Here is a 56,979-nt window from a genome sequence, read left to right as displayed (position 1 = left end):
CAAGTCTGAAATCAGTAATATATGCCGCCGTTGCCACGGGATATCAAACAAACCGAAAGCAACGAAAAAGTGGGTCGTTAGCTCAGTTGGTAGAGCAGTTGACTTTTAATCAATTGGTCGCAGGTTCGAATCCTGCACGACCCACCACTAACATAGTTAGTTGTAGTATCCAGCGTAGTATCGGGTGATTAGCTCAGCTGGGAGAGCACCTCCCTTACAAGGAGGGGGTCGGCGGTTCGATCCCGTCATCACCCACCACCGGGTCGTTAGCTCAGTTGGTAGAGCAGTTGACTTTTAATCAATTGGTCGCAGGTTCGAATCCTGCACGACCCACCACTAATTGCGGTGTGTTTGGTGGAAGCAGTTTGTAGTATCCAGCGCAGTATCGGGTGATTAGCTCAGCTGGGAGAGCACCTCCCTTACAAGGAGGGGGTCGGCGGTTCGATCCCGTCATCACCCACCACTCGGGTCGTTAGCTCAGTTGGTAGAGCAGTTGACTTTTAATCAATTGGTCGCAGGTTCGAATCCTGCACGACCCACCAATCTTAACATCAAACTCAGATGTTAAGCGTGAAGGATAACGTTGCGCCAGCAACGGCCCGTAGGGCGAGCGAAGCGAGTCATCCTGCACGACCCACCAATCTTAAAGATTGGATTCGAGTAAAAATCATTCAGGTAACACCCATATGGGTCGTTAGCTCAGTTGGTAGAGCAGTTGACTTTTAATCAATTGGTCGCAGGTTCGAATCCTGCACGACCCACCATCCTGAATGATTAAAGCAGCATAATCCCGCAAGGGGTCGTTAGCTCAGTTGGTAGAGCAGTTGACTTTTAATCAATTGGTCGCAGGTTCGAATCCTGCACGACCCACCAATGTAAAAAAGCGCCCTAAAGGCGCTTTTTTGCTATTCAGGCATCCCTCAATTTCAATTCTTGACCCTGATGACATACTCCGCGCTTGCTGCGTAAACAACTCTACGTCGGAGGAATAAGACGCAAAGTATGGCATTCGGCATCTCATACGTAATTCGAGTGACTTTTCCCCACCATTCGACTATCTTGTTTAGCATATAAAACAAATTACGCCGATAATAGCGAATATCACGCTTATGTCGGTTTTAACGTTAAGCCTGTAAAACGAGATGGACAAATGAGCGTGATGTTTGATCCTGAAACGGCGATATATCCTTTCCCCCCGAAGCCAACGCCGTTAAGCATTGATGAAAAAGCGTATTATCGCGAGAAAATAAAACGTCTGCTGAAAGAACGTAATGCGGTGATGGTCGCCCACTACTATACCGATCCCGAAATTCAACAGCTGGCTGAAGAAACCGGTGGCTGTATCTCTGATTCTCTGGAAATGGCCCGCTTCGGTGCTAAGCATCCCGCTTCTACGCTGTTAGTTGCTGGGGTGAGATTTATGGGGGAAACTGCCAAAATTCTCAGCCCGGAAAAAACAATTCTGATGCCAACACTTCAGGCTGAATGTTCACTGGATCTCGGATGTCCGATTGAAGAATTCAACGCATTTTGCGATGCCCATCCCGATCGTACTGTCGTTGTCTACGCCAACACTTCTGCTGCGGTAAAAGCGCGTGCAGATTGGGTGGTAACTTCAAGCATTGCCGTCGAACTCATTGATCATCTGGATAGCTTGGGTGAAAAAATTATCTGGGCACCAGACAAACATTTGGGGCGTTACGTGCAAAAACAGACAGGCGCAGACATCTTATGCTGGCAAGGCGCCTGTATCGTTCATGACGAGTTTAAGACTCAGGCGTTAACCCAATTACAAAAACAGTACCCCGATGCTGCCATACTGGTGCATCCGGAGTCACCACAAGCTATTGTCGATATGGCCGATGCTGTTGGTTCCACAAGTCAGTTGATTAACGCTGCAAAAACATTGCCGCATCAGCAACTGATTGTGGCGACTGACCGGGGCATTTTCTACAAAATGCAGCAGGCAGTGCCAGATAAAAAATTGCTGGAAGCGCCAACCGCAGGCGAGGGCGCTACCTGTCGAAGTTGCGCTCATTGTCCGTGGATGGCAATGAATGGCCTTCAGGCCATCGCAGAGGCGCTGGAACAGGGAGGAAGCAATCACGAGGTTCATGTTGACGAAAATCTGCGAGAGAGGGCGCTGGTGCCGCTCAACCGCATGCTGGATTTTGCGGCTACACTACGTGGATAACTGACAATAAGGCGTCACGCTACGCATTGGGGGAAAGATGGATTTTTTTAGCACACAGAACATTCTGGTTCATATACCGATCGGTGCTGGCGGTTACGATCTCTCATGGATCGAAGCGGTGGGGACGATCGCCGGGTTACTGTGTATTGGCCTTGCCAGTCTGGAGAAGATCAGTAACTACTTTTTTGGCCTGATCAACGTTACCCTGTTTGGCATTATTTTCTTTCAGATTCAGCTGTATGCCAGCCTGCTGTTACAGGTGTTTTTCTTTGCCGCTAACATTTATGGCTGGTATGCCTGGTCGCGACAAACCAGTCAACATGAAACTGAGTTGAAAATTCGCTGGTTGCCATTGCCGAAGGCGCTAAGCTGGTTGGCGGTTTGCGTTGTTTCGATTGGTCTGATGACGGTATTTATCAATCCGGTGTTTGCATTTTTGACCCGCGTGGCAGTCACGATTATGCAAGCATTGGGTTTGCAGGTAGTGATGCCAGAATTGCAACCGGACGCCTTCCCATTCTGGGACTCCTGCATGATGGTACTCTCCATCGTGGCAATGATTCTGATGACGCGTAAATACGTCGAAAACTGGTTATTGTGGGTCATCATTAACGTGATTAGCGTGGTGATTTTCGCCTTGCAGGGCGTCTATGCCATGTCGCTGGAGTATCTGATCCTGACCTTTATTGCCCTCAACGGCAGCCGGATGTGGATCAACAGCGCACGCGAAAGAGGTTCACGCGCGCTGTCCCATTAATGGTGATGATGTGAATGGCCAGACACCCCTTCATTCAGGTGGCAGTCTGGCCCATGACAAGGTTGATATTCCATCTGGATGGTGGCGTGCTCAATCTGATAGTGATCCATCAGATAGTGTTGGATCTGATCTAACAAGGCATCGTGATCGTGTGGCGGGATCACCTGCACATGCAGCGTCATCACTGGCTTTTCGCCCACCATCCACACATGTACATGGTGCACATTGCGGACTTCCGGGATTTCCCGGCACATGCGGCGTTTCATTTCAGCAATATCCAGCGAAACGGGCGCACCTTCAAGTAATTCATTCACGCTGTCTTTCAATAATCGCCACGCGCTGCGTAGAACCAGAAGCGACACGAGTATCGAGAGAATGGGGTCCGCAGGTGTCCAGCCGGTCCAGATAATTATCAACGCGGCGACGATAGCGCCAACGGAACCCAGCAGGTCCCCAAGCACATGCAGTGCCGCTGCTCGCACGTTGAGGTTTTTCTCTTCACTACCGTGATGAAGTAGCCAGAAAGAAAGTATATTTGCCAGCAATCCCGCCACGGCAATCGCCATCATCATACCGCCTTCAACCGGACGCGGCGTGCGGAAACGTTCTATCGCCTCCCAGACAATCAAAATCGTAATCACCACCAGGGCGATGGCATTCACAAACGCCGCGAGCGTGGTCAATCTTAGCCAACCGAAAGTGTGGCGAATGGTGGGAGGACGACGTGAAAATTGCACGGCGAGTAGGGCGAAAAGCAGGGCGGCAGTATCGGTCAACATATGTCCGGCATCAGCCAGCAATGCCAGAGAACCGGAAAGAAAACCGCCAATGACTTCTACCAGCATAAACCCGGCAGTCACGCCGAAAGCATACAACAAGCGACGAGCATTATTATCTTCTGGCAGGTGTGGGGAAGTGTGTGAGTGCGCCATGACGAGTCATCCCTTAATTTATCTCACTTAACTTTATGACATCATACTTCTTTTAGAAGGGAAAAATTAAAAAGGAGAGCCTCCGCTCTCCCATTATCAGCCATATATCCTGGCTTACTGCGTAGTACCGTCGGTTTTGGTATCGACATCATTATTGATGCCATCACCGGTTTGTACCTTTTTATTGATGTCCGGGCAGCGACCGTCTTTGCACATGGTATTTTTGTGCTCTTCATCTTTGGTCATGCCGTCATTGTTCATGGATGAACCATTCGGATGCAGCATTGTGCCGCCCGAGTTGGTATTTACCCCGTTATTGTCGACGTTATTTGGCGCGACATTTTCACGGGCGTCCGGGGCAACCTGGCCCGCATCTGCCGCGGCGTTTGCCTGGCCGTTGTTGGTTTGCGCTCCACTATCGGCAGCCAGTGCGGCGCCGCTGGCAAGGCTTAGAGTGGCAGTCAAAAATAGTGTGGCCAGTTTTGTCATTTTCATAGGATGCTCCTGTTATGGTCGTTATGTCGGATAACCTCTTCCAACAGTGCATTTGCAGGTGAATATCAGGCAATGGTTTAAGATTTCAGCCAGGCAAAGAAATCCAGCAGAGAATCTTGAAATAATTAATAAACAAAGAAGTTACAGTTAGAAATTGTAGGAGAGATCTCGTTTTTCGCGACAATATGGCGTATTTCTTGCCGATTCCAGGATTATTCCGTCCATAGTGTAAAACCCCGTTTACACATTCTGACGGAAGATATAGATTGGAAGGATTGCATTCACCAAGATAAGTATGGCAACACTGGAACAGACATGAATTATCAGAACGACGATTTACGCATCAAAGAAATCAAAGAGTTACTTCCTCCTGTCGCACTGCTGGAAAAATTCCCTGCTACTGAAAATGCCGCGAATACGGTTGCCCATGCCCGAAAAGCGATCCATAAGATCCTGAAAGGTAATGATGATCGCCTGTTAGTGGTGATTGGTCCGTGCTCAATTCATGATCCTGTCGCGGCTAAAGAGTATGCCACTCGCTTGCTGGCGCTGCGTGAAGAGCTAAAAGACGACCTGGAAATCGTAATGCGCGTCTATTTTGAAAAGCCGCGTACCACGGTGGGCTGGAAAGGGCTGATTAACGATCCGCATATGGATAACAGCTTCCAGATCAACGACGGTCTGCGTATTGCCCGTAAATTGCTGCTTGATATTAACGACAGCGGTCTGCCAGCGGCGGGTGAGTTTCTCGACATGATCACCCCACAATATCTCGCTGACCTGATGAGCTGGGGCGCAATTGGCGCACGTACTACGGAATCGCAGGTGCACCGCGAACTGGCATCTGGTCTTTCTTGCCCGGTAGGTTTCAAAAATGGCACAGACGGTACGATTAAAGTGGCTATCGATGCCATTAATGCCGCCGGTGCGCCGCACTGCTTCCTTTCAGTGACCAAATGGGGTCATTCGGCGATTGTGAATACCAGCGGTAACGGCGATTGCCATATCATTCTGCGCGGCGGTAAAGAGCCTAACTACAGCGCGAAGCACGTTGCTGAAGTGAAAGAAGGGCTGAACAAAGCAGGCCTGCCAGCACAAGTGATGATTGATTTCAGCCATGCCAACTCGTCCAAACAATTCCAAAAGCAGATGGATGTGTGTGCTGACGTTTGCCAGCAGATTGCTGGTGGCGAAAAAGCCATTATTGGTGTGATGGTGGAAAGTCATTTGGTTGAAGGCAATCAGAGTCTGGAGAGTGGCGAGCCGCTGGCTTATGGCAAGAGCATCACCGATGCCTGTATTGGCTGGGATGATACCGATGCTCTGTTACGCCAACTGGCGAACGCAGTAAAAGCGCGTCGCGGGTAAGGTTTAATTATCGGATACGCCGCCAGAGTGGCGTATCCGATGAGTCACCGTAAGCCTGATAAGACGCGCAGCGTCGCATCAGGCAATGTGCTCCATTGTTAGCAACAAAAAAGCCGACTCACTTGCAGTCGGCTTTCTCATTATTAAACGAATGACGTTTACTTCGCTTTACCCTGGTTAGCGACAGCAGCTGCTTTCGCCGCGATCTCGTCAGCATTACCCAGATAATAGCGTTTCAGCGGTTTGAAGTTCTCGTCGAACTCATACACCAGCGGCACACCAGTCGGGATATTCAGCTCAAGAATCTCTTCTTCGCTCATGTTATCGAGATATTTCACCAGCGCACGCAGGGAGTTACCGTGTGCAGCGATGATTACGCGCTCACCGCTCTTCATACGCGGCAGAATGGTTTCATTCCAGTAAGGGATCACGCGGTCAATGGTCAGCGCCAGGCTTTCAGTCAGCGGCAGCTCTTTCTCGCTCAGTTTCGCGTAACGCGGATCGTGGCCCGGATAACGCTCATCATCTTTAGTCAGTTCCGGCGGAGTCACCGCAAAACCACGACGCCACTGTTTCACCTGCTCGTCGCCATACTTTTCAGCAGTTTCCGCTTTGTTCAGACCCTGCAACGCACCGTAGTGACGTTCGTTCAGTTTCCAGGATTTCTCAACGGGCAGCCATGCCTGATCCAGTTCGTCCAGCACGTTCCACAGGGTATGGATAGCGCGTTTCAGCACAGAGGTGTAAGCAAAGTCAAAGCTGTAACCTTCCTCTTTCAGCAGCTTACCTGCTGCTTTTGCTTCGCTTACGCCTTTCTCAGACAGATCCACGTCGTACCAACCGGTGAAACGGTTTTCTTTGTTCCACTGACTTTCGCCATGACGAACCAGAACCAGCTTAGTTACAGCCATATACTTACTCCTCAAATCATCTTTTAATGATAATAATTCTCATTATATTGCCGTGACGAAGCAACAGCAATGCTTACGCATAACCATAGCGAAAATAGTGTCGCAGTGTAAGGTTGTTGTGAATATTGAGTTGCAAATATGTCGGTATTTGCTGGTGATTTGAACAATACGAGGATAAAGCCCTCATGACGAGGGCTTAACATTACTCAGCAATAAACTGATATTCCGTCAGGCTGGAATACTCTTCGCCAGGACGCAGGAAGCAGTCCGGTTGCGGCCATTCAGGGTGGTTCGGGCTGTCCGGCAGAAACTCGCTTTCCAGAGCCAGCCCTTGCCAGTCGGCGTAAGGTTCGGTTCCCCGCGACGCTGTGCCACCGAGGAAGTTGCCGGAGTAGAATTGCAGAGCCGGAGCGGTGGTGTAGACCTTCAGCTGCAATTTTTCATCTGCTGACCAGACATGCGCCGCCACTTTCTTGCCATCGCCTTTGGCCTGTAACAAGAACGCGTGATCGTAACCTTTCACTTTGCGCTGATCGTCGTCGGCAAGAAACTCACTGGCGATGATTTTGGCGCTGCGGAAATCAAAAGACGTTCCGGCGACAGATTTCAGGCCGTCGTGCGGAATGCCGCCTTCATCAACCGGCAGATATTCGTCCGCCAGAATCTGCAACTTGTGATTGCGCACGTCAGACTGCTCGCCGTCGAGGTTGAAATAGACGTGATTAGTCATATTCACCGGGCAAGGTTTATCAACTGTGGCGCGATAAGTAATAGAGATACGGTTATCGTCGGTCAGACGATATTGCACCGTCGCGCCGAGATTACCCGGGAAGCCCTGATCGCCATCATCTGAACTCAGGGCAAACAGTACCTGACGATCATTCTGGTTCACAATCTGCCAGCGGCGTTTGTCGAACCCTTCCGGGCCGCCGTGTAGTTGGTTGACGCCCTGACTTGGCAACAGCGTCACGGTTTCACCGTCAAAGGTATAACGACTATTGGCGATACGGTTGGCATAACGACCAATAGAGGCCCCAAGAAATGCGGCCTGATCCTGGTAGCATTCCGGGCTGGCGCAGCCAAGCAGCGCCTCGCGGACGCTGCCATCGGAAAGCGGGATACGGGCGGAAAGTAAAGTCGCACCCCAGTCCATCAGCGTGACTACCATCCCTGCGTTGTTACGCAAAGTTAACAGTCGGTACGGCTGACCATCGGGTGCCAGTGCGGGAGTTTCGTTCAGCACTGTCCTGCTCCTTGTGATGGTTTACACACGTAAAAAGTCTCTTTAATACCTGTTTTTGCTTCATATTGTTCAGCGACAGCTTGCTGTACGGCAGGCACCAGCTCTTCCGGAATAAGCGCGACGATACAGCCGCCAAATCCGCCGCCGGTCATGCGTACGCCACCTTTGTCGCCAATCACAGCTTTTACGATTTCGACCAGAGTGTCAATTTGCGGAACGGTGATTTCGAAATCATCGCGCATAGAGGCATGAGACTCCGCCATCAACTCGCCCATACGTTTCAGGTCGCCTTGCTCCAGCGCGCTGGCTGCTTCAACGGTGCGGGCGTTTTCAGTCAGAATATGACGCACGCGTTTCGCCACGATTGGGTCCAGTTCATGCGCAACAGCGTTGAACTCTTCAATGGTGACATCGCGCAGGGCTGGCTGCTGGAAGAAACGCGCACCGGTTTCACACTGCTCACGGCGAGTATTGTACTCACTGCCAACCAGGGTACGTTTGAAGTTACTGTTGATGATGACCACAGCTACGCCTTTCGGCATGGAAACTGCTTTGGTCCCCAGTGAGCGGCAGTCAATCAGCAAGGCATGATCTTTCTTGCCGAGTGCGGAAATTAGCTGATCCATGATCCCGCAGTTACAGCCTACAAACTGGTTTTCTGCTTCCTGACCATTAAGCGCGATTTGTGCGCCGTCCAGCGGCAGATGATAAAGCTGCTGCAATACGGTTCCGACCGCGACTTCCAGTGAAGCGGAAGAACTTAACCCGGCACCCTGCGGCACATTGCCGCTGATCACCATGTCCACGCCGCCGAAGTTGTTGTTACGCAGTTGCAGATGTTTCACCACGCCACGAACGTAGTTAGCCCATTGATAGTTTTCATGCGCGACAATGGGCGCATCAAGGGAAAACTCGTCAAGCTGATTTTCATAATCGGCTGCCATTACGCGAACTTTACGGTCGTCGCGTGGTGCACAACTGATCACAGTTTGATAATCAATCGCGCAGGGCAGAACGAAACCGTCGTTGTAGTCGGTATGTTCACCAATCAAATTCACGCGGCCAGGCGCCTGAATGGTGTGAGTGGCAGGGTAGCCAAATGCGTTAGCAAACAGAGATTGTGTTTTTTCTTTCAGACTCATTTCTTACACTCCGGATTCGCGAAAATGGATATCGCTGACTGCGCGCAAACGCTCTGCTGCCTGTTCTGCCGTCAGATCACGCTGGGTTTCTGCCAGCATTTCATAACCGACCATAAATTTACGTACGGTGGCGGAGCGCAGCAGAGGCGGATAAAAGTGCGCGTGCAGCTGCCAGTGTTGATTCTCTTCGCCATTAAATGGCGCACCGTGCCAGCCCATAGAGTAGGGGAAGGAGCACTGGAAGAGGTTGTCATAACGACTGGTCAGCTTTTTCAACGCCAGCGCCAAATCGCTGCGCTGGGCGTCGGTCAAATCGGTGATCCGTAAAAGGTGGGCTTTGGGCAGCAGTAGCGTTTCGAACGGCCAGGCAGCCCAGTAAGGCACTACGGCTAACCAGTGTTCGGTTTCGACAACGGTACGGCTACCGTCTACCAGCTCGCGCTGAACATAATCCACCAGCATTGGCGATTTCTGCTCGGCAAAATATTTTTTTTGCAGGCGGTCTTCGCGCTCAGCTTCGTTAGGCAGGAAGCTATTTGCCCAAATCTGTCCGTGCGGATGCGGGTTAGAGCAGCCCATCGCCGCGCCTTTGTTTTCAAAGACCTGCACCCATGGGTACGTTTCCCCCAGTTCTGCGGTTTGCTCCTGCCAGGTTTTGACGATTTCCGTCAATGCCGCAACGCTCAGTTCTGGCAACGTTTTACTGTGATCCGGTGAAAAGCAGATCACCCGGCTGGTACCGCGCGCGCTCTGGCAACGCATCAAAGGATCGTTGCTTTCTGGCGCATCTGGCGTGTCAGACATCAGGGCCGCAAAGTCATTGGTAAAAACGTAAGTCCCGGTGTAATCGGGGTTTTTATCGCCAGTCACCCGCACATTACCTGCGCAGAGAAAGCAATCTGGATCGTGCGCAGGTAACACCTGTTTGGCTGGCGTTTCCTGCGCCCCCTGCCAGGGGCGCTTAGCGCGGTGCGGTGAAACCAGAATCCATTGCCCGGTGAGCGGGTTGTAGCGGCGATGTGGATGATCAACGGGATTAAATTGCGTCATGGTCGTTCCTTAATCGGGATATCCCTGTGGATGGCGTGACTGCCAGTGCCAGGTGTCCTGCGCCATTTCATCGAGTGTGCGCGTTACGCGCCAGTTCAGTTCGCGATCGGCTTTGCTGGCGTCCGCCCAGTAGGCCGGAAGGTCGCCCTCGCGACGCGGTGCAAAATGATAGTTAACCGGTTTGCCGCAGGCTTTGCTGAAGGCATTAACCACGTCCAGCACGCTGCTGCCGACGCCTGCGCCGAGGTTGTAGATGTGTACACCAGGCTTGTTCGCCAGTTTTTCCATCGCCACGACGTGACCGTCCGCCAGATCCATTACGTGGATGTAATCGCGTACGCCAGTACCATCTTCGGTCGGATAATCGTTACCAAAAATTGCCAGCGAGTCGCGACGGCCTACAGCAACCTGGGCAATGTACGGCATCAGGTTATTCGGAATGCCTTGCGGATCTTCGCCCATATCGCCCGACGGATGCGCGCCAACCGGGTTGAAGTAGCGCAGCAGGGCAATGCTCCAGTCCGGCTGGGCTTTTTGCAGGTCGGTGAGGATCTGTTCCACCATCAGCTTGCTTTTGCCATAAGGGCTTTGCGGTGTGCCGGTCGGGAAGCTTTCAACGTATGGAATTTTGGGCTGATCGCCATAGACGGTGGCGGAGGAGCTAAAAATAAAGTTTTTGACGTTAGCGGCGCGCATGGCGCTAATCAGACGCAGAGTACCGTTGACGTTGTTGTCGTAATATTCCAGCGGTTTTTGTACCGATTCGCCAACGGCTTTTAACCCGGCGAAGTGGATCACGGTGTCGATAGCGTGATCGTGCAGGATCTCGGTCATTAACGCTTCGTTACGGATATCGCCTTCAACAAACGTTGGATGTTTGCCGCCTAAACGCTCGATAACAGGCAGTACGCTGCGCTTACTGTTACAGAGGTTATCAAGAATGATGACATCATGACCGTTTTGCAGTAATTGCACACAGGTATGACTTCCAATGTAACCGCTACCACCGGTAACCAGAACTCTCATAATTCGCTCCATTAGGCTTATGGTATGAAATAACCATAGCATAACAAAGATGCGAAATGTGTGACATGGAATAAATTAGTGGAATCGTTTACACAGGAATTTAGCCGTTTTTTATGCGCGATTAAGTGATTATAAAACAGAGGGTTTATGAATGATTGCGCTTTTTATCTGAAAAAAAAGATGCGGTTTCATGCCTGGATGCGTCGAACCGTGGGCCGGATAACGCGTTTACGCCGCATCCGGCACAGCCAGCATTACAGACTTAGTTAATTTTGGTGAGTGTATAACGATAAAGGTCACCGTCCGGCACGAACTCCAGACGATGGGTAATACAGGCAGGCGCATCTTCAGCGTGGTGCGAAACAAACAACAATTGCGTTTCACCTTCGCTAATCAGCACATCAACAAAACGGCGGATAAGCTGGCGATTGAGCGGATCAAGCCCCTGCAATGGTTCATCGAGAATAAGCAACGTTGGATGTTTCACCAGCGCGCGGACGATCAGCGCCAGACGCTGCTGTCCCCAGGAAAGACTATGGAAAGGGGCGTCAGCCGTGCGTTTATCAATGCCGAGAATATCCAGCCACTGCTGCACCAGCTTTTGCTGGCGATCCGAAACGGCCTGATAAATGCCAATCGAATCAAAATAGCCAGAAAGGATCACATTACGCACGGTAGTGCTGACCCGGTAATCCAGATGCAAACTACTGCTGACGTAACCGATATGCTTTTTAATATCCCAGATGGTTTCGCCGCTGCCGCGACGTCGGCCGAAAAGCGTCAAATCGTTGCTGTAACCTTGCGGATGATCGCCAGTAATCAGGCTTAATAATGTCGATTTTCCCGCGCCATTTGGCCCGATAATTTGCCAGTGTTCGCCAGGATTCACCTGCCAGCTAAGGTTATTAAGAATGGGGCGATCGTTATAAGAAACCACGCCGTTGTTCAGCACAATGCGCGGTTCGTTGGCGGGTAAGGCGTGACGTGCTGAAGGTTCATCCGGCTCCGGCAGTTGCACACCTTCAAGCTGTTCGCTATGCGCCAGTTGCGCGACGAGTGCTTGCTGGAGCAGTTCCTCTTTAGCGCCAGTTTCCGCTAACGTGCAATCCGCCAGCACGCCAGCAAACTGGACAAATTCCGGGATCTCATCGAAGCGATTGAGCACCAGTACCAGAGTAATACCGGACTGATGTAACGAGGCGAGTAATTCTGCCAGCTGCTGACGTGAGGCAACGTCAAGACCATCGAACGGTTCATCAAGAATCAATAAGTCAGGCTTCGACATCAGCGCCTGACAGAGCAGGGTTTTTCGCGTCTCGCCAGTGGAAAGATATTTAAAACGTCGGTCGAGCAGGGCGGTAATGCCGAACTGCTGCGCCAGTTGCGCACAACGCGGTGCATCCTTAACTTCATCCTGAATGATCTCAGCCGTGGTGCGCCCGGTGTCATCTTCGCCAGGGCCGAGCATATCGGTGTTATTCCGCTGCCATTCGTCACTGACGAGCTTTTGCAATTGCTCGAAGGAGAGACGAGTGATGTGGGAAAACTGGCTTTGCCGTTCACCTTTCAAAAGCGGAAGTTCACCGGCCAGCGCGCGGGCCAGCGCCGACTTCCCGCTTCCATTCGAACCGACAAACGCCCAACTATCGCCCGCGTTTAACGTTAGCTGAGGCAATTGCAGCGTTTTTGTGTCGCTAAGACGAAACGTGCCTTGCAAAATTTGCAACGATGACATTTTATATCCCATTTTTTGCAGCGATTACTGACAGGGATACGTGTTTCATAACAAATTGTCAACACGCTTAGCACAGTGTGGCGATAATCACGCTGTCGGCATTAAAGTAGGCCGTGACATTCTGTCCTTGCTCAAGAGAAGCCGCTTCATTTACCGGCACCGTGGCGCACAAGGTTTGCCCGTCGGGTAGCGCCATTAATACTTCGCACTGTTCTGCGCCGCGCTCTATATGGCGAATAATGCCCGGCAATTGGTTGTCGGCACTCTGGGCTACGGTGTCATCCTGGGTAATGTTCACCCACGGCGCTTTCAGCAGAATCAACACTTCTTTGCCTTCATCCAGCCCCAGACGCGCGCCACTTTGCGCGGTAATCGCGACTTTTAAGCGTGTTTTGCCGTCGGCCAGTAAGACATCAACATGCTGTTGAACGTCATCATGATCGCGGGCTGTGATGGTACCGAACCACTGGTTACGGGCGCTGGTTTGCAGTGAAAAACGTGAGATCGCGGCCAGCAGGCTGTTCAGCGGCAGGGCGTCATCGTCACTTAACACATCAAAGGCTTTTTGCTGGATCTGGGCGAGAAGATCGTAAAGCTGAATCAGTCGTTGACCATAGCGGGTCAGCACAGCACCGCCACCGCCTTTTCCGCCCGTAGCGCGTTCAACCAGCGTATGCTCACTTAACTGATTCATTTCGTTAATGGCATCCCAGGCGCTTTTATAGCTGATACCGGCATCTTTCGCCCCCTGGCTGATGGAACCGGAAAGCGCGATGTGTTTTAGTAGCGAAATGCGGCGTGGGTCGGCAAAGAGCTTTTGTTGAAGCTTAAGGGTGAGAAGGATTTCGGCCTGCATAACAATGTCCTGGCAAAAATCTTATTGTGACGGAAAATGCGCGCCACGCAAAGCTGACCGCACAAAAGGGGAGTGCTTTTCTGTGCTTAACGGTTAGAATAGTCACAGGACTACATCTGGAGTTGACCATGTTAGAGTTATTAAAAAGTCTGGTATTCGCCGTAATCATGGTACCTGTCGTGATGGCCATCATCCTGGGTCTGATTTACGGTCTTGGTGAAGTATTCAACATCTTTTCTGGTGTTGGTAAAAAAGACCAGCCCGGACAAAATCATTGATTCCATGAATGCCCGCTGAGTCGGGCATTTTCTTTTTCTCAACTTCCTGCTTTTCCTGCCGATATTTTTTCTATCTACCTCTCAAAGGTTAACAATAACTGCTGGGAAAATTCTGAACTTACCGCTATATTGACGCCTACATAACGTTAAATAAAGGGGTTACAAATGGCTCGTAAATGGTTAAACCTGTTTGCCGGGGCGGCGCTCTCTTTCACTGTTGCTGGCAATGTGTTGGCGGATGAAGGGAAAATCACGGTTTTTGCCGCAGCATCACTGACCAACGCGATGCAGGATATCGCTACGCAGTATAAAAAAGAGAAAGGCGTAGACGTCGTTTCTTCTTTCGCCTCCTCTTCTACTCTGGCTCGTCAGATTGAAGCAGGTGCGCCTGCGGATCTGTTTATTTCTGCCGATCAGAAATGGATGGATTATGCAATTGATAAAAAAGGAATTGATACCGCCACGCGTCAAACATTGCTCGGCAATAGCCTGGTCGTTGTAGCACCGAAAGCCAGCGAGCAGAAAGATTTCACCATCGACAGCAAAACTAACTGGACCTCTCTGCTGAATGGCGGCCGCCTGGCGGTTGGCGATCCGGAACATGTTCCGGCTGGCATTTATGCGAAAGAAGCTCTGCAAAAACTGGGCGCATGGGATACGCTCTCCCCGAAACTGGCTCCGGCAGAAGATGTTCGTGGGGCGCTGGCGCTGGTCGAACGTAATGAAGCGCCGCTGGGTATTGTCTACGGTTCTGACGCAGTTGCCAGCAAAGGGGTAAAAGTGGTCGCCACTTTCCCGGAAGATTCGCATAAAAAAGTGGAATATCCGGTTGCCGTCGTGGAAGGGCATAACAACGCGACAGTGAAAGCATTTTACGATTATCTGAAGGGACCGCAGGCTGCGGAAATCTTTAAACGTTACGGATTTACAACTAAGTAATGATACTGACCGATCCAGAATGGCAGGCGGTTTTATTAAGCCTGAAAGTTTCTTCCCTGGCTGTGCTGTTTAGCCTGCCGTTTGGGATCTTTTTTGCCTGGTTACTGGTGCGTTGCACGTTTCCGGGCAAAGCTCTGCTCGACAGCGTACTGCATCTACCGCTGGTGTTACCGCCCGTGGTTGTCGGTTACTTGCTGTTAGTTTCTATGGGACGGCGCGGATTTATCGGCGAACGCCTGTATGACTGGTTTGGCATTACCTTCGCGTTTAGCTGGCGCGGCGCGGTTCTCGCTGCCGCAGTCATGTCTTTTCCGTTGATGGTGCGGGCGATTCGTCTGGCGCTGGAAGGGGTTGATGTCAAACTGGAACAGGCCGCAAGAACGCTGGGGGCCGGGCGCTGGCGCGTTTTCTTTACTATCACGTTACCGCTGACGTTGCCGGGAATTATCGTCGGTACAGTACTGGCTTTCGCCCGTTCGCTCGGTGAATTTGGCGCAACCATCACCTTTGTTTCTAACATTCCAGGTGAAACGCGAACCATTCCTTCTGCCATGTATACCCTGATCCAGACCCCAGGCGGTGAAAGTGGCGCAGCGAGACTGTGCATTATTTCTATTGCGCTAGCGATGATCTCCCTGTTGATTTCAGAATGGCTGGCCAGAATCAGCCGTGAACGGGCGGGGCGCTAATCATGCTGGAACTGAATTTTTCCCAGACCTTGGGCAACCATTGCCTGACCATTAATGAAACGCTGCCCGCCAATGGCATCACTGCTATCTTTGGCGTCTCCGGTGCCGGAAAAACTTCGCTGATTAACGCCATTAGTGGACTGACGCGCCCGCAAAAAGGGCGGATTGTCCTCAATGGTCGGGTACTAAATGATGCCGAAAAAGGTATCTGCCTGACGCCGGAAAAGCGTCGCGTTGGCTATGTGTTTCAGGATGCACGGCTGTTCCCGCATTACAAAGTGCGTGGCAATCTGCGCTACGGCATGTCGAAAAGTATGGTCGATCAGTTTGATAAGCTGGTGGCGCTTTTAGGCATTGAACCGTTGCTTGACCGTTTACCGGGCAGCCTGTCCGGAGGCGAAAAACAGCGTGTGGCAATTGGTCGGGCATTGCTGACGGCTCCGGAATTATTATTGCTGGATGAACCACTGGCGTCGCTGGATCTTCCGCGCAAACGCGAGCTATTGCCTTATCTGCAACGGCTGACGCGGGAAATCAACATTCCGATGCTGTATGTCAGTCATTCGCTGGATGAAATCCTCCATCTGGCGGACAAAGTGATGGTACTGGAAAACGGCCAGGTGAAAGCTTTCGGGGCGCTGGAAGAAGTGTGGGGCAGTAGCGTGATGAATCCGTGGCTGCCGAAAGAACAACAAAGCAGCATTCTGAAAGTAACGGTACTGGAACATCATCCGCGTTACGCAATGACCGCGCTGGCGCTGGGCGATCAGCATTTATGGGTTAATAAGCTGGATGAACCGCTGCAAGCCGCGCTACGCATCCGCATCCAGGCTTCCGATGTTTCTCTGGTTTTACAACCGCCGCAACAAACCAGCATCCGCAATGTGCTGCGCGCAAAAGTCGTCAATAGCTATGATGATAACGGCCAGGTGGAAGTGGAACTGGAAGTCGGCGGTAAAACGCTGTGGGCGCGAATAAGCCCGTGGGCCAGGGATGAACTGGCGATCAAACCTGGCCTGTGGCTATACGCGCAAATTAAAAGTGTGTCGATAACCGCCTGATTAAATCAGGTGGCTATAAATAAACTGGGCGATGCTGTCGGTGGTATTGTCACCAATCACGATATTGGCGCGTGCTTTTACCGCGTCATCGGCATTGCCCATCGCTACACCCGTTCCGGCAGCCTCCAGCATACTGATATCATTGAAGTTATCGCCGAATGCGACTACGTTTTCCATCGACCAGCCTTGCGCCTCAACCCATTTCGTCAGGCGTTTGCCTTTACTGTTGCCGCCGCGTGCAATATCAACCTGATCGTGCCAGGACCATTCACACTCCAGACCCAACTCATGTTCAACATGCTTACCAAAATGCTGTAACTGCGGCAGGTCATCGTGCGTCAGAGCGAACTTCCACACGGCGTTAACTTGTTGCGCCTTTTCAGCCAGAGAAGCGACTTGTGTGAAAGTCGGGCGCTGTTCCGGCGGCAAAGTCTGCGCCCAGTTAGACGTGCGAATGACATGTCCGGTCGGATGCTCATAGACCATTGCGTCATCCACATACATCAGACCGTGAATGTGGTGTTCATTCAGCATCTCAATGAGTTGCAGGGCTTTGTTAACGGGCATTGGATCGGCTTCAAGCACAGTTTTTGCATGATAATCATACAAATAGGTGCCATTACAGCAAATAGCAGGTGTATCCAGCGCCAGCGCCTGATAAAAAGGATGAATAGCGACGTGATGGCGACCCGTGACGATAATCAATTGGTAACCTGCTTCGCGAGCGCGGGCAAGCGCTTCAATCGATGAGGGAAGCAGAGTCTTTTTCGGGGTCAATAAGGTGCCGTCTAAGTCGAGAGCAATCACGCGTGTGGTCATGGCGTTTTCCAGATTAAGGTTAAGAATTTTCGTCTGCGCGAATGGTACACCGATACCACTATTGGACAAAATTCTGCGTTTTAATTCAGCATTCACCGCCAAAAGCGACTAATTTTAGCTGTTAAAGTCAGTTGCTAAATGCAAAGGAGCATTCATGAAGCAAACAGTTTATATCGCCAGCCCTGAGAGCCAGCAAATTCACGTCTGGAACCTGAATCATGAAGGCGTGCTGACGCTGACACAGGTTGTCGATGTGCCGGGGCAGGTGCAGCCGATGGTGGTCAGCCCGGATAAACGTTATCTCTATGTTGGTGTTCGCCCTGAGTTTCGCGTCCTGGCGTATCGTATCGCCCCGGACGATGGCGCACTGACCTTTGCCGCAGAGTCTGCGCTGCCGGGTAGCCCGACGCATATTTCCACCGATCACCATGGGCAGTTTGTCTTTGTAGGTTCTTACAATGCGGGTAACGTGAGCGTAACGCGTCTGGAAGATGGCCTGCCAGTGGGCGTTGTCGATGTAGTTGAGGGACTGGACGGTTGCCATTCCGCCAATATTTCACCAGATAACCGTACGCTGTGGGTTCCGGCATTAAAGCAGGATCGTATTTGCCTGTTTACGGTCAGCGATGACGGTCATCTGGTGGCGCAGGACCCCGCAGAAGTGACTACCGTTGAAGGGGCCGGTCCGCGTCATATGGTGTTCCATCCAAACGAACAATATGCATATTGCGTCAATGAGTTAAACAGCTCAGTGGATGTCTGGGAACTGAAAGATCCGCACGGCAATATCGAATGTGTCCAGACGCTGGATATGATGCCGGAAAACTTCTCCGACACCCGTTGGGCGGCAGATATTCATATCACCCCGGATGGTCGTCATTTATACGCCTGCGACCGTACCGCCAGTCTGATTACCGTTTTCAGCGTTTCGGAAGATGGCAGCGTGTTGAGTAAAGAAGGCTTCCAGCCAACGGAAACTCAGCCGCGCGGCTTTAATGTTGATCACAGTGGCAAATATCTGATTGCTGCCGGGCAAAAATCGCACCATATCTCGGTATACGAAATTGTCGGCGAGCAGGGGCTGCTGCATGAAAAAGGCCGCTATGCGGTAGGGCAGGGGCCAATGTGGGTTGTGGTGAACGCACACTAACCGCTGATTTACCCGGCGCTGAATCTCCTGCGCCGGGAGTATTAACCTATCTCCTGTAACGCGTGTCTCTGGCGTTCGACGATATTGGTCCACAAATTGTCTTTATCGTCAGTCCATAAATTAATCAGCAAGGCAAAAAAGCGTTCTGCTGCTGGAGAAAGTACGGCATCTTTACGGCGAATTATTCCCAATGTCCGACGTATAACGGGTTCCACCAATGGGATATCAATAATCGAAGAATAGGGCGCATGCGGCATTGCCAGGCCAGGAAGCGCCGAAATCCCCAGTCCCGCTTCCACCAATCCTAATGACGTCGAAAGATGACGCACTTCATAAAACCAGTCCAGTTTCCAGGGCTTATCGGACAATTTTTGCTCAATCAGCAGTCGGTTGCCGCTGGAGGAACGCACGCCAATCATTTTGTAACCTACTAACTCCTGCCATTCCACCAGCTGCTTTTTGGCCAATGGATGGTCACGCCGACAGGCCAGCACGAACGGCTCATTGACCAGTGGGGTAAAGTCAATGGATGAATTTGTGACATTGTTCATGTTTATGCCAAAGTCAGATTCATTGCACAGCACCGATTCCATGCAATTATTCGTGCCTTGTTCCAGAATCCGCACTTTAATATTGGGATACAGCTCATTAAATTTACCGATTGCCAGTGGTAAAAAATAAAATACCGCGGTCGGAATACACGCTAACGTCACCATACCACGATGATAAGCATTCATATCACGAATACTAAAAAGCGTTTCATCGAATTTCTTTATTAATTCCCGAGCTTCCGGGAGCAACCTTTTTCCTGCTTTTGTTAACGTAACCTTGCGAGTTGTACGCTCAAAAAGTTGAATGTGTAAATCTTCTTCCATCTTTTTTATTCTGCGCGTTAATGCAGGTTGCGTAATATTAAGTAATTTAGCAGCATTGTTAAATGAACTGGACTCTGCCAGCGTAACAAATGCCTTCATACTTGATAATTCATGCTTCATTATTACTCCGAAAAATGGAAGCGGTGCGTTTTAGTGATTTACAGTTAAACAGTTTAACTGCAATTTAATCACTTAAATTAATGAAAAAATGTTATTAATCGTGGAGCTAAAGTCATTAGAGATGCTTTGCCCTTAATGTAACCATATCGCAATAAGTTATGTTTTTAAATTGAGGGCATTATTATGAAAAAAATACCCTGCGTGATGATGCGAGGTGGAACCTCGAGGGGCGCGTTCCTGTTAGCGGAACATTTACCCGAAGATCAAACGCAGCGCGATAAAATATTGATGGCAATTATGGGTTCCGGTAACGATCTGGAAATAGATGGTATCGGCGGCGGTAATCCGCTGACCAGTAAAGTCGCCATTATTAGCCGTTCCGACGATCCGCGTGCTGATGTCAATTATCTGTTTGCTCAGGTTATCGTCCATGAGCAGCGTGTCGATACGACACCCAACTGCGGCAATATGCTGTCTGGGGTTGGGGCATTCGCTATTGAAAATGGTTTGATTGCAGCGACATCACCGGTCACCCGTGTGCGTATCCGCAACGTCAATACTGGTACGTTCATCGAAGCTGATGTGCAAACGCCAAATGGTGTTGTCGAGTACGAGGGTAGCGCCAGAATTGATGGTGTGCCAGGGACAGCCGCACCGGTCGCTCTCACTTTCCTGAATGCCGCAGGAACAAAAACCGGAAAAGTCTTCCCGACTGATAAACAGATTGATTATTTTGACGATGTTCCAGTGACCTGTATTGATATGGCGATGCCAGTCGTCATTATTCCGGCTGAATATCTGGGCAAAACAGGCTATGAATTACCGGCGGAACTGGATGCCGACAAAGCATTATTAGCCCGCATTGAATCTATCCGTCTGCAAGCGGGTAAAGCAATGGGCTTAGGCGATGTCAGTAATATGGTTATCCCTAAACCTGTGCTTATTTCTCCAGCGCAGAAAGGCGGGGCAATTAATGTGCGTTATTTTATGCCGCATTCTTGCCATCGCGCGCTGGCGATAACTGGCGCTATTGCCATTTCCAGTAGCTGTGCATTGGAAGGCACCGTCACCCGACAAATCGTCCCTTCTGTGGGGTACGGCAATATCAATATTGAACACCCCAGTGGTGCGCTTGACGTTCATTTAAGTAATGAAGGTCAGGATGCCACAACGTTACGTGCATCTGTTATTCGGACGACCAGAAAAATATTTTCCGGTGAAGTTTATCTTCCCTGAAAAATTTCGTTGTCGTGATAAGGACAATCAATAAAGGACTTCTGTATGAGTCATACAGAAAGAACAGGATTTTAAATGAATAAGAAATCGTTATGGAAGCTAATTCTGATATTAGCGATCCCATGTATTATTGGCGTTATGCCAGCCCCGGCAGGATTAAGCGAACTGGCATGGGTACTTTTTGGTATTTACCTGGCGGCGATTGTGGGGCTGGTTATCAAGCCTTTCCCGGAACCTGTCGTACTGTTAATTGCCGTTGCTGCCTCGATGGTGGTGGTCGGTAACTTATCTGACGGTGCGTTTAAAACCACCGCCGTATTAAGCGGTTACTCTTCAGGCACCACCTGGCTGGTGTTCTCGGCGTTTACCTTAAGCGCCGCATTTGTGACCACCGGCTTAGGTAAACGTATTGCCTATTTGCTGATTGGTAAAATTGGTAGCACTACCCTGGGTCTGGGTTACGTTACGGTATTCCTCGATCTGGTACTGGCTCCGGCAACACCGTCTAACACCGCGCGTGCGGGCGGCATTGTATTACCGATCATCAACAGCGTGGCGGTGGCTTTGGGATCAGAACCTGAAAAAAGCCCGCGTCGTGTCGGACATTACTTGATGATGTCCATTTACATGGTCACCAAAACCACCAGCTATATGTTCTTTACCGCAATGGCGGGGAACATTCTGGCGCTGAAAATGATCAACGACATTCTGCACCTGCAAATTAGCTGGGGGGGATGGGCGTTGGCCGCCGGTTTGCCGGGTATCATTATGCTGCTGGTCACTCCGCTGGTGATTTACACCATGTATCCGCCAGAAATTAAAAAGGTGGATAACAAAACCATCGCCAAAGCGGGCCTTGCTGAACTGGGACCGATGAAAATCCGTGAAAAAATGCTGCTCGGTGTCTTTGTGCTGGCGTTGCTGGGCTGGATTTTCAGTAAAACGCTCGGGGTTGATGAATCCACTGTGGCAATCGTTGTTATGGCGACCATGCTGCTGCTAGGAATCGTTACCTGGGAAGACGTGGTTAAAAATAAAGGCGGCTGGAATACATTAATCTGGTACGGCGGTATTATCGGTTTAAGCTCCTTATTATCGAAAGTTAAATTCTTCGAATGGTTAGCTGAAGTCTTTAAAAATAACCTGGCATTTGATGGTCATGGTAACGTTGCTTTCTTCGTTATTATTTTCCTTAGCATCATCGTACGTTATTTCTTCGCTTCCGGTAGTGCCTATATCGTTGCCATGTTACCGGTATTTGCCATGCTGGCGAACGTCTCCGGCGCACCGTTAATGTTAACTGCGCTGGCACTGTTGTTCTCCAACTCCTACGGCGGCATGGTTACTCACTATGGTGGTGCGGCTGGTCCGGTCATCTTTGGTGTGGGTTACAACGATATTAAATCCTGGTGGTTGGTCGGTGCGGTACTGACGATATTAACCTTCCTGGTGCATATCACCCTCGGCGTATGGTGGTGGAATATGCTGATCGGCTGGAACATGCTGTAAATATCCCTTCATTATCTTTCTGCGCACTTTCCTGTGCGCAGATATCTGGAGCATTTGATGATCAAGTTATCTGAAAAAGGCGTGTTTCTCGCCAGTAATAACGAAATAATTGCCGAAGAACATTTCACCGGCGAAATAAAAAAAGAAGAAGCAAAAAAAGGCACTATTGCCTGGTCAATACTCTCTTCTCATAATACGTCCGGAAATATGGATAAACTTAAAATTAAGTTTGATTCATTAGCCTCTCACGATATTACCTTTGTTGGTATTGTACAGACCGCTAAAGCGTCCGGTATGGAACGTTTCCCGCTGCCGTATGTGCTGACCAACTGCCATAACTCACTCTGTGCTGTGGGCGGCACCATTAACGGTGATGACCATATTTTTGGTTTATCGGCGGCCCAGCGTTATGGCGGTATTTTTGTGCCTCCGCATATTGCGGTCATCCATCAATATATGCGTGAAATGATGGCAGGCGGCGGCAAAATGATCCTCGGGTCAGACAGCCACACCCGTTACGGTGCATTAGGGACAATGGCAGTCGGTGAGGGCGGCGGCGAGTTGGTAAAACAGCTGCTTAATGACACCTGGGATATCGACTATCCGGGCGTGGTTGCGGTGCATCTGACCGGAAAACCTGCGCCGTATGTGGGGCCGCAGGATGTGGCGCTGGCTATCATCGGTGCCGTGTTCAAAAACGGCTACGTCAAAAACAAAGTGATGGAATTCGTAGGTCCCGGTGTCGCTGCGCTCTCTACCGATTTCCGTAACAGCGTTGACGTTATGACCACTGAAACGACCTGTTTAAGTTCTGTCTGGCAAACTGATGAAGAAGTCCATAACTGGCTGGCGCTGCACGGTCGCGGCCAGGATTACTGCCAGCTTAACCCTCAACCGATGGCGTACTATGATGGCTGCATCAGCGTTGATTTAAGTGCCATCAAACCGATGATTGCGCTGCCGTTCCACCCGAGCAACGTGTATGAAATCGACACGCTGAACCAGAATCTGACTGACATTCTGCGTGAGATTGAAATTGAGTCCGAACGCGTGGCGCACGGTAAAGCCAAACTCTCGCTGCTGGATAAAGTGGAAAATGGTCGCCTGAAAGTGCAGCAGGGGATTATCGCGGGCTGTTCTGGCGGTAACTATGAAAACGTTATCGCCGCAGCAAATGCGCTGCGCGGTCAATCCTGTGGTAATGACACCTTCTCGCTGGCGGTTTACCCGTCATCACAGCCGGTGTTTATGGATCTCGCCAAAAAAGGTGTGGTAGCCGATTTGATTGGTGCAGGCGCAATCATCAGAACCGCGTTCTGCGGCCCATGCTTTGGCGCGGGCGATACGCCAATCAACAACGGTTTGAGTATTCGCCACACCACACGTAACTTCCCGAACCGCGAAGGCTCTAAGCCAGCCAATGGGCAGATGTCAGCGGTGGCGTTGATGGACGCTCGCTCTATCGCTGCGACTGCGGCAAACGGTGGCTATTTAACCTCTGCCAGCGAACTCGGTTGCTGGGACAACGTGCCGGAGTACGCCTTTGATGTAACGCCGTATAAAAACCGTGTTTATCAGGGCTTTGTGAAAGGGGCGACTCAGCAACCGCTGATCTACGGACCGAACATTAAAGACTGGCCGGAATTAGGCGCGCTGACTGACAATATCGTCCTCAAAGTGTGCTCGAAGATCCTCGACGAAGTGACCACCACTGACGAATTGATTCCTTCCGGTGAAACCTCTTCGTATCGTTCAAATCCAATTGGTCTGGCGGAGTTTACCCTGTCACGCCGTGATCCGGGTTATGTTGGCAGAAGTAAAGCCACTGCCGAGCTGGAAAATCAGCGTCTGGCGGGGAATGTCAGCGAACTGGCAGAGGTGTTTGCGCGTATTAAGCAGATTGCTGGTCAGGAAAATATTGATCCGCTGCAAACTGAAATTGGCAGCATGGTCTATGCGGTCAAACCAGGCGATGGTTCTGCGCGTGAGCAGGCTGCGAGCTGCCAGCGAGTGATTGGCGGTCTGGCGAATATTGCCGAGGAGTACGCGACTAAACGCTACCGTTCTAACGTCATCAACTGGGGGATGTTACCGCTGCAAATGGCGGAGGCACCGAACTTTGACGTAGGTGATTACATTTACATCCCTGGCATTAAAGCGGCGCTGGATAATCCAGGTACGACATTTAAAGGTTATGTGATCCATAAAGATGCGCCGGTAACGGAGATTACGCTCTACATGGAAAGTCTGACTGCTGAAGAGCGCGAGATTATCAAAGCGGGTAGTTTGATTAACTTCAATAAAAACCGTCAGATATAAAAAGCACCATGTGAATGTAGGTCGCATCCGGCACTCATTGTCGGATGCGATGCTTGCGCATCTTATCCGACCTACAAATCGCATCGAGCCGTAGGCCGGATAAGGCGTTTACGCAGCATTCGGCACTTATTGTCGGATGCGATGCTGGCGCATCTTATCCGACCTACAAATCGCATCGAACCGTAGGCCGGATAAGGTGTTTACGCCGTATTCGGCACTTATTGTCGGATGCGATGCTGACGCATCTTATCCGACCTACGAATCGCATCGAACTGTAGGCCGGATAAGGCGTTCACGCCGCATCCGGCAAATAGTTAATAGCTCTTACTTCTTCGCCTCTGCAACCACTTTGCTACCCACGCCGCGGTTATTGTATTCCCACATGCGGTTGTAGTTAGTGTCATTCAGATTGCGCTGTACTTCGTCGCTATCGTCAACGCTGCCGGTATTACCCGCAAATGGACGATTGGAAATCACCGCATCGGCCCACGGTTTAGCCGTGTTAAAACCTTCGTTGATGGCGCTATCACGGATCACCACCTGACCGTTGGTATTAGCATCAACATCCAGCGAGCGGCCCAGTTGCGCCACGCCATCACCGGAAGCATTGAAACGGCTGTTTACGGCGAGGAAACCGTAATAGATGTTAGACAGCGTAGCCGGTGCAAACACATACGCTTCTTGCTGGGTACGGGAGTTAACCACGCGGAATTCGGTGTTATCGAACACCACCGCGCCGCGACCAGAAACGATATCCACATCCCCTTCAATGTAGCTGTTGGTCACCAGAGTACGCGGTTGACGATTGGTTTCCAGACGGTTTTGCACACCACTGTTGGTGACAAAAAAGGTGTTCTGACGACCGAGAATGTTGACGTTATTGATCTGCACTTTGTCGCCATCAGTACGCAGTGCCACCGCCGGATGGTTACCCGCATCTACGCTATCGCCCAGCGTGTTTTCGATGGTCAGGTTTTGCAGTTGCAGGCCATTGTTTTGTGACCAGAAGACCGCAGAACAGAGAACACCGATACTGTCGCTGCGTTTACTCTGGCAGCTATCGTACATATACCACGCTGGTTTACCTGGCATATATTTGCCGCGCGGGTTGACGTCGTGACGCCAGTCGGCAGGGCTCATGCCACCATCAAGGGAAAGCCCAATCTTCACATCAATCGGTTTTTCGCCTGTACCGTACAGAGTAATTCCACCCGGAGCGGCAGGGACATAGACCGTGCCTTCATACTCACCAGGCATCACGGCAATATACTGGCGCTTGTTGGTACGCTTGATAATTGCCGCATCCACCGCTGCCTGAATCGTGGTATGCGTTACACCTTGGGTACCCGCCGGGCCGACAACAAAGTCAGGTTGCGCAGGCAGGGTAATCGGGGAAGGATTCCACGCTGCCGCGCCTGGTGTCAGGGACGCAAAATAGTGTTGAGCATCGAAATTCTGCGCTTCTTTTGCCGACAGAATCGGGCGAGAAGAGGTACCAGGCGCGGTTTGATCTGAAGGACGTTGATCGGGCGGTGTTGAGCTACAGGCGGTCAGCGTCACGCCAAAAGCCAATGCCAGCGCCAGACGGGAAACTGAAAATGTGTTCACAGGTTGCTCCGGGCTATGAAATAGAAAAATGAATCCGTTGAAGCCTGCTTTTTTATACTAACTTGAGCGAAACGGGAAGGTAAAAAGACAAAAAGTTGTTTTTAATACCTTTAAGTGATACCAGATGGCATTGCGCCATCTGGCAGAGTGATTAACTAAACATCGCAGTAATCGAGGCGCTTGCCAGAGAGTGGAAATGAACGTTAAACCCGACCATCGCGCCGCTGGCTCCTTCATCGACATCAATACGCTCTACATCCAGCGCGTGAACGGTAAAAATGTAGCGATGGGTTTCGCCTTTCGGCGGCGCTGCGCCATCGTATCCGGTTTTACCAAAATCGGTACGCGTCTGCAAAACGCCGTCTGGCATTGCTACCAGACCAGAGCCAAACCCTTGCGGTAATACGCGGGTATCAGCGGGTAAGTTAACAACTACCCAGTGCCACCAGCCGGAGCCGGTTGGTGCATCCGGGTCGTAGCAGGTGACAACAAAACTTTTCGTTCCCGCAGGAACATCATCCCACGCCAGATGCGGTGAAATATTATCGCCATCGTAACCCATGCCGTTAAAGACATGACGATGCGGCAACTTATCGCCATCGCGCAGATCGTTACTGATGAGTTTCATGAACCCTCCTTTCTAGTTTGCAGAAAGTGTAGCCAGAAACCCACACGCTGACTTCCCGTTATTGGCAAAAAAATGTTTCATCCTGTACCGCTCGGTTAACTGCTGCGGTCAGACGCTGCAACTGTTGCGGGAGAATAATATAGGGCGGCATCAGGTAAATCAGTTTGCCAAAAGGCCGGATCCAGACGCCCTGTTCGACAAAGAATTTTTGCAGCGCCGCCATATTCACCGGACGAGTGGTTTCGACCACACCAATTGCTCCCAGCACACGCACATCGGCAACCATTTCGGCATCACGGGCGGGGGCAAGTTGCTCGCGCAGCTGTACTTCAATAGCCGCCACCTGTTGCTGCCAGTCGCCAGATTCGAGAATCGCCAGGCTGGCGTTTGCAGCCGCGCAGGCCAGCGGATTGCCCATAAAAGTTGGCCCGTGCATAAAGCAGCCGGCTTCGCCGTTACTGATGGTTTCTGCAACCTCGCGCGTGGTGAGTGTGGCGGAAAGGGTCATCGTGCCGCCGGTTAAGGCTTTGCCGAGACATAAAATATCTGGCGCGATCCCCGCGTGTTCACAGGCAAACAGTTTGCCGGTACGACCAAATCCGGTGGCTATCTCGTCGGCAATTAGCAAGATACCTTCACGGTCGCACATTTTGCGGATTCGTTTTAACCATTCCGGATGGTAGATGCGCATCCCGCCTGCGCCCTGGACAATCGGTTCAATGATCACCGCCGCGATTTCATGACGATGCGCCGCCATCAGGCGGGCAAAGCCCACCATATCGCGCTCATCCCATTCGCCATCCATGCGGCTTTGTGGAGCCGGAGCAAACAAGTTTTCCGGCAGATATCCCTTCCACAGGCTGTGCATTGAGTTGTCCGGATCGCACACCGACATCGCGCCAAAGGTATCGCCATGATAACCATTGCGGAAGGTCAGAAATCGCTGGCGCGCTTCGCCTTTGGCCTGCCAGTACTGCAACGCCATTTTCATCGCGACTTCTACCGCTACGGAGCCGGAGTCCGCGAGAAAAACGCACTCCAGCGGTTGCGGCGTCATCGCCACCAGTTTGCGGCACAGCTCAATGGCCGGCGCATGGGTGATACCGCCAAACATCACATGCGACATAGCATCAATTTGCGTCTTCATCGCCGCATTAAGCTGCGGGTGATTGTAGCCGTGGATCGCCGCCCACCAGGACGACATACCGTCAACCAGGCGTCTGCCGTCAGACAAAATCAGCTCGCAACCTTCGGCGCTCGCCACCGGATAAACCGGCAGCGGGGAGGTCATGGATGTGTATGGGTGCCAGATATGGCGTTGGTCAAAGGCAAGATCGTCCGTTGTCATAATCGACTTGTAAACCAAATTGAAAAGATTTAGGTTTACAAGTCTACACCGAATTAACAACAAAAAACACGTTTTGGAGAAGCCCCATGGCTCACCGCCCACGCTGGACATTGTCGCAAGTCACAGAATTATTTGAAAAACCATTGCTGGATCTGCTGTTTGAAGCGCAGCAGGTGCATCGTCAGCATTTCGATCCTCATCAGGTGCAGGTCAGCACGTTGCTGTCGATTAAAACCGGAGCTTGTCCGGAAGATTGCAAATACTGCCCGCAAAGCTCGCGCTATAAAACCGGACTGGAAGCCGAGCGGTTGATGGAAGTTGAACAGGTGCTGGAGTCGGCGCGCAAAGCGAAAGCGGCGGGATCGACGCGTTTTTGTATGGGCGCGGCGTGGAAGAATCCCCACGAACGCGATATGCCCTACCTGGAACAAATGGTGCAAGGGGTAAAAGCGATGGGGCTGGAGGCGTGTATGACGCTGGGCACGTTGAGTGAATCTCAGGCGCAGCGCCTGGCGAACGCCGGGCTGGATTACTACAACCACAACCTCGACACCTCGCCGGAGTTTTACGGCAATATCATCACTACGCGTACCTATCAGGAACGTCTCGATACGCTGGAAAAAGTGCGCGATGCCGGGATCAAAGTCTGTTCAGGTGGCATTGTTGGCTTAGGCGAAACGGTGAACGATCGCGCCGGATTATTGCTGCAACTGGCAAACCTGCCGACGCCGCCGGAAAGCGTGCCAATCAACATGTTGGTGAAGGTGAAAGGCACACCGCTGGCCGATAACGATGATGTCGATGCCTTTGATTTTATTCGCACCATTGCTGTAGCGCGGATCATGATGCCGACCTCTTACGTGCGCCTTTCTGCCGGACGCGAGCAGATGAACGAACAGACTCAGGCGATGTGCTTTATGGCTGGCGCAAACTCGATCTTCTACGGCTGCAAACTGCTAACCACGCCGAATCCAGAAGAAGATAAAGACCTGCAACTGTTCCGCAAACTGGGGCTAAACCCGCAGCAAACTGCCGTGCTGGCGGGCGATAACGAACAACAGCAGCGTCTGGAGCAGGCGCTGATGACCCCGGACACTGACGAATATTATAACGCGGCAGCACTATGAGCTGGCAGGAGAAAATCAACGCGGCGCTCGATGCGCGGCGTGCTGCCGATGCCTTGCGTCGCCGTTATCCGGTGGCGCAAGGAGCCGGACGCTGGCTGGTGGCGGATGATCGCCAGTATCTGAACTTTTCCAGCAATGATTACCTCGGTTTAAGCCATCATCCGCAAATTATCCGCGCCTGGCAGCAGGGCGCAGAAAAGTTTGGTGTAGGTAGCGGCGGTTCCGGGCATGTCAGCGGTTATAGCGTGGCGCATCGGGCGCTGGAAGAAGAACTGGCCGAGTGGCTGGGCTATTCGCGGGCGCTGCTGTTTATCTCTGGTTTTGCCGCGAATCAGGCCGTCATCACCGCGATGATGGCGAAAGAGGACCGTATTGTTGCCGACCGGCTTAGCCATGCCTCCTTGCTGGAGGCTGCCAGTTTAAGCCCGTCGCAGCTTCGCCGTTTTACTCATAACGATGTCGCTCATCTGGCGCGACTGCTTGCTTCCCCCTGTCCGGGGCAGCAACTGGTGGTGACAGAAGGCGTGTTCAGCATGGACGGCGATAGCGCGTCGCTTACGGAAATCCAGCAAGTCACGCAACAGCACAACGCCTGGTTGATGGTTGATGATGCCCACGGCACGGGCGTTATCGGTGAACAGGGGCGGGGCAGTTGTTGGCTGCAAAAGGTGAAGCCGGAACTGCTGGTAGTCACTTTTGGCAAAGGATTTGGCGTCAGCGGCGCGGCGGTGCTTTGTTCTGATAGCGTGGCGAATTATCTGCTGCAATTCGCCCGCCATCTTATCTACAGCACCAGTATGCCGCCCGCTCAGGCGCAGGCATTACGTGCGTCGCTGGCGGTCATTCGCAGTGAAGAGGGTGATGCACGGCGCGAAAAACTGGCGGCACTCATTATGCGTTTTCGTGCCGGAGTGCAGGGTTTGCCGTTTACGCTTGCGGATTCATGCAGCGCCATCCAGCCATTAATCGTCGGTGATAACAGCCGAGCGTTACAACTGGCAGAAAAACTGCGCCAGCAAGGCTGCTGGGTCACGGCGATTCGCCCGCCAACCGTACCCGTCGGCACTGCGCGACTGCGCTTAACGCTAACCGCAGCGCATGAAATGCAGGATATCGACCGCCTGCTGGAGGTGCTGCATGGCAACGGTTAATAAACAAGCCATTGCGGCGGCATTTGGTCGGGCAGCCGCGCACTATGAGGAACACGCAGATCTACAGCGCCAGAGTGCCGATGCCTTACTGGCAATGCTCCCGCAGCGTAAATACCCCCGTGTGCTGGACGCTGGCTGTGGACCTGGCTGGATGAGCCGCCACTGGCGCGAACGTCATGTACAGGTGACGGCCTTAGATCTCTCGCCACTTATGCTTGCGCAGGCACGCCAACAAGATGCCGCAGATCATTATCTGGCAGGCGATATCGAATCCCTGCCGTTAGCGACTGCGACGTTCGATCTTGCATGGAGCAATCTCGCGGTGCAGTGGTGCGGTAATTTATCCACGGCACTCCGCGAGCTGTATCGGGTGGTGCGCCCCGGAGGCGTGGTCGCGTTTACCACGCTGGCGCAGGGATCGTTACCCGAACTGCATCAGGCGTGGCAGGCGGTAGACGAACGGCCTCATGCCAATCGCTTTTTACCGCCAGATGAAATCGAACAGTCGCTGAAAGGTTTGCATTATCAACACCATATTCAGCCCGTCACACTGTGGTTTGATGATGCGCTCAGTGCCATGCGTTCGCTGAAAGGCATCGGTGCCACGCATCTTCATGAAGGGCGCGACCAGCGAATATTAACGCGTTCGCAGTTGCAGCGATTGCAACTGGCCTGGCCGCAACAACAGGGGCGATATCCTCTGACGTATCATCTTTTTTTGGGAGTGATTGCTCGTGAGTAAACGTTATTTTGTCACCGGAACGGATACCGAAGTGGGGAAAACCGTCGCCAGCTGTGCACTTTTACAAGCCGCAAAGGCTGCAGGCTACCGGACGGCAGGTTACAAACCTGTTGCCTCCGGCAGCGAAATGACAGTAGAAGGCTTACGTAATAGCGACGCACTGGCGTTGCAACGCAACAGTAGCCTGCAACTGGATTACGCCACGGTAAACCCTTACACCTTCGCAGAACCGACCTCGCCGCACATCATCAGCGCGCAAGAGGGCAGACCCATCGACCCCGTGGTTATGAGCGCCGGGTTACACGCGCTGGCACAGCAGGCAAACTGGGTACTGGTAGAAGGTGCAGGAGGCTGGTTTACGCCGCTTTCTGAGTCTTTCACTTTCGCGGATTGGGTAACGCAAGAACAACTGCCAGTGATACTGGTTGTGGGCGTGAAACTCGGTTGTATTAATCACGCGATGCTGACCGCACAGGCTGTACAGCAAGCCGGACTTACCCTTGCAGGGTGGGTAGCGAACGATGTCACTCCACCGGGCAAACGTCACGCTGAATATATGGCCACGCTCAAGCGGATGATTTCCGCACCGTTGCTTGGGGAGATCCCATGGCTTGATGAACCCCCTGAAAACGCGCTAACCGGAAAGTACCTCAATCTCACCGCATTGTTGTAGCAATATATTTGGTTAAATTGCGAGCGAGATCGCGTCGTCTGCTGCCTGCAATTCAACCAATTAAATTTCAAAAGAATTGAGAAAAAATATTTACCCCCACAATATGCGGTTAGTGTGGGAATTGCCCAGGCGGCAGGGCATACGGGCTGCAGGCAGTTATCCACTATTCCTGTGGATAACCATGTGCATTAGAGTTAGAAAACGTGATGCAAGCGAGAGAATACGCGGCTTGCACGCGAATTGACGCGAAAGAAGGCTTAAGGAAATATTTGTTATTTTTCAATTAATTATATAAAAGCAATGGCAGTCATGAAAGTGACATCTCTTGCCATAAATCCGTCATCAGCCATCTTGACAATTGTTAAAAAAGCCGTTGCTTTGGGGATAACCCCGCAAGCATGGAGTTTTATCTCGTCACTGAGCAAATTATGCTCATGATTGATACCTTCGTTGACGGTGTAACAGAAATAATGTGGCGTGAAACTGTTTTTTTATCCAGTATAATTTGTTGGCAATATTAAACACGACGAGTAAAATTACATACCTGCCCGCCCACTCCTTCAGGTAGCGACTCATGAGTAAACCGTTCAAACTGAATTCCTCTTTTAAACCTTCTGGCGATCAGCCTGATGCAATTCGACGCCTCGAAGAAGGGCTTGAAGATGGCCTGGCTCACCAGACTCTACTCGGCGTAACGGGCTCCGGGAAAACATTTACCATTGCTAACGTCATTGCCGACCTTCAGCGCCCGACGATGGTGCTGGCGCCCAACAAAACGCTGGCAGCCCAGTTGTACGGCGAGATGAAAGAATTTTTCCCGGAAAATGCGGTGGAATACTTCGTCTCTTACTACGACTACTATCAACCGGAAGCCTATGTGCCGAGCTCGGACACCTTCATTGAAAAAGATGCCTCGGTAAACGAACATATTGAACAGATGCGGCTTTCAGCGACCAAAGCTTTGCTGGAGCGGCGCGATGTGGTGGTAGTCGCCTCTGTTTCAGCCATCTACGGTCTGGGCGACCCTGACTTATATCTTAAGATGATGCTGCATCTGACGGTCGGCATGATTATCGATCAGCGCGCGATTCTGCGTCGCCTGGCGGAACTGCAATACACCCGCAACGACCAGGCGTTCCAGCGCGGGACTTTCCGTGTTCGCGGGGAAGTGATTGATATTTTTCCGGCGGAGTCCGACGACGTTGCGCTACGTGTTGAATTGTTCGACGAAGAGGTAGAGCGGTTGTCGCTTTTCGACCCGTTAACAGGGCAAATTATCTCAACCATCCCCCGCTTTACCATCTACCCGAAAACACACTACGTCACCCCGCGTGAACGTATTGTGCAGGCAATGGAAGAGATCAAAGAAGAGCTGGCCGATCGGCGCAAAGTGCTGCTGGCAAATAACAAGCTGCTGGAAGAACAACGCCTGACTCAACGTACCCAGTTTGATCTGGAGATGATGAACGAGCTGGGTTATTGCTCAGGCATTGAAAACTATTCGCGCTTTCTTTCCGGTCGTGGACCCGGTGAGCCACCGCCGACGCTGTTTGATTATCTCCCCGCCGATGGTCTGTTGGTGGTCGATGAATCCCACGTGACTATTCCGCAAATTGGCGGCATGTATCGAGGCGACCGGGCGCGTAAAGAGACGCTGGTGGAGTACGGTTTCCGCCTGCCATCAGCGCTGGATAACCGTCCGCTGAAATTCGAAGAGTTCGAAGCATTAGCGCCGCAAACCATCTATGTTTCTGCAACACCCGGTAATTACGAGCTGGAGAAATCCGGTGGCGATGTGGTGGATCAGGTCGTGCGTCCAACAGGGCTGCTGGACCCGATTATCGAAGTGCGGCCAGTGGCGACCCAGGTTGATGATCTTCTTTCAGAAATTCGCCTGCGGGCGGCAATTAACGAACGCGTACTGGTCACGACGTTGACTAAGCGGATGGCGGAAGATCTCACCGAATATCTGGAAGAACACGGTGAACGCGTGCGTTATCTTCACTCGGATATCGACACCGTCGAGCGTATGGAAATCATCCGCGACTTGCGTTTGGGCGAGTTTGATGTGCTGGTGGGGATCAACTTACTGCGCGAAGGTCTGGATATGCCAGAAGTTTCGCTGGTGGCGATCCTCGACGCAGACAAAGAAGGTTTCCTGCGTTCCGAACGTTCATTGATTCAGACCATTGGTCGCGCGGCGCGTAACGTCAACGGTAAAGCGATTCTCTACGGCGATAAGATCACCCCATCAATGGCGAAAGCGATTGGCGAAACCGAACGTCGCCGCGAGAAACAACAGAAGTACAACGAAGAACACGGCATTACGCCGCAAGGGCTGAACAAGAAAGTGGTCGATATCCTGGCGCTGGGGCAGAACATTGCCAAAACCAAAGCGAAGGGCAGAGGAAAATCGCGCCCGATTGTTGAGCCGGATAATGTACCGATGGATATGTCGCCTAAAGCGTTGCAGCAGAAAATCCATGAACTGGAAGGCCTGATGATGCAACACGCGCAAAATCTGGAGTTCGAAGAGGCGGCGCAAATTCGTGACCAGTTGCATCAGCTGCGTGAGTTGTTTATTGCGGCTTCGTGACAGGATAACGAAGAAGAGAGATGGCAAAAGCAAAATTGCCTGATGCGCTACGCTTATCAGGCCTACATGATCTCTGCAATACATTGAATTTGCGCGGTTTGTAGGCCGGATAAGGGTTCACGCCGCCACCGGCATGAACAACGTGTACTTTGTCTTCAATAGGAAGCCGGAACTTTCTTTCGGCTTCACGTTAACCTAAAGCCTGTAATGCTTTTTCCAGTGCGTTATGTAACAACTGGCGGTCATGACGATAAGGGATATCGCTGGCCTCCAGTACGTCCTGAATGACTAATCTGTCGTTAACTGTAGAAACATCGACCTTCGGCCCAACAATCACCGCATCAATCACCTTTTTACCGACATACTGCTCCATAATCGCCAGCTTGTTTTCAAGCTTCAGATTCGCCGCAGGCAGGCTTAATTCTCTTCCCAAATTGCCAATATAAACCATAGGGGCTGGCGTGCGGCGTAGTGCCTGCGCCATTTCCTCAAGCAGCAGGATTGGCATCAGGCTGGTATAAAAACTGCCTGGCCCGATAATTATCAGGTCAGCCTCATTAATTGCCAGCACCGCTTCACGGGTGGCAGGTACGTTGGGGGTTAACAGTAGTTCCTGAATCGGCGTAGTTAGCTGGTCGATGTTGACCTCGCCGTAAACTTCATGTCCCTGATCGTCAATGGCCATCAGATCAACGGGATGCTCTGACATCGGAATTAATTGCGCGTCCACTTTCAACAGATTACGAATTAAATTGATGGCTTCCAGAGGCCGCACGCTAAGGTGATCCAGCGCCTTTAACATCAAGTTTCCGAGATTATGACCGGAAAGCTCGCCATTGCCGCCAAAACGGTATTCAAACATCGCGGAGGCGACGCTCGGTTCCGTTATCAGTTGGTTGAGGCAGTTGCGCATATCGCCCCAGGCAATACCGCCTTCCGAGCGACGAATACGTCCCGTCGAGCCACCGTTATCCGTGGTGGTGACGATACCCGTTAAGCGAGAGCCTAATGACGAAAGTGATGAGAGAACGCGTCCCAGTCCATGCCCCCCGCCGAGAGCAACGACACGATCAAGGTCAGCCAGCGTACGATTGCGCATATACATTCCTGAAGTCAGATTATCCGCGCTACAGTAGCGCAAATTACGGGGAAACAGCAATTAGCCTGCCAATATTGAGGATACAACTCATGGTTTTCTACCCCCAAAGGACAATATTCGCTCTGCATCCCTGATGATGTATATCAAAGTAAAACCGCCATTTTCCCTTATTCTGTAGCGAAATAGGCCGATCATGACGCTATATATATGATTACATAGCGAAAAGGGTGAATGGTAAAAATCTCATTTACGCGCTAGTATCGGCATAACCACTAAACACTCTAGCCTCTGCACCTGGGTCAACTGATATGGTGCTTTGGCCGTGACAATGCTTTGAAAGGTTGCCACCAGGGCGAAGGAAGAAATGACTTCGCCTCCCGTATCTGGAAAGGTGTACATGGCTTCACAACTGACTGATGCATTTGCGCGTAAGTTTTATTACTTGCGCCTGTCGATTACCGATGTGTGTAACTTTCGTTGCACATATTGCCTGCCGGATGGCTACAAGCCGAGCGGCGTCACCAATAAAGGCTTTCTGACCGTCGATGAAATTCGCCGGGTTACGCGCGCCTTTGCCAGTCTGGGCACCGAAAAAGTCCGTCTGACAGGCGGAGAGCCGTCTTTACGTCGCGACTTTACCGATATCATCGCCGCAGTGCGGGAAAATGACGCCATCCGTCAGATTGCGGTCACCACTAATGGTTACCGTCTGGAACGCGACGTAGCGAACTGGCGCGATGCCGGACTGACGGGCATTAACGTCAGTGTTGATAGTCTCGACGCTCGTCAGTTTCATGCCATTACCGGCCAGGATAAATTCAATCAGGTAATGGCTGGCATCGATGCTGCATTTGAGGCGGGCTTTGAGAAGGTCAAAGTCAATACCGTGCTGATGCGCGATGTCAACCATCACCAGCTCGACACCTTTCTGAACTGGATCCAACATCGTCCTATCCAGCTGCGTTTCATCGAACTGATGGAAACGGGAGAGGGCAGCGAGCTCTTCCGTAAACATCACATCTCTGGTCAGGTTCTGCGTGACGAGCTACTGCGTCGCGGCTGGATCCACCAATTACGTCAACGTAGCGACGGTCCCGCGCAAGTCTTTTGTCATCCGGATTATGCCGGAGAGATTGGCCTAATTATGCCGTATGAAAAAGACTTCTGCGCCACTTGCAACCGCCTACGTGTCTCCTCCATTGGTAAACTCCATCTCTGCCTGTTTGGTGAGGGCGGCGTTAACCTGCGCGATCTGCTGGAAGACGATACCCAGCAACAGGCGCTGGAAGCGCGTATTTCAGCGGCGCTGCGGGAGAAAAAACAGACCCATTTCCTGCATCAAAACAACACCGGTATTACGCAAAACTTATCGTACATTGGCGGCTAAAACGTCAAAAGGAGAGATCAGATGAGTCAGGTAAGCACTGAATTTATCCCGACCCGTATTGCTATTCTTACGGTTTCTAATCGTCGCGGTGAAGAAGACGATACCTCCGGCCACTATCTGCGCGATTCGGCGCAGGAAGCGGGCCATCACGTTGTCGATAAAGCCATTGTGAAAGAAAACCGCTACGCCATCCGTGCTCAGGTATCTGCGTGGATCGCCAGCGACGATGTACAAGTGGTGTTGATTACTGGCGGCACTGGCCTGACGGAAGGTGATCAGGCTCCCGAAGCATTGCTGCCGCTGTTCGACCGTGAAGTCGAAGGTTTTGGTGAAGTGTTCCGTATGCTGTCGTTCGAAGAGATTGGCACCGCAACGTTGCAATCCCGTGCGGTAGCGGGCGTCGCTAACAAGACACTGATTTTCGCCATGCCGGGCTCGACCAAAGCGTGCCGCACCGCGTGGGAAAATATCATCGCGCCGCAGCTGGATGCCCGTACGCGTCCGTGTAATTTCCATCCACATTTGAAGAAATAAGTATGTCGCAACTGACCCATATCAACGCCGCTGGCGAAGCGCACATGGTGGATGTCTCCGCCAAAGCGGAAACCGTACGTGAAGCGCGAGCTGAAGCCTTTGTCACCATGCGTAGCGAGACGCTGGCGATGATCATCGATGGTCGCCACCACAAAGGCGACGTGTTTGCCACCGCGCGTATTGCCGGTATTCAGGCGGCAAAACGCACCTGGGATCTGATCCCGCTGTGTCATCCGCTGATGCTCAGTAAAGTCGAAGTCAATTTACAGGCCGAGCCAGAGCACAATCGGGTGCGTATAGAAACCTTATGCCGCCTGACCGGGAAAACCGGCGTTGAAATGGAAGCGTTAACCGCGGCCTCCGTGGCGGCGCTGACCATTTATGACATGTGCAAAGCGGTGCAAAAAGATATGGTGATTGGTCCGGTACGTTTGCTGGCAAAGAGCGGCGGCAAATCAGGTGACTTTAAGGTGGAAGCGGATGATTAAAGTTCTTTTTTTCGCCCAGGTGCGCGAGTTGGTAGGAACAGATGCAACCGAAGTGGCTGCGGATTTCCCAACCGTAGAAGCGTTACGCCAGCACCTGGCCGCGCAGAGCGATCGCTGGGCGCTGGCGCTGGAAGATGGCAAATTGCTGGCTGCCGTCAACCAGACGCTGGTGAGTTTTGAGCATCCGCTGAATGACGGCGACGAAGTGGCTTTCTTCCCGCCGGTAACCGGAGGTTAAGATGGCAGAAACCAAAATTGTTGTCGGACCGCAGCCGTTCAGTGTAGGGGAAGAGTACCCGTGGCTGGCGGAGCGTGACGAAGACGGTGCAGTGGTCACGTTTACCGGTAAGGTGCGCAACCATAACCTGGGAGACAGCGTCAAAGCATTAACCCTCGAACACTATCCGGGAATGACAGAAAAAGCACTGGCGGAAATCGTTGATGAAGCGCGTAACCGCTGGCCGCTGGGGCGCGTTACGGTAATTCACCGCATTGGTGAATTATGGCCGGGTGATGAAATTGTTTTTGTCGGTGTTACCAGTGCGCATCGCAGCAGTGCGTTTGAAGCCGGGCAGTTTATTATGGACTATCTCAAAACCCGCGCACCGTTCTGGAAGCGCGAAGCCACGCCGGAAGGCGACCGCTGGGTCGAAGCCCGGGAGAGCGATCAGCAGGCGGCAAAACGCTGGTAGTTTTTAGCAGGCCGGATACCGCACAGCTGCATCCGGCAATTTCACCGCTCAGTACATGCTTTCACGCTGCGTCGATGCACAGCCCCATCATTTGCAGTATCCTTTAGATATTCCTTATATCTTCAGGAGAAAGTCATGGACAGATTCCCACGTTCTGATTCAATCGTACAAACCCGAACTGGCCTGCAAACCTATATGGCACAGGTCTATGGCTGGATGACAGTAGGCTTGCTGCTTACTGCGTTTGTTGCCTGGTACGCGGCTAATTCCGCCGCCGTTATGGAGCTGTTATTCACCAACCGAATCTTTTTAATTGGTCTGGTAATAGCACAATTAGCTCTGGTTATTGTGTTATCAGCGATGATTCAAAAGCTGAGTGCAGGTGTGACAACCATGCTCTTTATGCTTTATTCAGCGCTGACGGGCCTGACGCTTTCCAGTATTTTCATTGTCTATACCGCGGCCTCTATCGCCAGCACTTTCGTCGTTACTGCCGGGATGTTCGGCGCAATGAGCCTGTACGGTTACACCACCAAACGCGATTTAAGCGGCTTCGGCAATATGCTGTTTATGGCGTTGATCGGCATTGTGCTGGCTTCGCTGGTCAACTTCTGGCTGAAAAGCGAAGCGTTGATGTGGGCGGTCACCTACATCGGCGTGATTGTCTTTGTCGGATTGACGGCGTATGACACTCAGAAATTGAAAAATATGGGTGAGCAGATTGATACCCGCGACGCGTCGAACCTGCGTAAATACTCCATTCTTGGCGCATTAACCTTGTATCTGGACTTCATCAACCTGTTCCTGATGTTGCTGCGAATTTTTGGCAATCGTCGTTAATTCTTTTTTTACCATCAATATCCCGGCCATGTGTCGGGATTTTTTTTCTTACTAAAAACGACACTTAACAAGTACCAGGTATAAAATACGCCTTATGGCCGAGCGGAAGTGTTTTTCGTATCCATAAATACAAAGTATTTTGTATGCGTGGTTTTAAATTTATTCATGATGAATATTAATATTTTTCTATAAGGATAACTAAAAGAATGGAATCATACTCGCAAAACAGCAATAAATTAGATTTTCAGCATGAGGCCAGGATATTAAACGGTATATGGCTCATTACCGCTTTAGGTTTGGTGGCAACCGCAGGGCTGGCCTGGGGAGCTAAGTATCTCGAAATTACGGCAACCAAATATGATTCACCACCAATGTATGTCGCCATAGGGTTATTATTACTTTGTATGTATGGCTTAAGTAAAGATATCAACAAGATAAATGCGACCGTCGCAGGCGTAATATATCTGTTTTTACTCTCTTTGGTAGCGATTGTCGTTGCGAGTTTAGCGCCTGTATCTGCCATTATTGTCGTGTTCAGCACTGCGGGATCGATGTTTTTAATCAGTATGCTGGCAGGTCTATTATTTAAATTTGATCCTGGTTCTCACCGTTTCATCATTATGATGACGTTGACAGGGTTGGCCCTGGTGATCATCGTAAATGCGGCATTAATGAGTGAACGGCCCATTTGGGTAATAAGTTGCTTAATGATTGTGTTATGGTCAGGCATTATCTCACATGGACGAAATAAGCTCCTTGAACTGGCGGGGAAATGCCATAGTGAAGAGTTGTGGAGTCCGGTTCGTTGCGCTTTTATAGGCGCATTAACACTCTATTACTATTTTATCGGCTTCTTTGGGATACTTGCAGCAATAGCGATAACGCTTGTCTGGCAAAGGCATACGCGGTTTTTTCATTAGTCGTAAAAAATAGGTAAGTTTCTTTTTTGGAAAAATGCGTGTTAATCGTTTTTATATAACCTCATGAATAAAATCGTGAAGAAATGTAATGAGGTTGATGCGCTATGCTTAGCTGGTACTGACTGGAATTGTAAACTATTAACTTAGTCCGGTTGTGTAGGGCGGATAAGGCGTTCACGCCGCATCCGCCATGAACAAATAGCACTTTGCTAACAATCTGCACAAACCAAAAGAACTTAACCGAACTTCACATCGCCGCTTCATTTTTCGCTCGTAGCTTCTTCGCCTGGCTTTCCAGCAACAGGTAACAGATCAGCGCCAGCAGCAGCGGGATAAAGTAATACAACACACGGTAAGCGAGTAGGGCGGCGATAATTGTGCCTTTGGAGGTATGCTCCCCAGCCAGTAGCGCGATAAACACCGCTTCCAGCACACCAATTCCCGCCGGAATATGCACGATGACGCCAGCAATACTACTAACCAGCAACACGCCCAGTACAAAGAAATAGTTCACGCTTTGACCGAGTAACAGCCAGATAATCGCTCCCATTACCATCCAGTTAACGCTGGAAATCAGCATCTGGGCGAGGGCGAATTTCCATGAAGGCAGCACCAGCTTTTGCCCTTTGATGGTCATATGGCGGTGCTTCGCGAAAGCGCAAAACCACAAATAAACCGCGATAATCATCAGTAAGCCAATGCCGAGAATACGCAGTGTAGTTTGATCGACATACCAGTGATCCGGCAGTTCCACCACGCCTGCGGTAAAGATAATCCCTGCCAGTAAAATATAGCCCAGCCAGTTGGTGGTAATACTGAGCGAGAAAATTCGTGTAATAGTGCTGCCCGGTAACCCTAGCCGGGAGTACAAACGGTAGCGCATACCAATGCCGCCGACCCAGGTACTGAGCGTCAGGTTGAAGGCATAGCAGATAAACGACACCAGCATCACCTGGCGTTTCGCCAGTTTGTGACCGCAGTAAAAGCGGGCGAGCAGGTCATAGCAGCCGTAAATCAGATAACTGACGACCACCAGCCCGACCGCACTGAGCAGCGCAACGCGATTGTAGTCGCGGATGACCTTCCAGACCTCTTCCCAGTCCACTTTTTTGGCGTAGACCACCAGCAACACAATCACCGCGATAAAAAACAGCCATGTGAGGATCTTCTTTGCTAAGCGCCAGCGCGGATGTGATTTACTCATCAGGGCTTCATCCCTGAACTTTCAGTTTCGACCCGATCCTGCGTTTCCATTGTCGGTTGGGCGGGCGGATCAACTTGCGCCAGATGTGGCGTGTGCGCCGGAAGCCAGCCCACCAGCGCCGGGAAGTGGCGTAAAAAGTGGAACGCCAGCACGCTTTTGGTCAGGTTCCACCAGGTGCGTTTCGGCAGCATGGTCTCATCGACCTGCTGACAATCTGCGGCGATAATGCCGTTCAGATTATCGCGCAGCGTCTGGTTAAAATTACGATCGTGGATGATGACATTTGCTTCGAGATTCAGCGACAAACTGAGCGGATCGAGATTACTGGACCCTACCGTCGCCCAGTGGTCGTCCATCAATGCCACTTTGCCGTGGAGCGGGCGGCGACGGTACTCAAACACCTGAACGCCGCCTTTAACCAGATAGTTATACAGCAAGCGCGCACCGACTCTGACAATCGGCATATCCGGTTCGCCCTGAATGATCAGTTTGATCCGCACCCCGCGCCGTGCCGCTTTACGCAAGGCGTGTAAAAATCGATAGCCGGGGAAGAAGTAGGCGTTGGCAATAATCACTTCCCGCCGCGCCTGAGTGAGCATTTTCAAATAGTGGCGTTCGATATCACTGCGATGTTCTTCGTTATCGCGCCAGACCAGCAATACCTGCGCTTCTCCCGGCTGGCGGTTCTCTTCCGCTTTGTGATGACGTCGCCACCAGCGTCGGGCCGCGCTCTGTCCTGGCAGGTTTTCCAGCTCAAACTGGAGAATATCTTCAACAATCGGCCCTTCAAGGCGTACCGCGTAATCCTGTTTGGCCTCTGGACCGTAGCTGGACATATGCTCGGCGGAGTAATTCAGCCCGCCAATAAAGGCGATACGCGCGTCGATCACCACAATTTTGCGATGCATCCGGCGAAACACATTGGTGCGCATACCAAAAAGGCGAGGGCGGGGATCGTAATAACGAAATACCACGCCAGCAGCAGTCAGTTCATTGACAAACTCATCGCTGAGATCCGGCGAACCGTAGCCATCCAGCAAGACTTCCGCCTTTACCCCACGTTGCGCAGCTGCCAGTAGCGCCGCATGCAGCTGTTTGCCGACGTCATCCTCAAACCAGATAAACGTTTCAAGAATGATGCGTTCTTGCGCCTCGCCAATCGCCTTAAACACCGCGGGATAATATTGCTCGCCGTTTTCCAGCAACTGGATCTTATTGCCTTCGCGCCAGCTACATTTCATAAATGAATCTCCGCACTTAAAGGGGCATGATCAGAAAGGTGTCGCCATGTCCGCAGCGGCAACGCGGTTGGCGCGCTGGCGCTGGCATTTTTGACGTAGATCCTGTCCAGTCGTAGTAGAGGAAATTGCACCGGAAACGTGCGCGCCGGGCGTCCGTGGGCGCGGGTAAAAATCTCATCCAGTCCGGCCTGCACTTTTAACGGATGATTAGCTTTTTGCCGCCAGTCGTTGAAATCACCCGCTACCAATACCGGTTCGCCGTCCGGCAGCTCATTCACCCATTCGGCGAGCATCGCAATCTGCGCCTGACGGTGCGCCTCACGCAGGCCCAAATGTACGCACATCACATGAATCGCTTTCCCGGTCATCGGCGGCACAATGCGGCAGTAGAGCACGCCGCGCTTTTCCGCACCATCAACCGAAACATCACGATTCTCATAATGTTCAATGGGATAGCGTGACAGTATGGCGTTGCCGTGATGCCCTTCCGGATACACAGCATTGCGACCGTAGGCAAAATCGCTCCACATTGTGTCGGCGAGAAACTCGTAGTGCGAGGTATCGGGCCAGTTTTCCACATGCAGCGGATGAACTTCGTGTGCGCCCATCACTTCCTGCAGGCAAACAATATCGGCGCTGACGGTGCGCACGGCGTCGCGAAGTTCCGGCAAAATGAAGCGTCGGTTAAACGCGGTAAAGCCTTTGTGAATATTGATGGTGAGTACCTTGAACGAAAAGTGTTGTGTTTGATCGGGCATAATTTTCCCGTTTTGGCCTCTTATCTCATTGAAATAGTGTAGTCGGCGTCACAAAAAGGTGCGGTCTTACGGAATTTTCCGTAAAGTTCGGTACTCTGAGTAAGTAGAGATAAATTCTTCAGGAGAGAAGCCATGAAGTGGCAACAACGTGTTCGTGTCGCAACTGGCCTAAGTTGCTGGCAGATTATGTTGCATTTACTGGTAGTGGCGCTGCTGGTGGTGGGCTGGATGAGTAAAACTCTGGTTCACGTCGGCGTGGGATTATGCGTGCTGTATTGTGTCACCGTGGTAATGATGCTGGTGTTTCAGCGTCACCCCGAGCAACGCTGGCGTGAGGTGGCGGATGTGCTGGAAGAGCTGACCACCACCTGGTATTTTGGCGCGGCGCTGATTGTGCTGTGGTTGCTGTCCCGCGTACTGGAAAATAACTATTTGTTGGCCGTTGCAGGGCTGGCGATCCTTGCCGGCCCGGCGGTAGTGTCTTTGCTGGCGAAAGATAAGAAGCTACATCACCTTACGTCTAAACATCGCGTACGCCGCTGACCCTGTCGTGGCCGTTATCACCAGTAGCGGCCACAAACTGTTCCACACAATATCCAGACTCGCATCCTTCAAATAAATCTGCTTGGTAATGTCCGTAAAGTGGCGGATAGGGTTAATCCACGTCAGGTTTTGCAGCCATACTGGCATGTTCTCCACCGGCGAAACGTAACCGGAAAGCAGAATGGCGGGCATCATAAAGACGAACACGCCGATAAACGCCTGCTGTTGCGTTGAACAGAGTGATGAAATCAACAGACCGAATCCCACCAGCGATAAACCGTAAATCACCATCGTAAAGTAGAACAGCGCCAGCGATCCGGCGAAGGGGATTTGATACGCCCAGATACCAATCGCCAGCACAATAGTGGCCTGGAAGGTGGCGACAATTAATGCCGGTACGGCTTTGCCGATGAATATCTGCCAGGTGGTGAGCGGCGAAACCAGTAGCTGATCGAGCGTTCCCTGTTCACGTTCGCGGGCGACAGAAAGTGAAGTGACGATCATTACGCCGATAGTAGTGATCATGGCGATCAGCGACGGCACCACAAACCATTTGTAGTCGAGATTCGGGTTATACCAGTTGCGTACCACCAGCTCGCTGTTGTTGGGTTTCGGTTTTCCTTCCAGCAGCTCCTGCTGATAATTTTTGACGATCTGTTGCAGGTAGTTGGCGGCAATTTGCGCACTGTTGGAGTTACGCCCGTCGAGGATCAACTGCAACGGCGCGGTCTGGAAGGTATCCAGTTTGCGCGAGAAGTCAGCCGGGAAACGCACCAGCAGTAGCGCCTTTTGTGTGTCGATGGTCGGGCGGATCTCCTGCGGGCTTTTCAGCAGCAGCACATGGGTAAAGGCGCTGGCGCGGGCAAAACGTTGGGTCAGCTCCACCGAATGCTCGCCGTTATCTTCATCGTAGATGGCGATGGTGGCGTTGGTCACTTCCAGCGTGGCGGCGAACGGGAACAAAATCACCTGAATCAGCACGGGTAAAATCAGAATCGCGCGGGTTTGCGGTTCGCGCAGCAGCGACTGCAACTCTTTGCGGATTAACGTCCATAAGCGATGAAACATGCTCTTCTCCCTAATCCAGCCGACGTTTGGTTTTCAGCCACGTCAGGCCGATAAACATCACCGCCGAAGCGATCAAAAACAGCACGTTTACCACCAGCACCACTGGAATATTCCCGGCGAGGAACAGGCTTTGCAGGGTGCTGACGAAATAACGTGCGGGAATAATGTACGTCACCGCACGGATCACCGCGGGCATACTGTCTATCTGAAATATAAAGCCGGAAAGCATAATCGACGGCAGGAAAGCGGCGTTCAGTGCCACCTGAGCGGCGTTGAACTGGTTGCGGGTAATTGTGGAAATCAGCAGCCCCATCCCCAGGGTACTGAGCAAAAACAGACTGGTAATAAAAAACAGGATCAACAGCGAACCGCGATACGGCACGCCGAGAATAAACACCGACACCAGCATACACAGCAACATCGCCAGCATCCCGAGAAAGTAATAAGGGATCAGCTTACACAGCAGCAGCTCCGTGCGGGTAATCTCCGTAGAGAGCAAAGCCTCCATGGTTCCGCGTTCCCATTCTCGCGCCACCACCAGCGAGGTGAGAATCGCGCCGATGACCGTCATGATAATGGTCACCGCACCGGGGATAATAAAGTGCTGGCTTATCGCCGCCGGGTTAAACCAGTAGCGGGTTTGTACATCAATAAGCGGTTCAAAAGTCTGCCCGTTGTCCTCCGCTCGCTGCATTTGCCAGATCTGCCAGATCCCTTCGACATACCCCTGCACAAAGTTAGCGGTATTCGGCTCACTGCCGTCGGTGATCACCTGAATCGGTGCGGTGGCGTTGGCGCGCTCCATCTGTTCGGCGAAATCCACGGGAATAACCACCAGACCGCGAATTTTCCCCGCCTGCATTTTGGCGATCAGTTCCTGACGGTTATCGCTGATGGTGGCGTCGATGTAGGGCGAACCGGTCATGGTGTGGGTGAAATCCAGCGCCGCTTCGCTACGCTGTTCCAGTAAAATCCCGACCCGCAGCTTGCTGGAGTCGAGGTTAATGCCGTAACCAAAAATAAACAGCAGTAGCAGTGGGATCACTACCGCAATCAGCCAGCTACTCGGATCGCGAACGATCTGCCGCGTCTCTTTGACGCACAGCGCCCGCACGCGACGCCAGGACAGGATCGGATTACTCATTGCTATGCTCCTTATCCCAGTCGTGGATCAGTTGAATAAAAGCCTGCTCCATAGTGGGATCGGGTTGCTCATCGTTAGCCGACTGTGCTTTCAAATCATCCGGCGTGCCGCTGGCGATTAATTTCCCACGGTACACCAGGCCGATGCGGTCGCAATATTCCGCTTCATCCATAAAGTGGGTGGTGACCATCACCGTGACGCCTTTCTCTACCATGCTGTTGATGTGCAGCCAAAATTCACGGCGGGTGAGGGGATCAACGCCGGAAGTCGGTTCGTCGAGAAACAGAATGTCCGGTTCATGCATCAGCGAACAGGCCAGCGCCAGCCGCTGTTTAAAACCTAATGGCAGTTCATCGGTCGCGTGGGAGGCGATACTTTTCAGGCCGAACGCCTCGCTCATACGGGAGATTTTTTCGTTCTGCGCCCGACCGCGTAAGCCATAAACACCAGAAAAAAAGCGTAAATTCTGTTCGACCGTCAGGTTGCCGTAGAGCGAAAATTTTTGCGCCATATAGCCGAGATGCTGGCGCGCTTTACCAGAACTCTCTTTCAGATCCATCCCCAGCACCAGCGCCTGACCAGAGGTCGGCACCAGCAAACCGCACATCATCTTAAAGGTGGTCGATTTACCCGCGCCGTTTGGCCCGAGCAAACCAAAAATCTCCCCACGTTTAACGGCAAAATTGACGTGATCGGTAGCGGCAAAATCACCAAATTTCTTGGTCAGCTCTTTCGCTTCGATCACCGTCTCGCCAGGTGTACCTTCCACCGTATGTAATATTGCGCCCAGCGGCGATTCCGAGGTTCCGGCACCGCCCAGCAAATCGATAAACGCATCTTCAAAGCGAGGCGTGGTTGGGTTGATGTCGATTTCCGGCATCCCGTCGGCGCGGCGAATATCGTCTGGCGTGGCCTCTTTTTTGAGGATCAGGCGTACCGATTTCCCCTGAATCATGCCGTCGCTGACCTGTGGCAGTTTCAAGGTGCGCTGCAATAATGTGCGGTTGCCTTCGTGCGGGCTGGTCATCAGAAAGCTACGTCCGGCCATGGTTTGCGTCAGGGCCGTCGGTTCTCCCTGATACAGCAGCTCGCCTTCGTTCATCAGTAACACGTCACGGCACTGCTCGGCTTCGTCGAGATACGAGGTGCTCCAGAGGATTAACATCCCTTCGCCCGCCAGCTCATGCACCATCTGCCACAGTTCGCGCCGTGAGATAGGGTCAACGCCGACGCCGGGTTCATCGAGTAGCAATACTTTAGGCTCGCCCACCAGGGTACAGGCCAGGCCGAGTTTTTGCTTCATCCCGCCGGAGAGCTTGCCCGCCAGGCGTCCGGTAAACGGGCCAAGAGACGTAAACTCCAGCAGGCGAGCAAAAGTTTGCTTCCGCGCTTCACCGGTGACGCTGCGCAAATCCGCGTACAGATTGAGATTCTCCATCACCGTGAGATCTTCATACAGACCGAATTTCTGCGGCATATAGCCGAGCACGGCGTGCAGCGCAGCGTCGTTTTTGATCGGATCAAAGCCAATCACCGTGGCGCTGCCGCTGTCGGGTTTCAGTAATCCTGCCAGCATCCGCATCAGCGTGGTTTTTCCCGCGCCGTCCGGCCCCACCAGCCCCGTCACATAACCGGCATGAATGGTACAATCGAGCGGCGCGACGGCGGGCTTGTCCATGCCCGGAAAGCGTTTTTCCAGGCCGTTCAGCGTGATAACGGCATCATTCATGTCCTGCCTCGTTACCGAATTGCACCGTCACCGGCATTCCCTGGCGTAACGCATCATCGGCGTCGGTCACCACAATACGCAGGCGATAGACGAGGTCGGTACGCAGATCCGGCGTTTCGACGGTTTTCGGGGTAAATTCAGCAGTCGGCGAAACGAAACCAATCTGCCCGTGATAGGGCTTATTCGGGCGACCATCGGTATAAAGCAGCACTTTGCGCCCCGGCTGGGCCTGGTCAAGGTTACGTTCATCAACATAAGCGCGCACCCACACCGGACGTGTCAGTGAGACGGTAAACACCGTGCCACCTTCATTAAGCACCGTGCCTGGCTCCACCGCGCGCGTTAACAGCGTGCCATCAGACGGTGCTATCAACGTTGAGTCCTGTAAATTCAGCTCCGCCTGCGCCAGTTGCGCCTGCGCCTGTTCGAGGCTGGCTTTCGCCTGGGCGATGTCCTGTTCGCGGTTACCGGAACGGTACTGACGCAATTTATCCTGCGCTGATTTCAGCGTTGCCTGGGCCTGGTCGCGCGAGGAGCGGGCATTTTCCAGATCGTTTGCCGAAATGGTGCGGCTTTTCCACAATCCTTGCTGACGAGCATAGAAGTTCTGTGCATAGTCATAGGCGGCTTGCGCCTGTTTCACCGCTGCGGCGGCCTGAGCGATTTCTTCATCGCGATAGCCGGCAAGCATCAGGTCATACTGCGCCTGCGCCACCGAAACGCCCGCTTTCGCCTGCATCAGGGCAATCTCATACGGCTTGTGATCCAGCTCGCCCAGCACCTGACCCGCTTTGATCGCATCACCTTCGTCCACCGCCAGCGATTCAACGCGACCACCGACACGGAAACTCAGATTTACGGTGCGAATATCCACATTGCCATACAGCGTCAGGCCGTTATCCTGGCGGCTTTGATACCACCAGTAGCCTCCGGCAATCACGGCGGCAAGTACCACTACCGCCAGTCCAATCACGACAGGTTTTTTCATCACTACAAACTCCTTTGCGATAATCCTTGCAAAATCAGGTCGATATGACAGGTTACCGTCTGGTTAATCAGTTCGGTCTTTTCTTCATCGAACGCAGTCCAGCCGGTACGTAACAGAATCGTTTCTTTGCCGAGACGAAACGCCAGAATCTCGCCAATCAGCGCATGGGTATGGAGGATCATGCGGGTATCGTTGGCGTCGCAGCCGGTCCAGGCGGCAATCAGGCGTGTCAGGTGGCTGTGTAGCGGGCTAATCACCTGTTCATGCACCAGATGGTAGGCCGCCGTGGGAGAGAGCTGTTCACGGGAGATAAACTTGCTGAAGTTGACGGTGTCATCCTGGGTGAGCAGTTGGATCATGTTCCTGCAGGCGCGAAGGATCAGTTCGCGGATAGCGGCGCGATCCGGCTGTGGTTGTGTGAACAAGCGTTCGGCTTCCTCGGCGTGCGGACGGAACTGCTCGCCAATAAAATCGGCAATCCACTGGGCGCAGGCGAGGTACAAATCTTCTTTCGAACCGAAGTAATAGGTAATGGCAGCGATATTCTGCCCGGCCTGGGCGGCGATATCGCGGGTGGTGGCGTTCATTCCATACTCACCAAACTGTGCCAGTGCCGCAGCAATCAGCTGTTTTTTCGCCTGTTCACCTTTGGTTGTCATGGCAGGACTATTCATAGCACAGCCCATTCTTAATCAAATGATTGATTAAGATTATGACTCATTTTTAGCGTTGTCCAGTATGGTCAGGAATTTTAGCAACGCCAGTCACAGGGATAATTTATGCGCTGCGTCACAAAAACTGCTACACTCCGCTCCCTCATGACATTGTGGTTTTTGTCATTTTCCTTTTCAGTATCTCCCTGAAAACTACACCGGTAACGGTCGGGGCGGTTCGGAGTAGTTATGTCTTTCGATTCTTTGGGTTTAAGCCCTGATATCCTGCGCGCCGTTGCCGAGCAAGGTTACCGTGAACCCACCCCTATTCAGCAGCAGGCGATCCCTGCGGTGCTGGAAGGCCGCGACCTGATGGCCAGTGCCCAGACCGGCACGGGCAAAACAGCGGGCTTTACGTTGCCGCTACTACAACACTTGATTTCCCGCGAGCCGCACGCCAAAGGGCGTCGTCCGGTTCGTGCGCTCATTCTTACCCCGACCCGTGAACTGGCGGCGCAGATTGGCGAAAACGTCCGTGATTACAGCAAATACCTGAACATTCGTTCGCTGGTGGTGTTTGGTGGTGTGAGCATTAACCCGCAGATGATGAAATTGCGTGGCGGCGTTGATGTTCTGGTGGCAACGCCGGGGCGTTTGCTGGACCTGGAACATCAGAATGCGGTGAAGCTGGACCAGATAGAAATCCTCGTCCTCGATGAAGCTGACCGCATGCTCGACATGGGCTTTATCCACGATATCCGTCGCGTGTTAACAAAACTGCCAGCGAAGCGCCAGAACCTGTTGTTCTCCGCGACCTTCTCTGACGATATTAAAGCCCTGGCGGAAAAACTGTTGCACAACCCGCTGGAAATCGAAGTGGCACGCCGCAATACCGCGTCTGATCAGGTGACCCAGCACGTTCACTTTGTTGATAAGAAACGCAAACGCGAATTGCTGTCGCACATGATTGGGAAAGGGAACTGGCAGCAGGTGCTGGTGTTTACTCGTACCAAACATGGCGCTAACCATCTGGCTGAACAGCTCAATAAAGATGGCATCCGAAGTGCGGCGATCCACGGTAATAAATCGCAAGGTGCGCGTACTCGTGCGCTGGCCGATTTTAAATCGGGCGATATTCGTGTACTGGTGGCAACTGACATCGCTGCGCGCGGTCTGGATATCGAAGAGTTGCCGCACGTCGTCAACTATGAACTGCCAAACGTACCGGAAGATTATGTCCACCGTATAGGGCGTACCGGTCGCGCGGCAGCTACCGGTGAAGCGTTGTCGTTGGTGTGTGTTGATGAACACAAACTGCTGCGTGATATCGAAAAACTGCTGAAAAAAGAGATCCCGCGCATTGCGATTCCGGGCTATGAGCCGGACCCGTCAATCAAAGCGGAACCAATCCAGAATGGTCGCCAGCAACGTGGCGGCGGCGGTCGTGGGCAAGGTGGTGGTCGCAGTCAACAGCAACCTCGCCGTGGGGAAGGTGGCGCAAAATCTGCAAGCGCGAAACCTGCAGAAAAACCCTCTCGTCGCCTCGGCGATGCCAAACCGGCAGGCGAGCAACAACGTCGCCGCCGTCCGCGTAAACCTGCCGCTGCGCAGTAATCTTTTGATGCCGGGCTATGCCCGGCATCTTCGCAACAAATCTCTTTCTACCGCAATTTTATCCTGGGCAATTTACGATCAAGGTGCTGCAATTTATTATTAATTGCGCTATCTTTAATTATAAATTGCATGCCGTATACAAAGAGGTTAGCGCATTATGGCACCAGAAACGATCGATCACTCAACCTTACATAAACTGGTTGAATCTGGCGTAGTGGATGCAGCACACGTTATTGGCACCCAGGGAGGTTGGTCGTTGACCGTGAAATACGGCCACACTGAACGGCCTCTTGCAGCACAACGCAGTCGGCAAATTCGCTTGTTTAAACGGCTGGAAACGGTTGTCAACTACCTGAAAGATGTTGGTATTGCCCGGTTTGAAGTCGACGCCTCTCATTACGACCCGGACGGTCAGAAGAAAACGACCCGACCAGACAGGGCAGAGGCATTAAAACGAGCTCATGAAGCTGCCGCGTATGACGCCTGGTTTCGTGAACAGGTGCAGGTTGCCATTGACGATCCACGCCCGGCGCTCTCTCATGAAGAGGCCAAAAGTCTATTTGCTGCCCGTAAAAAAGCCTTGCTGAAGGGGGATTAATGCGTCTGGAATGGAAGCCAATGTCCCTGTCTGACAGGGAGCAAATCATGGAATACATCAGTAAAGATAATCCGCAAGCGGCAATTGCCCTTGATAATCAATTTGAAGCCATTGCGGAACAGGCCTGTGAACGCCCGGAGATGTACCGGGCCGGACGAGTCGCTGGTACACATGAAGCCGTTGTCAGGCCGCATTATGTGCTTATCTATCAAGTGGAGGGCGATACGCTCTCGGTATTGCGTGTTTTACATACCGCCCTGCAATGGCCGCCAGCGCAATAAGCCTGCGTGCATTGTCTTTTACTACGCAATGATGTTTCTTCTGTTGCGAGAAAACCCCACAGCCAGAAAACGATATTGCGAGCCGCTTTCCAGAAACAGAAAAACCATTACCCCTGAAAACCGAAAAATGCCACAATATTGGCTGTTTATACAGTATTTCAGGTTTTCTCATGGCATTAACCGCCGCGCTTAAAGCGCAAATTGCCGCCTGGTATAAGGCGCTTCAGGAACAGATCCCCGACTTTATTCCCCGTGCGCCGCAGCGGCAGATGATTGCGGACGTCGCCAAAACGCTGGCCGGAGAAGAAGGGCGGCATCTGGCGATTGAAGCCCCCACCGGCGTTGGGAAAACGCTCTCCTATTTGATTCCCGGCATCGCCATTGCCCGCGAAGAGCAAAAAACGCTGGTGGTGAGTACCGCCAACGTGGCGTTGCAGGATCAGATCTACAGCAAAGATTTACCGCTGCTGAAAAAGATCATTCCCGATCTTAAATTCACTGCCGCTTTTGGGCGTGGGCGCTACGTTTGCCCGCGTAATCTGACGGCGCTCGCCAGCACTGAACCCACGCAACAGGATCTGCTGGCGTTTCTTGACGACGAACTGACGCCGAACAATCAGGAAGAGCAAAAACGTTGTGCGAAGCTGAAGGGCGATCTCGACACTTATAAATGGGATGGTCTGCGCGATCATACGGATATCGCTATAGATGACGATCTCTGGCGTCGTTTGAGTACCGACAAAGCCAGCTGCCTCAACCGCAACTGTTACTACTATCGTGAATGCCCGTTTTTTGTTGCTCGTCGGGAGATTCAGGAAGCGGAAGTGGTGGTGGCAAACCATGCGCTGGTAATGGCGGCGATGGAAAGCGAAGCGGTATTACCTGACCCGAAAAATTTACTGCTGGTGCTGGATGAAGGGCATCACCTGCCGGACGTGGCGCGGGATGCGCTGGAGATGAGCGCCGAAATCACCGCGCCCTGGTATCGGCTACAGCTGGACTTGTTCACCAAACTGGTCGCTACCTGCATGGAGCAGTTTCGCCCGAAGACGATCCCACCGCTGGCGATCCCTGAACGTTTGAATGCGCATTGTGAAGAGTTGTATGAGCTTATCGCCTCGTTAAACAACATTCTCAATCTCTACATGCCTGCCGGGCAGGAGGCAGAGCACCGTTTCGCGATGGGCGAATTGCCTGATGAAGTGCTGGAGATCTGCCAGCGGCTGGCAAAACTCACCGAGATGCTGCGTGGTCTGGCGGAGTTATTTCTTAACGATTTAAGTGAGAAAACCGGCAGCCACGATATTGTACGTCTGCATCGGTTGATTTTGCAGATGAACCGCGCGCTGGGGATGTTTGAGGCGCAAAGCAAACTCTGGCGGCTGGCGTCTCTGGCGCAATCTTCCGGTGCGCCAGTGACCAAATGGGCGACGCGGGAAGAGCGCGAAGGGCAACTGCATCTCTGGTTTCACTGCGTGGGAATACGTGTTAGCGATCAGCTGGAAAGGCTGCTGTGGCGCAGTATTCCGCACATTATTGTCACCTCCGCGACCTTGCGATCGCTGAACAGTTTTTCGCGTTTGCAGGAGATGAGCGGGCTGAAAGAGAAAGCGGGCGACCGCTTTGTGGCGCTGGATTCCCCCTTCAACCACTGCGAACAGGGCAAAATTGTTATTCCCCGGATGCGCTTTGAGCCTTCCATTGACAACGAAGAACAGCACATTGCTGAAATGGCGGCGTTCTTCCGTGAGCAGGTGGAGAGCAAAAAACATCTCGGTATGTTGGTACTGTTTGCCAGCGGACGGGCGATGCAGCGGTTTCTCGACTATGTGACGGATTTACGGTTGATGTTGCTGGTGCAGGGCGATCAGCCGCGTTACCGTTTAGTTGAACTGCACCGCAAACGCGTCGCCAACGGTGAGCGCAGCGTACTGGTGGGCTTACAGTCTTTTGCCGAAGGGCTGGATTTAAAGGGCGAGCTGCTAAGTCAGGTGCATATCCATAAAATTGCCTTCCCACCCATTGACAGCCCGGTGGTGATCACCGAAGGGGAATGGCTGAAAAGCCTCAACCGCTATCCGTTTGAGGTGCAAAGCCTGCCGAGCGCCTCGTTTAACCTGATTCAGCAGGTTGGGCGACTGATTCGAAGCCACGGTTGCTGGGGCGAAGTGGTGATTTACGATAAACGCTTGCTGACCAAAAACTATGGCAAGCGACTACTGGATGCATTACCGGTATTTCCGATTGAGCAACCGGAAGTCCCTGAAGGTATAGTTAAAAAGAAAGAAAAAGCGAAATCCCCACGCCGTCGGCGGCGTTAATGATGTGAGTCAGGTAAGGAGTCGTAAATGGACTATCGCAAAATCATTAAAGAGATCGGGCGCGGGAAAAACCACGCGCGCGATTTAGACCGGGATACTGCGCGCGGTCTGTATGCCCATATGCTCAACGGTGAAGTCCCTGACCTTGAGTTGGGCGGCGTATTGATTGCGCTGCGTATCAAAGGGGAAGGGGAAGCAGAGATGCTCGGCTTTTACGAAGCCATGCAAAATCACACCATCAAGCTGACGCCGCCTGCAGGCAAGCCGATGCCGATTGTCATCCCCAGTTACAACGGCGCGCGTAAACAGGCCAACCTGACGCCGTTGTTGGCGATTCTGCTGCATAAACTCGGTTTTCCTGTGGTGGTTCATGGGGTTAGCGAAGATCCAACTCGTGTGCTGACCGAAACCATTTTCGAACTGATGGGCATTACGCCAACGCTACATGCCGGACAGGCGCAGGCGAAGCTCGACGAACATCAACCAGTGTTTATGCCAGTCGGTGCGTTTTGCCCGCCGCTGGAAAAACAACTGGCGATGCGCTGGCGGATGGGCGTGCGTAACAGTGCGCATACCCTGGCGAAACTGGCGACGCCATTTGCCGAAGGTGAGGCACTGCGTCTTTCCAGCGTTTCGCATCCGGAATACATCGGACGCGTCGCGAAGTTCTTTAGCGATATTGGCGGACGAGCGCTGTTAATGCATGGCACTGAAGGTGAAGTGTATGCTAATCCGCAACGCTGCCCGCAAATCAATCTGATCGACCGCGAAGGGATGCGGGTGCTGTATGAAAAACAGGACACTGCTGGCAGCGAGCTACTGCCACAAGCCAAAGACCTGGAAACTACGGCGCAGTGGATTGAACGTTGCCTGGCTGGCAACGAACCGATTCCCGAATCGCTGAAAATCCAGATGGCTTGCTGCCTGGTGGCTACGGGTGAAGCGGCAACTATCAGCGACGGCCTGGCGCGCGTTAAGCAATCATTTTAAGTTCTCCCCCAGCCGGATGAGCACTGTCATCCGGCCTTTACCCCACCGCAATATGAAATTCCTGCATCTTTATTGACCTTCCCGCGTCTGGCGCGCAGCATAAAAAAGCAACAGGCATATAACATAAACAGGAGTTAACCATGGAAAGTGGTCATCGCTTTGATGCGCAGACGCTACACCGTTTTATTCAGGCTGTATTTCGTCAGATGGGGAGCGAGGAACAGGAAGCAAAATTAGTTGCCGATCATTTAATCGCGGCAAATCTGGCTGGGCATGATTCACATGGCATTGGCATGATCCCAAGCTATGTGCATTCCTGGAGCCTGGGTTCTTTGCAAATCAACCATCACGCCAAAATTATCAAAGAGGCGGGGGCTGTGGTCACGCTTGATGGCGATCGCGCATTTGGTCAGGTGGCGGCACACGAAGCGATGGCGCTGGGGATTGAGAAAGCGCATCAGCACGGCATTGCCGCCGTGGCGCTACATAACTCGCATCATATCGGCCGAATCGGTTATTGGGCGGAACAGTGCGCGGCGGCGGGGTTTGTCTCTATCCACTTTGTTAACGTGGTTGGTATTCCAATGGTTGCACCGTTCCACGGCCGCGACAGCCGCTTTGGCACCAATCCGTTCTGTGTGATTTTTCCACGTAAAGATAACTTCCCGCTGTTGCTTGATTACGCCACCAGCGCCATCGCATTTGGTAAAACTCGCGTCGCCTGGCATAAAGGTGTTCCCGTGCCGCCAGGCTGCCTGATTGATGTTAACGGCGTCCCGACGACTAACCCGGCGGTCATGCAGGAGTCGCCGTTGGGTTCGTTGTTGACCTTTGCCGAACATAAAGGCTACGCGCTGGCGGCGATGTGTGAAATTCTTGGCGGGGCGCTTTCTGGCGGTAAAACGACGCATCAGGAAACGTTGCAAACCAGCCCCGATGCCATTCTTAACTGCATGACCACTATCATCATCAACCCGGAACTGTTCGGCGCGCCGGATTGTAGTGCGCAGACCGAAGCCTTTGCCGAGTGGGTGAAAGCTTCGCCGCATGATGAAGATAAGCCGATTTTGCTACCGGGTGAGTGGGAAGTGAACACGCGTCGCGAACGGCAGGAGTTGGGGATCCCATTGGATGCGGGAAGCTGGCAGGCCATTTGTGATGCGGCGCGACAGGTTGGTATGCCGGAAGAGACGTTGCAGGCTTTCTGTCAGCAGTTAGCCAGCTAAAAAAAAGCCCGTCCAGTGTCGGACGGGCAAACAAGGGTAACATAGGATCAATGAGGGTTAGAGCATATGCGTCTGTCGGCAAAC

53 protein-coding genes, 7 tRNA genes and 1 riboswitch are annotated in these 56,979 nt (G+C 52.1%); of the genes, 37 read left to right on the top strand and 23 right to left on the bottom strand.

The features are described from left to right. The first annotated feature begins 71 nt into the window (after positions 1–71). The 9 genes from D9741_RS16815 to pnuC all read left to right on the top strand — a co-directional run bounded on the left by D9741_RS16815 (position 72) and on the right by pnuC (position 2,951). Positions 72–147: transfer RNA gene (locus D9741_RS16815), tRNA-Lys, on the top strand. A 35-nt stretch (positions 148–182) separates the two neighbouring features. Then, positions 183–258 (top strand) — tRNA-Val (locus D9741_RS16810). Positions 259–260: 2 nt separating this feature from the next. Next, a tRNA-Lys gene (locus D9741_RS16805) sits at positions 261–336 on the top strand. 51 nt (positions 337–387) lie between these two features. Further along, a tRNA-Val gene (locus D9741_RS16800) sits at positions 388–463 on the top strand. Between the two features lie 3 nt (positions 464–466). After that, positions 467–542: transfer RNA gene (locus D9741_RS16795), tRNA-Lys, on the top strand. Between the two features lie 146 nt (positions 543–688). Next, a tRNA-Lys gene (locus tag D9741_RS16790) sits at positions 689–764 on the top strand. Between the two features lie 33 nt (positions 765–797). Continuing rightward, positions 798–873: transfer RNA gene (locus tag D9741_RS16785), tRNA-Lys, on the top strand. A gap of 277 nt (positions 874–1,150) precedes the next feature. Further along, positions 1,151–2,194: a quinolinate synthase NadA gene (gene nadA / locus D9741_RS16780; protein WP_130214944.1), complete on the top strand. Its 1,044-nt coding sequence runs from the start codon at positions 1,151–1,153 to the stop codon at positions 2,192–2,194. 37 nt (positions 2,195–2,231) lie between these two features. Further along, positions 2,232–2,951, top strand: coding sequence for a nicotinamide riboside transporter PnuC (gene pnuC / locus D9741_RS16775; protein WP_130214942.1), 720 nt, complete (start codon positions 2,232–2,234; stop codon positions 2,949–2,951). On the opposite strand, the gene zitB is transcribed toward pnuC, so the two are convergent. Together zitB and D9741_RS16765 are read right to left on the bottom strand one after the other, a co-directional pair. After that, complete coding sequence (zitB, locus tag D9741_RS16770) at positions 2,948–3,883, bottom strand: CDF family zinc transporter ZitB (protein WP_130214939.1); 936 nt, start codon at positions 3,881–3,883, stop codon at positions 2,948–2,950. The two genes, pnuC and zitB, sit on opposite strands and share 4 nt — an antisense overlap. Positions 3,884–3,997: 114 nt before the next feature. Further along, positions 3,998–4,378: a YbgS-like family protein gene (locus D9741_RS16765; RefSeq protein WP_064530615.1), complete on the bottom strand. Its 381-nt coding sequence runs from the start codon at positions 4,376–4,378 to the stop codon at positions 3,998–4,000. Positions 4,379–4,693: 315 nt separating this feature from the next. Between D9741_RS16765 and aroG the strand changes: the two genes are divergently transcribed. Beyond that, positions 4,694–5,746 carry a 3-deoxy-7-phosphoheptulonate synthase AroG gene (aroG, locus tag D9741_RS16760; RefSeq protein ID WP_130214937.1) on the top strand — a complete coding sequence of 351 codons (1,053 nt, stop codon included), beginning with the start codon at positions 4,694–4,696 and terminating at the stop codon, positions 5,744–5,746. Between the two features lie 158 nt (positions 5,747–5,904). Here aroG and gpmA read toward each other — a convergent pair whose 3' ends face one another. From gpmA to modE, 7 genes are all read right to left on the bottom strand, one after another. After that, entirely contained in the window at positions 5,905–6,657 is a 753-nt protein-coding gene (gene gpmA, locus D9741_RS16755; RefSeq protein ID WP_001295305.1) for a 2,3-diphosphoglycerate-dependent phosphoglycerate mutase, read from the bottom strand. A gap of 202 nt (positions 6,658–6,859) precedes the next feature. Then, the gene (gene galM / locus D9741_RS16750) at positions 6,860–7,900 is read right to left on the bottom strand and encodes a galactose-1-epimerase (protein ID WP_130214935.1); all 1,041 of its coding nucleotides are present in this window, start codon (positions 7,898–7,900) and stop codon (positions 6,860–6,862) included. Next, positions 7,894–9,042 (bottom strand): galactokinase, encoded by a 1,149-nt coding sequence (gene galK, locus D9741_RS16745; protein WP_000053408.1) that lies wholly within the window; start codon positions 9,040–9,042, stop codon positions 7,894–7,896. Before galK ends, galM begins: the two co-directional genes overlap by 7 nt. A gap of 3 nt (positions 9,043–9,045) precedes the next feature. Beyond that, positions 9,046–10,092: a galactose-1-phosphate uridylyltransferase gene (gene galT, locus D9741_RS16740; protein ID WP_130214933.1), complete on the bottom strand. Its 1,047-nt coding sequence runs from the start codon at positions 10,090–10,092 to the stop codon at positions 9,046–9,048. A gap of 9 nt (positions 10,093–10,101) precedes the next feature. Beyond that, a complete protein-coding gene (galE, locus tag D9741_RS16735) occupies positions 10,102–11,118 on the bottom strand; it encodes a UDP-glucose 4-epimerase GalE (protein ID WP_001265443.1) in 1,017 nt (338 codons plus the stop codon). 262 nt (positions 11,119–11,380) lie between these two features. Beyond that, a complete protein-coding gene (gene modF / locus D9741_RS16730; RefSeq protein WP_130214931.1) occupies positions 11,381–12,853 on the bottom strand; it encodes a molybdate ABC transporter ATP-binding protein ModF in 1,473 nt (490 codons plus the stop codon). Between the two features lie 67 nt (positions 12,854–12,920). Then, positions 12,921–13,709: a molybdenum-dependent transcriptional regulator gene (gene modE / locus D9741_RS16725; RefSeq protein ID WP_130214929.1), complete on the bottom strand. Its 789-nt coding sequence runs from the start codon at positions 13,707–13,709 to the stop codon at positions 12,921–12,923. Positions 13,710–13,837: 128 nt separating this feature from the next. Here modE and acrZ point away from each other — a divergent pair, with 128 nt between their 5' ends. The 4 genes from acrZ to modC all read left to right on the top strand — a co-directional run bounded on the left by acrZ (position 13,838) and on the right by modC (position 16,676). Further along, a complete protein-coding gene (gene acrZ, locus D9741_RS16720; RefSeq protein ID WP_000891515.1) occupies positions 13,838–13,987 on the top strand; it encodes a multidrug efflux pump accessory protein AcrZ in 150 nt (49 codons plus the stop codon). A gap of 165 nt (positions 13,988–14,152) precedes the next feature. Further along, the gene (gene modA / locus D9741_RS16715; RefSeq protein WP_130214927.1) at positions 14,153–14,926 is read left to right on the top strand and encodes a molybdate ABC transporter substrate-binding protein; all 774 of its coding nucleotides are present in this window, start codon (positions 14,153–14,155) and stop codon (positions 14,924–14,926) included. Continuing rightward, positions 14,926–15,615: a molybdate ABC transporter permease subunit gene (modB, locus tag D9741_RS16710; RefSeq protein WP_000604034.1), complete on the top strand. Its 690-nt coding sequence runs from the start codon at positions 14,926–14,928 to the stop codon at positions 15,613–15,615. The genes modA and modB overlap by 1 nt, the downstream gene beginning before the upstream one ends. 2 nt (positions 15,616–15,617) lie before the next feature. Further along, complete coding sequence (gene modC, locus D9741_RS16705) at positions 15,618–16,676, top strand: molybdenum ABC transporter ATP-binding protein ModC (RefSeq protein WP_130209932.1); 1,059 nt, start codon at positions 15,618–15,620, stop codon at positions 16,674–16,676. Here modC and ybhA read toward each other — a convergent pair whose 3' ends face one another. Then, complete coding sequence (gene ybhA / locus D9741_RS16700) at positions 16,677–17,495, bottom strand: bifunctional pyridoxal phosphate/fructose-1,6-bisphosphate phosphatase (RefSeq protein WP_130214925.1); 819 nt, start codon at positions 17,493–17,495, stop codon at positions 16,677–16,679. Positions 17,496–17,649: 154 nt separating this feature from the next. Between ybhA and pgl the strand changes: the two genes are divergently transcribed. Then, positions 17,650–18,645, top strand: a complete 996-nt coding sequence (gene pgl / locus D9741_RS16695; RefSeq protein WP_130209934.1) for a 6-phosphogluconolactonase — start codon at positions 17,650–17,652, stop codon at positions 18,643–18,645. 41 nt (positions 18,646–18,686) lie between these two features. Here the strand turns inward: pgl and D9741_RS16690 are convergent, their stop codons facing one another. Then, entirely contained in the window at positions 18,687–19,640 is a 954-nt protein-coding gene (locus tag D9741_RS16690; protein WP_130214923.1) for a LysR family transcriptional regulator, read from the bottom strand. Between the two features lie 183 nt (positions 19,641–19,823). Here D9741_RS16690 and D9741_RS16685 point away from each other — a divergent pair, with 183 nt between their 5' ends. The 3 genes from D9741_RS16685 (at position 19,824) to D9741_RS16675 (ending at position 24,704) form a co-directional block, all read left to right on the top strand. Further along, positions 19,824–20,876 (top strand): 4-oxalomesaconate tautomerase, encoded by a 1,053-nt coding sequence (locus D9741_RS16685; RefSeq protein WP_130214921.1) that lies wholly within the window; start codon positions 19,824–19,826, stop codon positions 20,874–20,876. Positions 20,877–20,951: 75 nt separating this feature from the next. Next, positions 20,952–22,385, top strand: a complete 1,434-nt coding sequence (locus tag D9741_RS16680) for an anion permease (protein WP_130214919.1) — start codon at positions 20,952–20,954, stop codon at positions 22,383–22,385. A 57-nt stretch (positions 22,386–22,442) separates the two neighbouring features. Beyond that, a complete protein-coding gene (locus tag D9741_RS16675; RefSeq protein ID WP_130214917.1) occupies positions 22,443–24,704 on the top strand; it encodes a hydratase in 2,262 nt (753 codons plus the stop codon). Positions 24,705–25,028: 324 nt separating this feature from the next. On the opposite strand, the gene D9741_RS16670 is transcribed toward D9741_RS16675, so the two are convergent. From D9741_RS16670 to bioA, 3 genes are all read right to left on the bottom strand, one after another. After that, positions 25,029–26,312, bottom strand: coding sequence for a putative acyl-CoA thioester hydrolase (locus D9741_RS16670; RefSeq protein WP_130214915.1), 1,284 nt, complete (start codon positions 26,310–26,312; stop codon positions 25,029–25,031). 151 nt (positions 26,313–26,463) lie between these two features. Beyond that, positions 26,464–26,940: a kinase inhibitor gene (locus D9741_RS16665; RefSeq protein ID WP_000767391.1), complete on the bottom strand. Its 477-nt coding sequence runs from the start codon at positions 26,938–26,940 to the stop codon at positions 26,464–26,466. 58 nt (positions 26,941–26,998) lie between these two features. Beyond that, complete coding sequence (gene bioA, locus D9741_RS16660; RefSeq protein WP_001350033.1) at positions 26,999–28,288, bottom strand: adenosylmethionine--8-amino-7-oxononanoate transaminase; 1,290 nt, start codon at positions 28,286–28,288, stop codon at positions 26,999–27,001. 86 nt (positions 28,289–28,374) lie between these two features. Between bioA and bioB the strand changes: the two genes are divergently transcribed. The 5 genes from bioB (at position 28,375) to uvrB (ending at position 34,577) form a co-directional block, all read left to right on the top strand. Further along, positions 28,375–29,415 (top strand): biotin synthase BioB, encoded by a 1,041-nt coding sequence (gene bioB, locus D9741_RS16655; protein WP_130214913.1) that lies wholly within the window; start codon positions 28,375–28,377, stop codon positions 29,413–29,415. Next, complete coding sequence (gene bioF / locus D9741_RS16650; RefSeq protein ID WP_130214911.1) at positions 29,412–30,566, top strand: 8-amino-7-oxononanoate synthase; 1,155 nt, start codon at positions 29,412–29,414, stop codon at positions 30,564–30,566. Before bioB ends, bioF begins: the two co-directional genes overlap by 4 nt. Continuing rightward, the gene (gene bioC, locus D9741_RS16645) at positions 30,553–31,308 is read left to right on the top strand and encodes a malonyl-ACP O-methyltransferase BioC (protein WP_130214909.1); all 756 of its coding nucleotides are present in this window, start codon (positions 30,553–30,555) and stop codon (positions 31,306–31,308) included. Before bioF ends, bioC begins: the two co-directional genes overlap by 14 nt. Next, positions 31,301–31,981, top strand: a complete 681-nt coding sequence (bioD, locus tag D9741_RS16640) for a dethiobiotin synthase (RefSeq protein WP_130214907.1) — start codon at positions 31,301–31,303, stop codon at positions 31,979–31,981. The genes bioC and bioD overlap by 8 nt, the downstream gene beginning before the upstream one ends. A gap of 574 nt (positions 31,982–32,555) precedes the next feature. Next, positions 32,556–34,577, top strand: a complete 2,022-nt coding sequence (gene uvrB / locus D9741_RS16635; protein ID WP_130214905.1) for an excinuclease ABC subunit UvrB — start codon at positions 32,556–32,558, stop codon at positions 34,575–34,577. Positions 34,578–34,767: 190 nt separating this feature from the next. Here the strand turns inward: uvrB and yvcK are convergent, their stop codons facing one another. Further along, positions 34,768–35,676, bottom strand: coding sequence for a uridine diphosphate-N-acetylglucosamine-binding protein YvcK (yvcK, locus tag D9741_RS16630; RefSeq protein ID WP_130214903.1), 909 nt, complete (start codon positions 35,674–35,676; stop codon positions 34,768–34,770). Between the two features lie 265 nt (positions 35,677–35,941). Next, a riboswitch (molybdenum cofactor riboswitch) is annotated at positions 35,942–36,086 on the top strand. On the opposite strand from yvcK, the gene moaA reads away from it, so the two are divergent. The 7 genes from moaA (at position 36,074) to D9741_RS16595 (ending at position 40,537) form a co-directional block, all read left to right on the top strand. Further along, positions 36,074–37,063 carry a GTP 3',8-cyclase MoaA gene (gene moaA / locus D9741_RS16625; RefSeq protein WP_001295301.1) on the top strand — a complete coding sequence of 330 codons (990 nt, stop codon included), beginning with the start codon at positions 36,074–36,076 and terminating at the stop codon, positions 37,061–37,063. It overlaps the preceding riboswitch by 13 nt. A 21-nt stretch (positions 37,064–37,084) precedes the next feature. Continuing rightward, on the top strand, positions 37,085–37,597 hold the full coding sequence (moaB, locus tag D9741_RS16620; protein WP_000084634.1) for a molybdenum cofactor biosynthesis protein B: 513 nt from the start codon (positions 37,085–37,087) through the stop codon (positions 37,595–37,597). Between the two features lie 2 nt (positions 37,598–37,599). Beyond that, positions 37,600–38,085 carry a cyclic pyranopterin monophosphate synthase MoaC gene (gene moaC, locus D9741_RS16615; protein WP_000080885.1) on the top strand — a complete coding sequence of 162 codons (486 nt, stop codon included), beginning with the start codon at positions 37,600–37,602 and terminating at the stop codon, positions 38,083–38,085. Continuing rightward, positions 38,078–38,323 carry a molybdopterin synthase sulfur carrier subunit gene (moaD, locus tag D9741_RS16610; RefSeq protein WP_130214901.1) on the top strand — a complete coding sequence of 82 codons (246 nt, stop codon included), beginning with the start codon at positions 38,078–38,080 and terminating at the stop codon, positions 38,321–38,323. The genes moaC and moaD overlap by 8 nt, the downstream gene beginning before the upstream one ends. Before the next feature lies 1 nt (position 38,324). Further along, positions 38,325–38,777, top strand: a complete 453-nt coding sequence (moaE, locus tag D9741_RS16605; RefSeq protein WP_000852287.1) for a molybdopterin synthase catalytic subunit MoaE — start codon at positions 38,325–38,327, stop codon at positions 38,775–38,777. A gap of 135 nt (positions 38,778–38,912) precedes the next feature. After that, positions 38,913–39,617, top strand: a complete 705-nt coding sequence (locus D9741_RS16600; protein ID WP_130214899.1) for a Bax inhibitor-1/YccA family protein — start codon at positions 38,913–38,915, stop codon at positions 39,615–39,617. A 206-nt stretch (positions 39,618–39,823) separates the two neighbouring features. Then, entirely contained in the window at positions 39,824–40,537 is a 714-nt protein-coding gene (locus tag D9741_RS16595; protein ID WP_130214897.1) for a Bax inhibitor-1/YccA family protein, read from the top strand. A gap of 247 nt (positions 40,538–40,784) precedes the next feature. Here D9741_RS16595 and D9741_RS16590 read toward each other — a convergent pair whose 3' ends face one another. From D9741_RS16590 to D9741_RS16580, 3 genes are read right to left on the bottom strand one after another with little or no spacing between them, the layout of a single operon-like run. Beyond that, positions 40,785–41,741, bottom strand: coding sequence for a YbhN family protein (locus D9741_RS16590; protein WP_000045450.1), 957 nt, complete (start codon positions 41,739–41,741; stop codon positions 40,785–40,787). Then, on the bottom strand, positions 41,741–42,982 hold the full coding sequence (gene clsB, locus D9741_RS16585; RefSeq protein WP_130214895.1) for a cardiolipin synthase ClsB: 1,242 nt from the start codon (positions 42,980–42,982) through the stop codon (positions 41,741–41,743). The genes D9741_RS16590 and clsB overlap by 1 nt, the downstream gene beginning before the upstream one ends. Beyond that, entirely contained in the window at positions 42,979–43,740 is a 762-nt protein-coding gene (locus D9741_RS16580; RefSeq protein ID WP_130214893.1) for an endonuclease/exonuclease/phosphatase family protein, read from the bottom strand. The genes clsB and D9741_RS16580 overlap by 4 nt, the downstream gene beginning before the upstream one ends. Before the next feature lie 132 nt (positions 43,741–43,872). Here D9741_RS16580 and D9741_RS16575 point away from each other — a divergent pair, with 132 nt between their 5' ends. Further along, positions 43,873–44,283, top strand: a complete 411-nt coding sequence (locus D9741_RS16575; RefSeq protein ID WP_025237330.1) for a YbhQ family protein — start codon at positions 43,873–43,875, stop codon at positions 44,281–44,283. Here the strand turns inward: D9741_RS16575 and D9741_RS16570 are convergent. The 5 genes from D9741_RS16570 to cecR are packed head-to-tail and all read right to left on the bottom strand — an operon-like array spanning position 44,245 to position 49,886. Further along, complete coding sequence (locus D9741_RS16570; RefSeq protein WP_000469031.1) at positions 44,245–45,351, bottom strand: ABC transporter permease; 1,107 nt, start codon at positions 45,349–45,351, stop codon at positions 44,245–44,247. The two genes, D9741_RS16575 and D9741_RS16570, sit on opposite strands and share 39 nt — an antisense overlap. A gap of 10 nt (positions 45,352–45,361) precedes the next feature. Then, complete coding sequence (locus D9741_RS16565; protein WP_130214891.1) at positions 45,362–46,495, bottom strand: ABC transporter permease; 1,134 nt, start codon at positions 46,493–46,495, stop codon at positions 45,362–45,364. Beyond that, positions 46,488–48,224: an ATP-binding cassette domain-containing protein gene (locus D9741_RS16560; RefSeq protein WP_130214889.1), complete on the bottom strand. Its 1,737-nt coding sequence runs from the start codon at positions 48,222–48,224 to the stop codon at positions 46,488–46,490. The genes D9741_RS16565 and D9741_RS16560 overlap by 8 nt, the downstream gene beginning before the upstream one ends. Next, positions 48,217–49,212 (bottom strand): secretion protein HlyD, encoded by a 996-nt coding sequence (hlyD, locus tag D9741_RS16555; RefSeq protein ID WP_130214887.1) that lies wholly within the window; start codon positions 49,210–49,212, stop codon positions 48,217–48,219. Before hlyD ends, D9741_RS16560 begins: the two co-directional genes overlap by 8 nt. A gap of 2 nt (positions 49,213–49,214) precedes the next feature. Continuing rightward, a complete protein-coding gene (gene cecR / locus D9741_RS16550; protein WP_130214885.1) occupies positions 49,215–49,886 on the bottom strand; it encodes a DNA-binding transcriptional regulator CecR in 672 nt (223 codons plus the stop codon). A gap of 228 nt (positions 49,887–50,114) precedes the next feature. Here cecR and rhlE point away from each other — a divergent pair, with 228 nt between their 5' ends. The 6 genes from rhlE (at position 50,115) to hcxB (ending at position 56,895) form a co-directional block, all read left to right on the top strand. Continuing rightward, entirely contained in the window at positions 50,115–51,479 is a 1,365-nt protein-coding gene (gene rhlE, locus D9741_RS16545; protein WP_130214883.1) for an ATP-dependent RNA helicase RhlE, read from the top strand. Between the two features lie 157 nt (positions 51,480–51,636). Next, a complete protein-coding gene (locus D9741_RS16540; protein WP_130214881.1) occupies positions 51,637–52,077 on the top strand; it encodes a hypothetical protein in 441 nt (146 codons plus the stop codon). After that, on the top strand, positions 52,077–52,358 hold the full coding sequence (locus D9741_RS16535; protein ID WP_130214879.1) for a type II toxin-antitoxin system RelE/ParE family toxin: 282 nt from the start codon (positions 52,077–52,079) through the stop codon (positions 52,356–52,358). Before D9741_RS16540 ends, D9741_RS16535 begins: the two co-directional genes overlap by 1 nt. Positions 52,359–52,528: 170 nt before the next feature. Then, positions 52,529–54,679, top strand: a complete 2,151-nt coding sequence (dinG, locus tag D9741_RS16530) for an ATP-dependent DNA helicase DinG (protein WP_130214877.1) — start codon at positions 52,529–52,531, stop codon at positions 54,677–54,679. A 27-nt stretch (positions 54,680–54,706) separates the two neighbouring features. Then, positions 54,707–55,669, top strand: coding sequence for a DNA-binding protein YbiB (gene ybiB, locus D9741_RS16525; protein ID WP_130214875.1), 963 nt, complete (start codon positions 54,707–54,709; stop codon positions 55,667–55,669). Positions 55,670–55,809: 140 nt separating this feature from the next. Next, complete coding sequence (gene hcxB / locus D9741_RS16520; protein ID WP_130214873.1) at positions 55,810–56,895, top strand: hydroxycarboxylate dehydrogenase HcXB; 1,086 nt, start codon at positions 55,810–55,812, stop codon at positions 56,893–56,895. Positions 56,896–56,979: the final 84 nt, after the last annotated feature.

This window comes from Escherichia sp. E14V7, assembly GCF_004212225.1.
Lineage (GTDB): Bacteria > Pseudomonadota > Gammaproteobacteria > Enterobacterales > Enterobacteriaceae > Escherichia.
The sequence above is the reverse complement of the archived record's forward strand: the minus strand, read 5'-3'. Positions and strand labels throughout refer to the sequence as shown.

What these genes read in the sequence shown, in the direction of transcription:
- D9741_RS16590 (WP_000045450.1), bottom strand. Translation starts at nt 41,741, where the DNA reads ATGAGTAAATCACATCCGCGCTGGCGCTTAGCAAAGAAGATCCTCACA.
- bioC (WP_130214909.1), top strand. Translation starts at nt 30,553, where the DNA reads ATGGCAACGGTTAATAAACAAGCCATTGCGGCGGCATTTGGTCGGGCA.
- D9741_RS16535 (WP_130214879.1), top strand. Translation starts at nt 52,077, where the DNA reads ATGCGTCTGGAATGGAAGCCAATGTCCCTGTCTGACAGGGAGCAAATC.
- D9741_RS16685 (WP_130214921.1), top strand. Translation starts at nt 19,824, where the DNA reads ATGAAAAAAATACCCTGCGTGATGATGCGAGGTGGAACCTCGAGGGGC.
- uvrB (WP_130214905.1), top strand. Translation starts at nt 32,556, where the DNA reads ATGAGTAAACCGTTCAAACTGAATTCCTCTTTTAAACCTTCTGGCGAT.
- moaB (WP_000084634.1), top strand. Translation starts at nt 37,085, where the DNA reads ATGAGTCAGGTAAGCACTGAATTTATCCCGACCCGTATTGCTATTCTT.
- pnuC (WP_130214942.1), top strand. Translation starts at nt 2,232, where the DNA reads ATGGATTTTTTTAGCACACAGAACATTCTGGTTCATATACCGATCGGT.
- aroG (WP_130214937.1), top strand. Translation starts at nt 4,694, where the DNA reads ATGAATTATCAGAACGACGATTTACGCATCAAAGAAATCAAAGAGTTA.
- D9741_RS16600 (WP_130214899.1), top strand. Translation starts at nt 38,913, where the DNA reads ATGGACAGATTCCCACGTTCTGATTCAATCGTACAAACCCGAACTGGC.
- cecR (WP_130214885.1), bottom strand. Translation starts at nt 49,886, where the DNA reads ATGAATAGTCCTGCCATGACAACCAAAGGTGAACAGGCGAAAAAACAG.
- clsB (WP_130214895.1), bottom strand. Translation starts at nt 42,982, where the DNA reads ATGAAATGTAGCTGGCGCGAAGGCAATAAGATCCAGTTGCTGGAAAAC.
- moaE (WP_000852287.1), top strand. Translation starts at nt 38,325, where the DNA reads ATGGCAGAAACCAAAATTGTTGTCGGACCGCAGCCGTTCAGTGTAGGG.
- moaD (WP_130214901.1), top strand. Translation starts at nt 38,078, where the DNA reads ATGATTAAAGTTCTTTTTTTCGCCCAGGTGCGCGAGTTGGTAGGAACA.
- modE (WP_130214929.1), bottom strand. Translation starts at nt 13,709, where the DNA reads ATGCAGGCCGAAATCCTTCTCACCCTTAAGCTTCAACAAAAGCTCTTT.
- yvcK (WP_130214903.1), bottom strand. Translation starts at nt 35,676, where the DNA reads ATGCGCAATCGTACGCTGGCTGACCTTGATCGTGTCGTTGCTCTCGGC.
- D9741_RS16595 (WP_130214897.1), top strand. Translation starts at nt 39,824, where the DNA reads ATGGAATCATACTCGCAAAACAGCAATAAATTAGATTTTCAGCATGAG.
- hlyD (WP_130214887.1), bottom strand. Translation starts at nt 49,212, where the DNA reads ATGAAAAAACCTGTCGTGATTGGACTGGCGGTAGTGGTACTTGCCGCC.
- D9741_RS16570 (WP_000469031.1), bottom strand. Translation starts at nt 45,351, where the DNA reads ATGTTTCATCGCTTATGGACGTTAATCCGCAAAGAGTTGCAGTCGCTG.
- nadA (WP_130214944.1), top strand. Translation starts at nt 1,151, where the DNA reads ATGAGCGTGATGTTTGATCCTGAAACGGCGATATATCCTTTCCCCCCG.
- acrZ (WP_000891515.1), top strand. Translation starts at nt 13,838, where the DNA reads ATGTTAGAGTTATTAAAAAGTCTGGTATTCGCCGTAATCATGGTACCT.
- bioB (WP_130214913.1), top strand. Translation starts at nt 28,375, where the DNA reads ATGGCTCACCGCCCACGCTGGACATTGTCGCAAGTCACAGAATTATTT.
- modB (WP_000604034.1), top strand. Translation starts at nt 14,926, where the DNA reads ATGATACTGACCGATCCAGAATGGCAGGCGGTTTTATTAAGCCTGAAA.
- D9741_RS16560 (WP_130214889.1), bottom strand. Translation starts at nt 48,224, where the DNA reads ATGAATGATGCCGTTATCACGCTGAACGGCCTGGAAAAACGCTTTCCG.
- D9741_RS16665 (WP_000767391.1), bottom strand. Translation starts at nt 26,940, where the DNA reads ATGAAACTCATCAGTAACGATCTGCGCGATGGCGATAAGTTGCCGCAT.
- D9741_RS16575 (WP_025237330.1), top strand. Translation starts at nt 43,873, where the DNA reads ATGAAGTGGCAACAACGTGTTCGTGTCGCAACTGGCCTAAGTTGCTGG.
- zitB (WP_130214939.1), bottom strand. Translation starts at nt 3,883, where the DNA reads ATGGCGCACTCACACACTTCCCCACACCTGCCAGAAGATAATAATGCT.
- D9741_RS16580 (WP_130214893.1), bottom strand. Translation starts at nt 43,740, where the DNA reads ATGCCCGATCAAACACAACACTTTTCGTTCAAGGTACTCACCATCAAT.
- ybiB (WP_130214875.1), top strand. Translation starts at nt 54,707, where the DNA reads ATGGACTATCGCAAAATCATTAAAGAGATCGGGCGCGGGAAAAACCAC.
- moaC (WP_000080885.1), top strand. Translation starts at nt 37,600, where the DNA reads ATGTCGCAACTGACCCATATCAACGCCGCTGGCGAAGCGCACATGGTG.
- ybhA (WP_130214925.1), bottom strand. Translation starts at nt 17,495, where the DNA reads ATGACCACACGCGTGATTGCTCTCGACTTAGACGGCACCTTATTGACC.
- hcxB (WP_130214873.1), top strand. Translation starts at nt 55,810, where the DNA reads ATGGAAAGTGGTCATCGCTTTGATGCGCAGACGCTACACCGTTTTATT.
- D9741_RS16540 (WP_130214881.1), top strand. Translation starts at nt 51,637, where the DNA reads ATGGCACCAGAAACGATCGATCACTCAACCTTACATAAACTGGTTGAA.
- galT (WP_130214933.1), bottom strand. Translation starts at nt 10,092, where the DNA reads ATGACGCAATTTAATCCCGTTGATCATCCACATCGCCGCTACAACCCG.
- gpmA (WP_001295305.1), bottom strand. Translation starts at nt 6,657, where the DNA reads ATGGCTGTAACTAAGCTGGTTCTGGTTCGTCATGGCGAAAGTCAGTGG.
- D9741_RS16680 (WP_130214919.1), top strand. Translation starts at nt 20,952, where the DNA reads ATGAATAAGAAATCGTTATGGAAGCTAATTCTGATATTAGCGATCCCA.
- rhlE (WP_130214883.1), top strand. Translation starts at nt 50,115, where the DNA reads ATGTCTTTCGATTCTTTGGGTTTAAGCCCTGATATCCTGCGCGCCGTT.
- pgl (WP_130209934.1), top strand. Translation starts at nt 17,650, where the DNA reads ATGAAGCAAACAGTTTATATCGCCAGCCCTGAGAGCCAGCAAATTCAC.
- bioA (WP_001350033.1), bottom strand. Translation starts at nt 28,288, where the DNA reads ATGACAACGGACGATCTTGCCTTTGACCAACGCCATATCTGGCACCCA.
- modA (WP_130214927.1), top strand. Translation starts at nt 14,153, where the DNA reads ATGGCTCGTAAATGGTTAAACCTGTTTGCCGGGGCGGCGCTCTCTTTC.
- D9741_RS16690 (WP_130214923.1), bottom strand. Translation starts at nt 19,640, where the DNA reads ATGAAGCATGAATTATCAAGTATGAAGGCATTTGTTACGCTGGCAGAG.
- galE (WP_001265443.1), bottom strand. Translation starts at nt 11,118, where the DNA reads ATGAGAGTTCTGGTTACCGGTGGTAGCGGTTACATTGGAAGTCATACC.
- modC (WP_130209932.1), top strand. Translation starts at nt 15,618, where the DNA reads ATGCTGGAACTGAATTTTTCCCAGACCTTGGGCAACCATTGCCTGACC.
- galK (WP_000053408.1), bottom strand. Translation starts at nt 9,042, where the DNA reads ATGAGTCTGAAAGAAAAAACACAATCTCTGTTTGCTAACGCATTTGGC.
- modF (WP_130214931.1), bottom strand. Translation starts at nt 12,853, where the DNA reads ATGTCATCGTTGCAAATTTTGCAAGGCACGTTTCGTCTTAGCGACACA.
- D9741_RS16675 (WP_130214917.1), top strand. Translation starts at nt 22,443, where the DNA reads ATGATCAAGTTATCTGAAAAAGGCGTGTTTCTCGCCAGTAATAACGAA.
- dinG (WP_130214877.1), top strand. Translation starts at nt 52,529, where the DNA reads ATGGCATTAACCGCCGCGCTTAAAGCGCAAATTGCCGCCTGGTATAAG.
- D9741_RS16565 (WP_130214891.1), bottom strand. Translation starts at nt 46,495, where the DNA reads ATGAGTAATCCGATCCTGTCCTGGCGTCGCGTGCGGGCGCTGTGCGTC.
- D9741_RS16765 (WP_064530615.1), bottom strand. Translation starts at nt 4,378, where the DNA reads ATGAAAATGACAAAACTGGCCACACTATTTTTGACTGCCACTCTAAGC.
- bioF (WP_130214911.1), top strand. Translation starts at nt 29,412, where the DNA reads ATGAGCTGGCAGGAGAAAATCAACGCGGCGCTCGATGCGCGGCGTGCT.
- moaA (WP_001295301.1), top strand. Translation starts at nt 36,074, where the DNA reads ATGGCTTCACAACTGACTGATGCATTTGCGCGTAAGTTTTATTACTTG.